Genomic DNA, 57,671 nt, shown 5'->3' with positions numbered 1-57,671 from the left:
GGTAAGTCAAATAATTCCGGTAGAGTATTAGTGAAAACTGTTTTTAGAATGTCTTCTAATGAACACCCAAGCCCTTTTAGTACGTTGGAATATGTGTAAATTTGGCCCATAGATGCCATTTCTAATTGTGTGAACGCCACACCAAAAACGTATTCAGTTTTAGATCTAACACCTAAAGTTCTTTCAAAAATTCCAAGCTGATTTTCTTTGCTGGTTAAAGCTACAATATTCTGTTCATCCACGTACTCAAAAAGTGTCTCGAAGTTTCTGTACAGAATATATGGGTGATTATTTTCTTTAATGTAATCCAAGCTAAATTCGTAATGGACTGTACCCTGCTCAATCCAAGCATGTTTAATTTTAGAAGCATTTTCGGGATAACTGATAGCTACCCCGTATTCAAATGATGAACTAGAACCACTATCGAAAAACTCTTTAATAGACTGTTGGTATTTTCTCTTAGCTGCTAATTTAGTTTTATCTGAGATTCGGAAGTCATTATGTTTTTTAGAATTTTGTATTATTGGCAGGTAGTTAGTATTGCAATGCCCTGAGTCGATGTACGAAGCAATTATGCTTTCTTTATCTTGAATAGTTAAACAACTAGGTAGGAACAACTTCGTTTTATTGAAACTATTTTCGACTTCATATATAGAAAGAAGGATCTCTGCACTCTGCTGGTCACTTTTTAAAAACTCACAGAGAACAAGCTTATATTTATCCACCAAATTTTTATGGCTCAACAAGTGCCTCACTTGATGGGGGAGGTTCTTTAAAACTTCTTCCATTTGAGATGGCGATATATTTTTATATTGTTGATAGTTACTTATTAATAACCAGAAACTATCATAGTAACCGTAATCTATATTTTCAAAATATGACAGGAAGTTACTATCATCAATATTAGTTATGAATTTCCCAATTAAATTTTTAAAAGTATTAACTTTTTCTTTGTAAGTAACAATATCTGTATCTGACCAACTTTTAAGGTATATGCCGTTTTCGAAAAACAGCGATATATTGTACAGTTCAAGTATATCGTTTATATCGTTTATATCGTTTGCTATTTCGCTATTCAATAACCGCTCTGCTTTTGATAAGTAATGACCACTCGACATGTCGTGTATCGAGTGAAATACAACCCTATCTCTATCTGACTTGTTCATAACAAACATTAACCTTGTAATTTCGTATCATTGTCTCTTTTACTAAGATATCGATTTTATACTTTTATTACAAACGCTTATTAGCATGTATCACTTTGATCTGATCCAGCAATAGTGGACACTTTGTATCATTACTAAAACTTGGCCAATTGGCTCATGATAACAAGTAACCTGTCTTAGCGCTGTGGCGCGGAATGGGGCAATATCTTTTTAGCTGAACGAACAGCAGAAGTGTTAATTAAGATTGGCATTGTTGCAACTGTGACCGTTGGCGGCATGGATGCCGTCGTCGAGCCCTCAGGGACACTTCTTGTTAAATGCAAGGGCGGCGTGTCACAGGGGAAACAATGACAATTCATGCTGCAAACTAACTATCGGATCTAATTGCATCCTGATGTGAATCTTGCAGGTTCAGTCCAGGCTAATCCATCTTTTGTCATCTGCATGTCATCTAAACTTCATCATTCGGTCAAAGCCCCCCACTAAGCTCATATTCGTTAACAGCCTAATGGGGTGAATACGAGATGACAGGATTTAATTTCAGGAAACTTGAGAGGTCTACGCGGGAAGAGATAAATGACCCCAGCCTTTCCCCTCCCACCTTTAATCGCTCAACGCCAACATTAGCACCAACATCCTCAAATCAATCCAATTGTGCCGCTATTACCCCATCCGCATTAACTTCAACCCATACAGCAAGCATCACAGTTAACGCCCTCTGGTTGTCAGATATCCATTTAGGCTGTAAGGATTGCAAGGCTGACTACCTGCTCAGCTTGCTTGAAACCGTGCGTTGTCAGCACTTGTATCTGGTCGGTGACATAGTCGATTTATGGGCGTTGAAACGTAAGCTGCACTGGCCCGATAGCCACAATAAGGTGCTGCAAAAATTCATTGAACTGGCACAAAACGGCACCCAAGTGATTTATCTGCCGGGCAACCACGACGAATTGATTAAACCCTACGCCGAGCTAAGCCTGTGGAATATTAAAATTGCCCGCCAACATATTCACCACGGAATTGGCGGCCATAAACTCTTGATGCTCCACGGGGATCAGTTTGATGCCGATGTGTGTGTCGGCCGTTTCTACGCCATATTGGGCGACCATTTATATGACCTATTATTGTTCCTCAATCGCAATCTCCATAGCTTGCGGGAACGCTTAGGTTATCCCTATTGGTCACTGGCAAGTTATATCAAGTCCAAAGTGGGCAAGGCTCAAGCCGCTATTGGACATTACCGTCAAGCGGTACTCAACTATGCCCAGCACTTTGATGTTGACGGTGTGATCTGCGGTCATATCCATCAGCCCGAACTCTCGACTCACCCCAGAGCAGCCCAATATTACTCACCACTCAGTCCCCCAGAAAAGAGGCAGATCATCTACGCCAACGACGGTGACTGGGTCGAAAACTGCAGTTTAATCACAGAAACCTTAAGCGGCGAATTACAACTTTGCCGCTGGAACGAGCAAACGCTCAAGCTCGATATTCTCAACAGTATAGCGCTGGTACAACAACCGCCTGAGATGCACAAAGACAAGCAACAAAAAACGGCAGCGCAGCAAATGCCAAACATAAATACCGGCGAAACTCGCCCAAGGGATGTTGCCTAACACTATGAATCAATTACATAACGCTATGGAATGCAATGAAAAAACGCTAAACAGCAACCTTAGCCATAACAAGCATACTGTGCTGTTTAAGGCGAATAACATGATTTTTACCGTTGATAATGTGGTTGAACAAAATCTACCAGCGATCAATGACAAACCTTGGCTCGCTAAACCTGCCAAGGCCATGCTGCGTTACCTGCTCAATGAAAAACAGTGCAACGATATCGCCAGTCAATATACCTATTTACAGGGCGTAGACTTTGTCGAACAAATGCTGGCGAGTTTTGACTTTAGTTTTACCGTGCCCGCCAACGAGATAGAAAACATTCCCTGTGAAGGCCGAGTGGTCATATTCGCGAACCATCCTATAGGTTCACTCGATGCATTAGCGCTCATCAAACTCATCAGTGAAGTTCGCCCTGATATTAAAGTCGTCGCGAATGAGCTCTTGATGGCGCTGGAACCGCTGCACTCAATCCTACTGCCAGTGCGCAATATGACCGGCGGCACACCGAAACAGCATTTAGAAAAAATCCACCAGCATCTGCGTAATGAAGGCGCAGTGCTGATTTTTCCGTCGGGCGAAGTCTCGCGTCTGCGCCCTAACGGCGTGCGTGATACCCAATGGCACTCAGGCTTTTTAAAGATGGCGATTTCCTGCAATGCGCCCCTACTGCCAATATTTTTAGATGCCAAAAACTCTGCCACTTTCTACGGCGCATCTATGATTTACAAGCCACTTGCGACACTGCTGCTAGTGAAGGAAATGTTCAAGCAGGCTAAACGTAATATGCCGATCCGCATTGGCGAGCTCATTCCCAATGAAGCCGTACGCTCAATGGACTTTCCACTCAAGACAAAGATAAAACTGCTTAAAAATCACTTGTATCGTATTGGCAAAGATAAAGATCCACTGTTTATCACCCAGAGCGCTATCGCCCACCCCGAATCGCGCCGTGAACTGCAAGCGGCACTGCAACAATGTGAACTTCTAGGGGAAACGCAAGATAACAAGTTGATTTATCTCTACCAACACCACGACAGTAATCCCATCATGCGGGAAATTGGCCGCCTGAGGGAAATCGCCTTTCGCGCCGTAGGCGAAGGTTCGGGTAAGCGCCGCGATATCGATAAATACGATTCCTACTACCAACACTTAGTGTTGTGGGATAAAGAGCAGTTTGAAATTATCGGCGCCTATCGTTTTGCCAGTGGTGAGCAAGTCTTAGCAAAATATGGCGACCACGCACTCTACAGCCAATCCCTATTCCAATACGCCGACAGCTTTATGCCCTTTGTGAAGCAAGGGTTAGAACTCGGTCGCAGCTTTGTACAGCCTAAATATTGGGGTAAACGCAGTTTAGATTATCTGTGGTTTGGCATTGGGGCTTATCTCGCCAAGCATCCTGAATATCGTTATCTATTTGGCCCAGTATCCATCAGCAATCAACTGCCTGGAAGTGCTAGGGAAATGCTAGTGCACTTTTATGCGCGGGAATTTGCACCTGCGCAGCAGATGGCAGTTTCCATGTCGCCCTTTGGCTTATCTAAATCCCAAAAAGCTAAGTTAGATGACTTGTATTTCTCCGAGGATTATCAGAGTAACTTTAAGCAACTCAAACAAGTGCTCGCGAGTATGGGGGCGGCCGTACCTACGCTCTACAAACAATATGGTGAACTGTGTAAAGCGGATGGGGTTAAGTTTCTCGCCTTTGGTATCGACGCCGACTTTGGCGATTGTATCGATGGCTTAGTGCTGGTGGACACCCACAAACTGAAAGGTAAAAAGTATCAACGCTACATAGGTGCACACTTGCCCGAATCGGAGCGGATGCCAATCACAGCGGATGATGAGCCAGAGGTCCAAGATCTTTGAGTTAAAACTTTGTAATGGGTGTTGGCTAAACTTGCACCACTCTGTTATAAGTAACTGTAATGCAGCGCATTAACAGAGCGCATCCTAGGATGCGCAAGCTTAACAGGGGATCATCATGCCGATCATTATCGCCGATATTATGAGTACCCGAGTCGTCACGGTTGAAATGGACGATCGATTAACTGTGGCGAAGGAAATCTTCGACCAAGCGAGCTTTCATCACTTGTTGGTCGTCGATGAGTATCAACTTGAAGGCGTGTTATCGGAGCGGGATCTGCTGCGCGCGATTAGCCCGAACTTAGGCAGTAGCGCGGAAACCGCAAGAGACTTAGAAACCCTACAAAAACGTGTACATCAAGTGATGACGCGTAATCCGGTTACCGTCGCACCTCACATCAATTTAGACACGGCCACCCGCATGTTATTAGATAACAATATAGGCTGCTTACCCGTGTTAGAGGACGGTAAATTGGTTGGAATTGTTACTTGGAAAGACTTATTACGTGCCTATTGTGAGTACAGAGCACAAAATCAAAGCGAGTGCTAATCCTAAGACTGCACTCGTTTCTGTTCTCAATAACTAAGTTCAAATCACTCAGTTTGCCTAACTTAAATCGCCCAACCACCCATATAAAACACCACTAAACCTAAGGTGATGGCAAGCACGCCTAACTTCAGTTTACGCCATTCGCCACTGCAAATACGGCCTACCACCAGTGTCACAAAACCCAGCATAATACCGGTAACGATATTACAGCTTAAGATGATAAACACAGCGCAGGTTAAGCCCGACATGGCATCAACTTTATCGTCAAAGTCGAGTTTCGCCACATTACTCAGCATCAACAAACCCACATACATCAAAGCAGGTGCTGTCGCATAGGCTGGCACTAAATAGCTTAATGGCGCTAAAAACATCATCAATAAAAACAGTACGCCAACTATGGTAGCCGTTAAACCTGTCTTACCGCCCGCTGCAGTACCCGCCGCCGACTCGATATACACAGCCGCTGGTGCACCGCCGACTAAACCTGCCACCATACTGCTGACTGAGTCTGAGGTTAAGGCTTTACCACCGCCGACAATATTGTCGTCTTTATCGAGTAAATTTGCTTGCCCAGCCACAGCCCGGATAGTGCCGGTCGCATCGAAAATCGCCGTCATCACTAACGCTAATACGATAGGCAAGACCACAGGATTAAAGGCACCCATAATATCGAGCTGACCAATCAGTGAATGCTCTGAGGTAAAATCAGGCAAGGCGAACAAACCTTGGAATTTAACGCTCGGATCGAACACTAAACCAAATACCGATAGCGCGATAATCACCAACAAAATACCGCCTGGTACACCGCGGCGCTCTAAACCAATTGTCGCCGCTAAACCTATAACGGTAGCGATAACAGGTAAGCTGTTAATGTCGCCTAACTTCACAGGTAAGCCTGCGCTATTGGCCACAATCAACTGCACACTATTAGTCGCAATCAAAAGTAAAAACAAGCCGATACCTATGCCTGTACCGTGGGCTATGCCCTTTGGTAAATTAGCCAGTACCCACTGGCGAATACCTGTCACACTCACAAGCGTGAACGTCACGCCCATTAGGAAAATCGCGCCTAAGGTGACTGGAATCGACATTCCCTGACCTAGGACTAAGCTAAACGCAGTAAAGGCCGTGAGCGAAATCGCGCAGCCAATCGCCATAGGTAAGTTAGCCCATAAACCCATGAGCAAAGAACCAAATGAAGCAATTAAACAGGTTGCAATAAACACGGCACCAGGATCAAATCCCGCTTGGCCTAACATGTTAGGCACCACAATCACTGAGTAGACCATAGCGAGGAAGGTTGTGAATCCCGCAATCACCTCTTGGCGAACTGTGCTACCACGTTGTTGAATAGAAAAATAACGGTCCAGAAACGAACCAGAGGATACGGCTGTTGAACTCAATTGCTCAGACATAATGTTGTTATACCTTGTGATCTCTTAAAATGGGGTCGGTACCAATTACCCTAAAACGCAATTGGCGACGCTGGCTGCGGCAGATTAGAGCCCCAAATCCATCGGACTTGGGTGAGAGATCCACATCATTTTCCTACTGTGGGAAAAATCCATGATCTGCAAGCAGTGATGCCTCGCGATGATTAAAAAGCCATTAACCATGTAGACGCAGCCGTTGTTGGCCGCGGATGATACTGGAATCTCCCAAAGATAGCTAAGACATCGCCTACACTTCGATAAAAAATTAGCGGCAAAAACTGAAATCTGTTGTTTAAAAAAACGCCTAAACCTATGTAATAACTGCTACTTAATATCACATTAATCACGATAAGAGTCTGCCAGTGCCGCGTAAACGTACGCTAACTTCACCCCTCCTTCATCTCCCAATATTAGAATATGGCAAGTCAACCAAGCCTTGATACTGTGTATTGATACTTGGCGTATTAACGTTTCAGGGGTTGTTGTACAAGGAGCCACACTTACGCTTTCTGTAACGAACACCTCGTCATTCACCGCCTGCGTGAATATGCGATCTTGGTAGCTTTATTGAACAAAAAATTACTCTGCTTTTACAGTCACATCAATATGACTTATGCTTAGAGGCACTGATGGGACTACACTTAGCTGACTATGAAAGAAAAAGGATTGGGTATGGACGAAAGGCGTAAGTTTTCGCGGATTCTATTTGCCACGAGCGCACATCTACAACAAGGTGGTGCGCAGTGGGAGACGACCATTCTCGATTTGAGTCTAAATGGCGCTTTGGTTGAAGAACCGCAAAATTTTATTAATTCGGGTGATGCTATTACCCTCAGTTTTGCCTTACCAGAATCTGACATTGAGATCCGTATGGAAACTGAGTTGGTCCATCAAAAAAATGCCCAATTAGGTTTGAAGTGTAACTTTATCGATGTTGATAGTATCAGCCACCTAAAACGTATGGTGGAACTGAACCTAGGTGATGCTTCTTTGCTGAATCGTGAACTTATGTTGTTTATCGAAAAACACAATATCACAGCTTAAAACACCAGCTCACAAATACAAACAGCGCCTAATGGCGCTGTTTTACTTACTGGTGTTAATCTCACTCGCGAGCATTTGATGCTAAATCGCTTCTAGCGCTTCGGATAACTTAGAAACACCCACCACTTCCATACCAGCTGGAGGCTTTTTCGGCACATTGGCCTTGGGCACTATTGCTCGTTTAAAACCATGCTTAGCGGCTTCGATTAATCGCTCTTGCCCATTAGGCACAGGCCGAATTTCGCCGGACAGCCCGACCTCACCAAAGGCAACTAAATCGCTAGGCAAAATATCACCGCGAAAACTCGATACCATTGCAAGCAGCAAGGTTAAGTCGGCACTGGTTTCCGTTACTTTCACGCCGCCCACCACGTTAACAAACACATCCTGATCCGACATCTGCAAACCACCATGGCGGTGCATTACGGCAAGCAACATCGCCAAACGGTTTGCATCCATACCCACAGCCACGCGGCGCGGGTTAGACATGGCCGAGTTATCCACCAGCACTTGCAGCTCCACCAACAAGGGCCGCGTTCCTTCCCAAACCACCATAACAAGCGAGCCAGATGATTCTTCTTCACCACGAGAAAGGAAGATTGCCGAAGGATTAGCGACTTCCTTTAAGCCGCGCTCGGTCATGGCAAATACGCCTAATTCATTGATCGCGCCAAAACGATTTTTATGGGAGCGCAAGGTGCGGTAACGACTATCGCTATCCCCTTCGAACATCACAGAGCAGTCGATACAATGTTCCAATACCTTGGGCCCAGCCAAACTGCCATCTTTGGTCACATGGCCGACCATGATCACGGCAATGCCATTTTCTTTCGCAAAACGGGTTAAGTAAGAAGCGGATTCACGCACCTGCGACACACTGCCAGGGCTCGATGCCACATCACTCATGTGCATCACTTGAATCGAGTCAACAACGATGACTTTAGGCAATTCTTTAAGGGCAACTTCGCAAATTTGCTCGACGCTGGTTTCAGACAACATCCGCAATTTATTGGTTGGTAAACCAAGGCGATGGGCGCGCATCGCTACCTGCTGCAACGATTCTTCACCCGTGACATACAGTGCAGGCATTTGCTCGGCCAGATGACACAGAGTTTGCAATAAAAGCGTACTCTTACCTGCGCCTGGATGTCCGCCTATCAAAATGGCAGAACCTGGTACAATCCCACCACCGAGCACTCGATCTAATTCGCCAAAATGACTCAAGATCCGCGGTAAGGCATTGAGATCGATTTGATCTAATGTCTTCACTTCATTGCTGCTTGCTCCGGCATAACCGACAAACTTAGTGCTGCGCCCAGGCGAAGCTGCACCGAGCCTCACCTCAGTGATCGTATTCCATTCCTGACAAGCGCTACACTGCCCTTGCCAACGGGGAAAGTCTTGTCCACACTCATTACATACGTACGCCGTTTTATTCTTTGCCATAACTCATTAAAATCTGTATAAAATCAATTTAAGTAACTGCGAATACTGCCGACATAAGACTAACAGCCCAATACAAAATAAGCATTAAAAAGAACCCTACATGAGTCTAGATAACCATAGTGCACTCATCGAACAGCTCAAGCCATTGCTCATGGAACCTAACTTCCAAGAGATTTTCCAGCAGCTGACGATAGATGAAACCAATTCGACCCGTTTTCTAGTGAAAATGGAACTCAGTCGTTTGGCTTCACCATGCACGCGAATTATCGATCTCAGGGATAAATCTGAGCTTCCTTGTGTTGAAGTGATGTTAGGTCAACAGCGACATTTTTTAGATGAACCCGCCAAAAACAGTATGCATGAGGCAATGTCACTGTTTCGCAATCAATATACCTTGGGAGTATACGAGTATGTGCTCAATGCTCACCAACAACGTCGGTTAAAGTTGCGCCAAAATGTCACGCAAGTGGAAGCCGCTGAATCAGAGCCTTTTATGGTGCCCGGCGTGGTATTAGGCAGTTATTTCAACCGCACAGAAGAGCGGATGAATTACAGTATTCGCATCGCAGCATCGCAAACCAGCCGTGGTGAAGTACAAGGGATAACTGCAGATTTATCCGTAGGTGGTGCCCGTATTCGCCTTGCAGCTAACCATCCCTTCGATCTCGACCATCCCCTAAAAATAAAGTTACTGGAACTCAGTGAAGAGTTTTACTATCCCGATCTCCAGCTCGGTGTTGACTATGAGGTTGTCGATAGCCAAACCAATGGCGAATACATTTGGTTAAGACTCAAGCGTATTGGGGGCAGCGAAGCCTTAAGTGAAATGCTTGGCAATTTAATCCACGGCTACAAACTGCGTTACAAGGTAGATGTAAATGATGTGATAGTGACTGCATCTGGACTCGGATTTGAGCGTCATTACTTACCCCATCTGCCGCACTTACCTTTATATTTCAATACTCAAACGCAAGGTTTGAGCCACATGCTACTCAGCCGAGATAACCAGCAGATAGTGCATTATTTTCAAGATGAAAATGATGTGAGCCAGTTACCAGCTATGCTGACACCAAGCCGTTTATCTGAGCTACTTAATCATCCTGAAAATCCCGACCATGGGCTATTTTTTAGCTTTACCTATAATGCCCAAGGTTGCTTATATTTTTACTCTGCCACCTTAGCAGAGCTTAAAGCTAAGGGCATGATGCCTTTATTTTTAGGCTTTGCATCGACCAAGCCCAGCTGGCGGATCTTCAAAGTCACCCAAGATAAAATTTATCATGATAAGGGTTATCGACGTGCGACCCTCCCCGGAGATGAAGCAAAATTTAGCCCATTGGTCGAACAACAATTATCACAATTTAGCCATTTGCTTCAGCTCATCGAAATCAGCAACGAAGATACCAGAGGCCATTACAAAGCTTGGCAAGACGATAGTAATGCCAACGCCCTAAAAACCTTTGGTCAACAAAGACTGACCACCAATCAAATTAAGTTAGTTTCCATGCAGTTTAGCGAGCGACGCCAAGAAGCGCGTTTCGCCTTTAAAACCTTAGTCAATGTGACTCAAGACAAGCACAAAGCCACGGGCATTACTTTAGATATTTCAAGCCGAGGCATGCAATTAACCTTGGATAATCCTGCAGATTTTTCATCAAATAAACCACTACTGTTAAGCTTCCCAAAGCTCCAAACCATTGCAGGCAAAACACAGCTAGATAACCTCCCCTACCGCTTAGTGCGTACCCGCAAGAATGGTGTAACCTTGCATTTAACCGCCGTTATGGGCCATACGCCCCATGTTGGGGTAGAATTTTTAAATAAACTTATTGCCCATAACAAAGAAAAATTAGAGCAACTCACCGAAAACAATAGTGAAATCAAAGAACTTGCCGATGGTTTAAAAAATATTTTGATGCATGATTTACATTCTGTGCCCTATTTTGTTGAAAAAACGACAAAATCTGCCCAAGTCGCTTGTTTAGGCGTTGGTACACAACAGGATGAGATCAGCGATATTTTTGCCGCGGGCACCTCAGATACTCTGCAATATAATTTAGCGCCACTGCTAAAAGACGGTTTTTTTAAGCGAGATATTCTCGAACCTATCCGCCAAATGAAACCCCAACAGGACATGGATTTTATTGAAGTGTTTATTCAGTTAATTCGCCAATCTCGCGGAAAAATCTTTTTAAAGTGCACTCTTGCAACTGAAATCGGTGATGTCGAAGCACAGATAACCTTTATCAATCAGAGCAAAGCATTAGGTAGATTCCTCGCCCTACGGATTTATCGCGGCGCGACAGAGAAGCCTGACATGAACTACCTACGCCGTGAATTGGAATACATTAATATTCATGCAAACCATAAAGCTAAACAGTTAGAAGAACAGTTATGGCGTGTGATTGGTGTCGGCGAACTGTTAGATATTACCCAAGAAGTCGAATTAAGATACCCAGTACTTCATAAAAAGCAGTCTTAATTGTTCAATACCGCCAGATCAAAACTTAAATACCAATCCCTTATCTTAGGAAAATGATCACTGGTGGCATCTAAATGCGTCAGCATATCTGCATGGCCATAGTCATGCTTAAAGCCATTCTCCTTAGAAAGAAGCGTCGATTTAACCCGTTTAAAACCACACTCTACGACCATATCCGCCACATCTTCAGGGTGCCCCAACACAGTATCGTTTTGCCCTGAGATAAACCAAGCCGGTGGCCAATGAGCGCGCTTTGCCGCTTTCGCATAATCAAATCTATCATCGTGATCGATCCAATCGCCCCGTACCCAATCGATACTTTGAACTAATGAAGCGCGACTTTCATTATCCATACCAATACGCAGCTTATCGGCGGCGAGGTAACCTTGGCCCATCGCTAAACCTGGCGCTAAACGATTCCAAAAAACATCAACCATTAACCACTTTTTGAAGGACTTAACCCGAATTGTTCGTTTGCTACCGAAAGTAAGCAGTGAACGAACGCTTTGTTGCAAATCAGGATATCGGGCCAAACTACTCGCCATCAACACGCCGCCCCATGAATGGGCGCACCAATGCACCTGCAAAGGTGCCACGGCTTTACGAGCCGTCTGCTCTTGGCAGACTTTTTGATGTAAATCGAGAATCGCCTGCTGCACTAAAGGTAACTGCTCGCGGATCACTTCCCCTTGCCCTAAGGTAAAATCACGATCGATTTTAGGCAAGCTGAGCCCTCTTCCTGCAGTATCCAGCACATACACCACAAATCCCGCCTTCGCTAAATAACAACCAAGACCACGGCCACTCTGGCTATAAAACACCCGACCATTAGACATAGCACCATGGAGCATGAGGATAGGCGTTTTAGAAAAATCAGGCGCAGCCGGTAATAACTGGCGTAGATGCAGTTGACCATCGCGGTACGGTAGGTAGATTGAAGACTGTGAAATAGTCGAAATTGAGCCTTGGGCGAGCTGAGTCAAAATAAGTCACTGGTAGTTTATCAATATCCCTAAACTACCAGCTCATCAATAAAAGACAAGAGTCCTTACTCTAACTCAGTCTCTATCTAGACTTATATTTAAATAAATGAATAACCTAGATTTGTAGCAGGTAAGGTAGAACTCGCAGGTCGAGGTGACGAATATTGGCATCCGCCGCCGCGGCCAGCTTAGGTTTGGCATGGAAAGCGATACCAAAATCCGCTGCCATCACCATAGGAATATCATTCGCGCCATCGCCGATCGCGACTCTTTGGCCTTTTGGAATTTGCCACTGCTCACTGCAACGCTCAACCACATCCGCTTTAAACTGCGCATCCACAACTTTACCCGTCACTTCCCCCGCAAGTTTACCGTCAGTGATCACTAACTCATTAGCAAAGGCCGCATCTAAGTTTAGAAGCTGCCTTAAATGGCCAACAAAAGGCGTAAAGCCGCCAGATGCAACCACTAAACGCCAGCCATGGGATTTAAGCTCTAAAAGCATAAGCTCAAGCCCAGGCATCAAAGGCAAGTTGTCGCACAATGTCGTGATAATACTGGCATCGGCGCCTTTAAGCTGTGCCACACGCTGACGCAGACTCTGCTCAAAATCTAGCTCACCTTGCATAGCACGTTCAGTAATCGCCGCCACGCGCTCACCCGCGCCTGCCATGGCCGCTAATTCATCAATACATTCAATCTGAATCGCAGTGGAATCCATATCCATCACTAATAAACCGGGCTGATTCAAGCGAGGCAAATCAGCATGAATGACATGCAGTTCAGCTAAAGACTGCGGGAATGCAGCTAACTGCGCCTGAGAAGGCAAATTTACCAGTGCCAACTCGATACAATGTAAACCAACTTGGCGTTCGATATGGGCGATACCGATAACGTTAGACTGAGGCAATTGCGCTATCCAGGCCGATATTGTCGCCTCTACCGCGGCATCTTGATAAATAATTCGCACACGTGAAACACCAGCGGGGTTTGCTGACTCTTGATAACGTTCAAACACTTGCCCTTGGCGTTCAAACCTTGGGGAATGGTCAGAGACTAACCACAAAAAAAGCGCATCTTGGTTCAAGCTTTCCATCGGACTTAAATTCTCCAACTATCGGGCTCACTCAGAATCAATTATGATTAGGCAAGCGCTCTACATTTTAAGGGTCAAAGTGTTATATCTTAAAGGGCTAAAGAAAAGCCATAAAATCAGTAGACTGATCCAAATTGCCGCCGCATTCGCCTTAATATTCGGCTTAGTGCAATTGTGGCAAACAAGCCTACTACAAGGTCAGCTGCTTCTAAAGTCCCAAACTCAAAAGATGGCCAGATTACTGGTACAGCAAACCGCTTATGGTGCCGCACCCGCGCTACAACTGCAAAATGACGAGCAGTTGCAATGGCTCGCCAGCGCTTTAGTGGAAGATCCTAAGGTGATGTCCGCCGCCATCTTCAGTGACCAAGGCATGCGGCTATCCTTCGCTCAAAGCATCACTAAGGATGTAGTTGATCCTGACTCTGAAGATATGAATTTGCTGCTAAGCAAATATCCTCCCTATGTAGAGCCCGTGATCCAAGAAGGGAAAAATCTAGGTTATGTCGAAGTTAGGCTTGATACCAAGTTATTTTTCAACGAAATCAAAGAAGCCCATAATTTAAACATGGAGCAACAACAAATCATGCTGTTGGTTGCAGGCTTGATTGGTATGTTGCTTTCACGCTCTTTGTCTTTCAAACGTGCCGACTTCGACCGCCGTCGCTTTCGGGTTAAGTTGCGTCAAGCGCCGAAAAAACCTGAGAAACGATCCTCAACTGAAGAGCCATCAGAAAGTGTTAATGATGGTTTGGCGCAAGAGCCAACCGAAGATAAACCGGTGGCTACCACTGATAACCCACAAGAGAAAGCGACTAAGCCCACTAAGGCACCAAAAGCAGTGACAGAGGCAAATACCGATAAGCTCACTCAGACCAGCGTGCGAACTAAGGCCGAAAAAACGTCAGAAAAATCATTGGAATTACAGGATAATACAACAGTTGAAAACGCGACAAACAATGCGGAACAAGCGGCACCTGTTAAGGTTAAACCTAAAGTGAAAAGTGTCCGCCGAGTAAAACACGCGACTAAAACAACAGCCGCTGCGGCCGAAACCTCTACGCCAAAAACGCTCAATGAGCCAAGCGATCTCGACACAGATTCAACAGGTTAATATCTATTTCGATAGATAAGGTAAATCACTAATCTATTGATAGCTAAGCTCTAGATAAGCCATAAACAAGCAATTTCTAATAACCAAACCATTAATAACAAAGTCGAATAGAACAGCCGCTAAAAATTGACATAAAAAAGGGTTCGCATTGCGAACCCTTTTTCAGAATTAAACAGTCACGATTTAACGTAATTCGGCTGGCACAGCAAAAACAGTGTCTTCTTTACGCCCTTCAACTTCAGTCACAACACTAGGGGCAAGTTTAGCGATTGCTTGAACAACTTGTTGGACTAAGACCTCGGGGGCTGAAGCTCCTGCGGTGACGGCTACACGTGTAACATTATCAAACCAACTAGACTCAACATCATCTGCAGTATCCACTAGATAAGACTGGGTTCCTGTTTTCAATGCTAGCTCGCGTAAACGATTAGAGTTAGAGCTGTTCTTTGAGCCAACAACAATCAACAAATCAACGTCTGCAGATAAATTGCGTACCGCATCTTGACGATTCTGCGTTGCATAACAAATATCGTCTTTTCGCGGACCTTCAATAGAGGGAAACCTTTTTTGTAACGCAACAATAATGTCCAAAGTATCATCTACAGACAAAGTAGTTTGTGTCACGAAGCAAAGATTATTGGGATCGCGCACTTCCAAAGCTTCAACATCTGCAGGCGACTCAATCAGATAAACGCCACCATTAGGATTATCGTATTGACCCATAGTACCCTCGACTTCAGGGTGCCCTTCATGGCCAATCAGGATGCACTCAATACCTTTGCGGCTGGCACGCGTCACCTGAAGATGTACTTTAGTCACTAAAGGACACGTCGCATCAAAGACTCTCAGCCCTCGCGCCTTAGCCTCTTGTCTCACCGCTTGAGATACACCATGGGCACTGAAGATAACAATGTTGTTATCCGGCACTTGATCTAACTCTTCGACAAAAACCGCACCGCGATCCTTCAGATTCTGCACGACATAGCGGTTATGCACGACTTCATGGCGAACATAGATAGGAGGCGAAAATAATTCCAACGCCCGTTCAACAATACTGATAGCACGATCAACACCCGCACAAAAACCGCGCGGGTTAGCGAGCATAATATTTAAACTTGGGCTAGTAGGATCGAGTTTCATCTTAAAATACCTTTACTACGTCCAGTTCAAAAGTGATCTTGTGTCCTGCCAGAGGATGATTAAGATCGACTGTGATGGAATCACCCGCAACATCACGGACAATACCAGGGATCTCACTACCACCAGGGCCAGCAAAACTCACAATCACGCCAGCCTCTAAACTCATGTCAGCCGGAAAACGGCTTCGATCTAGATAATGGATAGCATCAGGATTGGATTCGCCAAAGGCATCAATCGCTTCAAGCGTGAAACTGTGCTTATCACCTTCAGCAAGCGTCACCAGCTGCGCCTCAAATGCAGGACTTAAAGTACCATCACCCACATTTAATCGAGCCGGTTTACCCGAGGCTTTAGTGCTATCGGCAGTTGAGCCATCAGCAAGCACAATGTTCATGTGGCATAATAATGAACGTGTCACAGTCACTTTTTAACCCCTTCAGCGCTATCAGCTTCAGACTTATCGCTTACAAATGCATCCCAAATAATCAGCACTGCACCGACGCAAATAGCAGCGTCGGCAATATTGAATGCTGGATAATGGCTCTTATTCCAGAAGAAATCGATAAAATCAACCACGAAACCATGCATCAATCGATCGACTAAATTACCTAAAGCACCACCAATCACTAAGGTGTAAGCTAGATTCAGTTTCCACAAAGAAGACGATTGCTTACGCAACCACACAGTCAATAACGTACTGAATCCAATCGCAACAATCGTAAACAGCCAGCGCTGCCAACCTCCGGCTTCACTTAAAAAACTAAAAGCTGCACCATAGTTACGTACATAAGTGAAATTAAAGAAGGGCAATAATTTCACTGATTCATACAAATCAAAATTGGCTAAGACCCATTGCTTAGATAGCTGATCGGCTAAAAACACCAATACAGCTACCCAATACCAACGTAAGCCACTGTCTTTCCAAGTTAATGGCATACAGATCCTTTACGCAAACTGACGAACTTCGCCGTCACCTTCAATATTGGTTACGCAGCGAGTACAAAGTGTTGGGTGAGCCTCAATAGTGCCAACCTCTTCTCTGTGGTGCCAACAACGCTCACACTTCTCGGCAGTGCTTGAAGCAACCACTAATTTCAGTGATGCCAACTCAGTCTCAACCGCTTCCAATGTCGCATCCGCTAAAGGCAATACTTTGGCTTCAGAGGTCAACAACACAAATCTCAGCTCATCGCCGATATGGGTTAATTGCTCAGTCAAGGTAGCATCCGCAAACAAGGTCACTTCAGCTTCTAATGAGCCACCGATACGTTTGTCGCGGCGAGCTTGTTCAATCACTTTGTTGACTTCATTACGCACGGTTAGCAACTGCTGCCAATAGTCATCGCTCAAATCAGTCGCTAAGGTGACTGATTTCAAGCCTTGATACCATTCTTGGGTAAAGACATAAGCATCACGCTCGCCAGGCAGTAATTGCCATACTTCGTCGGCAGTGAAGCTTAGAATTGGCGCAATCCAACGAACCATGGCCTCAGAGATCAGATACAGCGCCGATTGACAACTACGGCGCGCATGGCCTTCTTGCTTAGCCGTATATTGGCGATCTTTAATGATGTCCAGATAGAAACTGCCTAACTCAACCGAGCAGAACTGCATCAGTTTTTGAGTCACTATATGGAAGTTATATTGATCATAGGCTTCGATGATTTCCTGTTGCAGCGCAGCGGCACGGCGAACAACCCAACGATCTAACGCCACCATATCTTCAACGGCCACTAAATCCTTAGCGGGCTCGAAACCGTTTAAGTTGGCTAATAAGAAACGCGCAGTGTTGCGAATACGACGATAGGCATCGGCACTGCGATTTAAGATTTCGTCTGAAACCGTCATCTCACCGCTGTAATCAGTTGCCGCAACCCATAAACGCAGAATATCGGCGCCTAATTTGTTGGTTACCGTTTGTGGTGCAATGACGTTACCAATAGATTTTGACATCTTACGGCCTTTACCATCGACGGTAAAACCGTGGGTAAGCACTTGCTTATACGGTGCTTTGCCATTCATTGCAGTTGAAATCATCAAAGATGACATAAACCAACCGCGATGTTGATCGCTACCTTCAAGATACAAGTCAACACCGTGTCCGTGGAATTCAGGACGTGCGGCAACTACTGATGAAAAGGTTGAACCTGAGTCATACCAAACGTCCAAAGTATCAGTGACTTTACGGTATTGTTCCGCTTCATCACCCAGCAATTCTGCGGCATCAAGATCCCACCAAGCTTGAATACCCTGCTGTTCGATACGATTCGCCACGCGTTCCATTAACGACACGCTATCAGGGTGCAACTCTTCGGTTTCTCGGTTCACAAACAGCGTGATAGGCACACCCCAAGTACGTTGGCGTGAGATACACCAGTCAGGGCGGTTTTCAACCATTTTTTCGATACGACTTTGGCCCCAATCAGGGATCCATTGGGTTTGTTCGATTTCTTTCAATGCTTGCGTACGTAGGCCGTGGTTATCCATAGAGATGAACCACTGCGGTGTCGCGCGGAATATAATTGGTGTTTTGTGGCGCCAGCAATGTGGGTAGCTGTGACGGTAAGCCACGTGATTCAGCAAGGCACCTTTTTCTCTCAGCAAAGCTACGACGTTATCGTTAGCTTTAAAAACATGTTGCCCAGCAAAATACTCAGTATCAGGCTTGTATACACCGTTGTCGCCAACAGGGTTTGCCACTTCTAAACCGTACTTTTGACCGACAACAAAGTCGTCTTGACCATGACCTGGTGCAGTATGAACGATACCGGTACCCGCATCAGTAGTGACGTGATCACCTAAAATTGCAGGCACATCAAAATCCAAGAACGGGTGATTAAAGCGGACAAGCTCAAGCGCGGCGCCTTTGGTTGTACCAAGCACTGTATGGCTTTCGATGTTATAGCGAGTCAGGCAAGATTCAACCAAGACTTCAGCTAAAATAAGCGCTTGCGTCACACCGTCTTTTTCGAATTCGACTAAGCTGTAATCCAGTTCAGGACTCAAAGACAAGGCGCGGTTCGCTGGTAGCGTCCATGGCGTGGTCGTCCAAATCACCATAGAAACAGGATGTGAGTAATCGCTTACCCCAAACTTAGCCGCAACAGCTTTGCTATCGGCAGCCACAAACGCCACATCAATAGCAGGTGATGTTTTGTCTTCGTATTCCACTTCAGCTTCAGCTAAGGCAGAACCGCAATCAGTACACCAATGCACAGGTTTGACGCCTTTATGCAAGTGACCACTCTCAATCACTTTCGATAAAGAACGAACGATATTAGCTTCTGTTGAAAAATCCATCGTTAAATACGGATTTTGCCAATCACCCAACACACCTAAACGGATAAAGTCTTCACGTTGACCGTTAACTTGCTCTGCAGCGTATTTACGGCATTCTTCACGGAATTCTGCCGCAGAGATTTTTTGACCTGGCTTACCCACTTTTTGCTCAACTTTCAGCTCAATAGGCAAACCATGACAATCCCAACCTGGTACATAAGGTGCGTCAAAACCTGACATAGTTTTTGACTTAACAATAATGTCCTTGAGGATTTTATTAACTGAGTGACCAATATGAATACTGCCATTCGCATACGGTGGGCCGTCATGCAAAATGAAGGGAGTACGGCCAATTCGGCTATCACGGATCTGTTGATACAAACCGTCTTTTGTCCAGCGTTCTAACATCTCTGGCTCGCGATTTGCCAAATTACCACGCATCGGAAACTCTGTTTCCGGCAAATTCAAAGTAAATTTATAGTCGCTCATTGATCCTATACCGTTAATTAAACTGATAAATTTCAGCCTGCATCATTACCAAATAAAGCTCTGGCTTCATTTGCATCATTTAAAATCTGTTTTTTTAGCGCATCCAATGAGTCAAAAGGTTGCTCATCTCGGAGTTTAGCTACCAACTCGACTTCAACATGTTTGCCGTAAATGTCACCTTCAAAATCAAAAAGATGCACCTCAAGCTGACACACTTGACCGTTCACTGTCGGGCGAAACCCAATATTGGCGACGCCCTCATAAATATCGCTGTTATCCCAATAACATTTAACCGCAAACACACCGCGTACCGGCACAACATTGCGCTTTAAGGCGATATTAGCGGTGGGGAAACCAATTGTGCGGCCAATTTTTTGCCCATGCGCTACACGGCCACTCAAGGTAAAAGGATGTCCTAATAGGCGTCTAGCCTGTTCAATATTGCCCTTCGCCAATTGTTCACGCACAGCAGTCGAGCTCACTCTTTGCGAGCCCAGCATAAAACTTTGAGTGCTGACCACAGTAAAACCATATTGGATACCCGCCTGCACTAGCATTTCAAAATTGCCTTTACGGCCTTGACCAAAACAAAAATCATCACCGACGACGAGGTATTTGACACCCAGTTTGCGGACCAACAATTCTTCAATAAAATGCTCTGCAGGTTGATTAGCAAAAGTGCGATTAAAGTTAACACACACTAACCGCTCAACCCCGAGTTCATCGAGTAAAATGACTTTATCACGTAATAAACTTAAACGAGCCGGCGCGTTGTCGCCGCTAAACAATTCTTGCGGCTGAGGTTCAAACGTCATTAATGTCGATGGCAGCGATAACTGCTTCGCCTTCTGCACTAAGTTCGCAATCACCTGTGCATGACCACGATGGACGCCGTCAAAATTACCTATAGTCAATACACACCCGTGGTGGGATGACAAAATGTTATGTATACCGCGGATTAATTCCATAACGTTAGACAACTGCCAAGCGCAAATCGGCTGATTATATAACAGCTAGCGATGAGAATCAGCAATCAAGCTCCCCGTTTAATTGACCAAGGACGAATTCCGAGCAAAAGCAGACACAATAAGTAACTGACTGCCCCAACTAAAATTAAGCCTATCAAGGCTTTCGCACGATCGAACAAATGCCAATCTAACCAAATTTGTTGTGAAGGCAAAAAGTAATACAAGACTACCACCATCAAGGCTGTAGAGACCACGGCTTTAGCAAAAAACACCATAGTCGGCCTAGAAACACGATAAACGCCAGCTAAATGCAAGCCTCGGTATAGTAATGTGGCGTTAAGCAATGCTGACATCGAAGTCGCAATCGCCAGTCCAACATACCCAAAAGGAATAGCAAACAGCAAGTTAAAGCCCATGTTTGTGATCATGGCAATAATGCCATAACGCACAGGTGTTTTGGTATCTTGACGAGAGTAATAGCCAGGAGCAAGCACCTTAATCAGCATAAAGCTAAGCAAACCACTGCCATAAGCCATCAAACTATAGGAAGCCATTTCAACATCATGCAATGAAAAAGCACCGCGCATAAATAATACCATCAACATAGGCTTTGCGAGCACGATCAATCCCATCATAGCCGGTAGACCTAGCAGTAGAATCGCTTTAATCCCCCAATCCATCGTCTTGCCAAAGCCCGCACCTTCGTCATTCACATGGTTTCGTGACAGCGCAGGTAAAATCACAGTAGCAATCGCGATCCCAAACAATCCTAAGGGAAATTCGAGTAAACGGTCGGCATAATAGAGCCAACTTATTGAACCCGTCATCAAAAAACTGGCGATAAATGTATCAAATAGCAGGTTAATCTGTGAGACAGACACGCCAAACAATGCTGGGATCATCAAAGTTCTGATTTTCACCACGCCCGGGTGATGCCAGCCCCAAGAAGGCTTGACGAGCGCATTTTCACGCAATAAAAAGGGAATTTGAAATAGGAACTGAATCAAACCACCACAAAAAACGCCCCAAGCCAAGGTAATCTCAGGCTGGGTCGATGTAGGCGCATAGAAAATAGCCGCCGCAATAATTGCCACATTGAGAAATACAGGTGTAAAAGCCGATACCGCAAAACGGCCTCGGGTATTTAAAATTGAGCCCGCTAATGCCGTAAATGTGATAAACCACAGATAAGGAAAAGTAATTTTAAGCACAACGGTAGCGAGTTCAAATTTAGCACCATCTGGCTCGTTGTTAAGCCAAGCGATAAACCAACCACCACCGAATAAAGCTGACAACACAGGTGATGCAACCACCCCCAAAAGGGTCACTATTGTCACTAGTAAACCTAATGTGCCCGCAACTTTACTCAATAAATCACGAGTCTCTTCTGCAGTATGTTTCTCTTGGTACTCAGTTAAAACAGGTACAAACGCCTGTGCAAAAGCCCCTTCAGCAAACAAACGACGTAAAAAATTAGGAATTTTATTTGCAAAGAAAAACACATCAGCACTTGTCCCAGCGCCCATCAAATTAGCAACCACCACATCCCTAACGAGACCTAAAACTCGGGATATCAATGTCATAGCACTAACAATCAGGCCAGATTTTAATAATTTTCTACTCAAACGTCCCCCAGACCCATATCGAATTGATTAGGTGATACATCTCAAAAAATCGATTCAGGCTCTGTCACACTGCGGTAATAGCTGCTAGAATTGCGCCACATATTACACGAGTTGGGTCGAAGATAGCCAAGGCAGGTTGGATTAATTTATCTTTATGATGAATATTCAATCATAGTCATTGACAAAGTGACTAAATGCAGGCATATTCCTCGGCCTTTAAAAGTATCAAATCCAGTTTTTAGGAGTTGCACCTTGGCTAATAGCAAGTCTGCAAAGAAGCGCGCGCTTCAATCTGAAAAGCGTCGTCAGCATAACGCCAGCCGTCGCTCAATGTTACGTACATACGTTAAAAAAGTAATCGCTGCAATTAAAGCAGGCGATCACAAAACAGCAACAGAAGCTTTTGCTGTTGCACAACCAATCGTTGACCGTATGGCGACTAAAGGTCTTATTCACAAGAATAAAGCCGCTCGTCAAAAGGCACGTTTGAACGCTAAGATCAAAGCAATCGCTGCTTAATCTATAAAATAGCAAATGAAAAAAACCGGCAATTGCCGGTTTTTTTATATCTGAAAAACACTATTAATGACAATAAATGTTGTTCAATAAGTGAATCATCTCCCGTACTTCATCACTCTTGAGTGAATAAAATACCGTTTGCGCTTCTTTGCGTGTGGTTACTAAATTATCTTTGCGTAACCAAGCAAGGTGTTGTGATAGTGCCGATTGACTTAAGCCTAATTTTTTATTCATTTCGCCAACGCACATTTCTCCTTCATTCAATAAATAACAAAGAATAAATAAACGGCGTTCGTTCGCGAGTGCCTTTAATAGCACTACGGCATGATCGGCTCGCTCCTGCATTAATTCAATATTCATTACGCACTTTCTCTCCTAAAACTAACCCCTGCGCTAATATAGCGTCGCCTTACGGATATAGTCGGGACATAAAGCACACTTTTTGCTAGATTGTTTTTAAAAATGGGACATGCTTAATAAAAATAAAGGAAATCTAATGAAGCCCTATCAAACTACACTTCTCTCGAGTCTTTTAATCGGGAGTTTAAGTGCGTGCCAAACTCAAGTAGAAACTGCCCCTAGTGAAGTCATTCAATTACAACAGGCAGCATTATCTTCGCAATTAAGCTATGACTTAGTCGAATCACTCACGGTTGAAGTGGGTCCAAGACTTGCAGGTAGTCCAAAGGATATCCTCGCCGTTAACTGGGCGATAAATAAACTGACCAGCCTTGGTTTTGACCGTGTTTATAAAGAAGCCGTACAAGTGCCAATTTGGGAGCGCGGTGAAGCCAAAGCCAAAATCACCGTCCCTGTAGAACAGCCGTTGGTCATTACTGCGCTTGGTGGCAGTATTGCAACTCCTGCTGGAGGTATACAAGCTAAAATCGCGCGCTTTGATAGCCTAGAGGCATTACAACATGCCAAGCCTGAAGATGTGCAAGGTAAGATTGTTTTTATTGACCAAAAAACAGAGCGCCATATCACTGGTGAAGGTTATGGTAAAAGCGTTGGTGGCCGCTCGAAAGGGGCAATCGCTGCAGCACAAAAAGGGGCTGTTGCTATCGTGATCCGCTCTATTGGCACAGATCATGACCGCATGGCCCATACTGGCATCATGCGCTACCAAGATGGCGTGCCTAAGATCCCCGCGGCTGCCATGTCAAATCCCGATGCTGATTTGGTTGGTGCATTGCTAAAACGCGATCCTAATGCCCTGCTCGAATTGCATATGTCGCCAAAAAACTTAGGTTTTAATACTTCTTACAATGTCATTGCCGAAGTAACGGGCAGTAGTAAGCCCAATGAAATAGTGCTCATTGGTGCTCATTTAGATTCCTGGGATGAAGGTACTGGCGCGATTGATGATGGCGCTGGTGTCGCCATTGTGACGGCTGCAGCCAAGCATATTCAAGATCTCGTGATAAAACCCGCTCGCACAGTTAGAGTCGTGCTATATGCCGCTGAAGAAGTTGGGCTCGTTGGCGGTAAAGCGTATGCAGAGGCTCATAAAGCGGAATTACCGCTGCACTACATAGCTGCAGAGTCTGATTTTGGGGCCGGTAGAATTTATCAAATCGACACTAAAGTGAATGAGAACATATTCACAAAAGTACAGCAAGCGCTCAGCCCTATGTCATTCAATGGCGTTGCACTGGGCAATAACCAAGCTTCAGGCGGGCCAGACGTGTCTATGCTCCCCGCCTTAGGTGTTCCAGTTGCATCTTTGAGGCAAGATGGCCACGATTATTTCGATTACCATCACACACCGAATGATACCTTAGATAAAATCGACCCTGCCGCATTGGCTCAAAACGTGGCCGCCTACGCACAATTTGCTTATATCATGGCAAATTCAACGGTGACATTAACGCCTTTAGTCACCCAATCTGAAAAATAGGCCATCAATGATATAGAGAACAGCATTAGCTGTTCTCTATCAATTAACATCTTATCGATATTTCGCTATTGCTCTTCACGTAAAAACGTTGGATTTGTTAGGGAACTCTGCTCTTCACTATAATAATAACCAGCAACATTAAATGCTTTTAATTCATCTAAAGTGTTAATTTGATTCGTAATGAGATATCTCGCCATCATGCCTCTAGCACGCTTAGCAAAAAAACTGATCACTTTATATTGACCATTTTTACAATCTTTAAATATGGGTGAAATTAATTGCCCTTGAAGTTTTTTAGGCTTTATTGCTTTAAAATATTCATTAGATGCAAGATTGACAATAATATCACTACTCGTTTCAGCAAGCGTTTCATTTACCGCTTGAGTTAACGTCTCTCCCCAAAACTCATATAGGTTTTTACCTTTAGGATTAGAAAGTGCCGTGCCCATTTCTAAACGATAAGGCATAATTAAATCCAGCGGTCTGAGCAAACCGTAAAGTCCAGATAAAATACGTAGTTGTGACTGAGTTCGAGCAATTTCATCTTCAGACAATGTATCAGCATCAAAGCCAGTATACACATCGCCTCTAAAAGCAAAAATGGCCTGTTTTGCATTATCTAAACTAAAATCTGGCCGCCACTCCCCAAAACGTGCCGCATTTAAACCCGCAATTTTATCGCTCACCTTCATTAAAGTGGCGATGTCTGTAGGGGTCAATTGCCGACACACTTGGATCAACTCCTGACTATAAGTTAAAAAATCAGGTTGTGAATACACCTGCGTCAGTGGCGGCTGTTCAAAATCTAAGGTCTTCGCCGGCGAAACCAATATCAACATCAAAAACTCCCAACAGAAACAAAAATACATGCCTATGATACTGAACGAACATAAAAAAACCACGCTTTAACAGCGTGGTCTTTTCGATTACAACAATCAGTAATGCCTATTGTCGATGCGCTAGGCTAACTAAAGCTTTTTAGCCGGCACGAGACTGCTATCTTGCCAAATATCATCATCAAGCTGATCCATCAACTCAGGAAATTTACTACGATCGAATTCTGGAGTCTTACCCGCTTTGATCTGTTCGCGATAATCATTGATAACGCGAATTGCCAGACCCGATAATAGTAATAGAGCAACAATGTTTACCGTCGCCATCAATCCCATCGAAACGTCAGCCAAGTTCCACACTAAACTTATCTTAGCGACGGCACCAAACATGACCATGCCAAGCACACACAAACGGAATAAGGGCAGTGCTTTGGTACTATTTCCCATTAAGTACATCACATTTGTTTCAGCGTATGAGTAATTGGCTATGATGGATGTAAAGCAGAATAAGAAAATAGCCACCGCAATAAATGCGCCACCCCAGTCGCCAACATGTGCAGACATGGCATTAATGGTTAATCGAATCCCATCATCACTCGAGCCAATATCCCCTGATAGCAGGATTATCGCAGCCGTTGCAGTACAGATAACGATAGTATCTGCAAACACGCCCATCATCTGCACAAAACCTTGGGATGCTGGATGATTAGGGTTAGGCGATGCACTTGCCGCAACATTCGCCGCACTGCCCATGCCCGCTTCGTTCGAGAAAAGTCCGCGAGCAATACCCGCTTGCATTGCCTGCGCGACAGTATAAGCCACGCCGCCAGCGGCAGCCTCTTGCCAACCAAAAGCACTTTTCACAATTAAGCTAATAATCGCAGGTAATTGTTCTAGGTTGAAAATAACGATAATGAAGGCTACAAGAATGTAGGCTAAGGCCATAATGGGGACAAGAAATTCAGATACTCGCGCAACTTTACGTAGACCACCGACAATCACAAATCCACTGGCAATCACTAGCCCAATCCCTACATAGGTTGGATTAAAACCAAATACTCGCTCCATGGCACCGGTAATAGTGTTAGCTTGTACTGCATTGAATACTAAACCAAAAGCAATGATCAAAAAGACAGCAAATAAAATGCCCATCCATTTCTGACCCAATCCTTTTTCCATATAGTAGGAAGGACCACCGCGGAACTGGCCATTATGATCTCGGACTTTATAAACCTGCGCTAAGGTTGATTCAACCATAGCGGTCGCCATACCTAAAATAGCGATAAGCCACATCCAAAATACTGCACCTGGACCCGCTGCACCAATAGCAACAGCAACACCGGCCATATTACCAGCACCGACACGGGCTGCCATACTCGTACAAAAGACTTGAAATGAAGAAAGACCGCTATCGCAACCTTGCCGACTCATGGTCATAACTTTGATGGAATGTTTAAAGTGGGTTAACTGAATAAAGGCAAGTCTAATGGTGAAATAGAGACCAGCTCCTACTAGTCCATATACTAACAACTTACCCCAAAGTAGCGCATTCAAAAAATTAACTATGGTTTCTAACATATTATTTTACTTCTTCCCGTAGCAAATGCTCCTCTAATTGCAATTAAAGGTACAACATCTGTGGTGAATGAATCCTTCCAAGTTAAAGGTAAGAATTTCGGTAGATTTATTTTTTCAAATTATCCTTCCGTGAATTTACAACATCACGGCTACCGAATTCAACGCAGCAAAATAGCACAGTATTCGAAATTGCTCATGTGATCAAGCTCGCGTTTGCACAGTTAAACGCCATTAATATCACGTCTTACAACACTAGCTAAGCTACTGTTAAAGCTGGATTAACAAAAGGTCTAAGTTGCGCTATTATTTTTAACAGCAAAAACAACTTTTAAAATTTGGATGTAGGGCACATTTTTGTAATAAAACTACAAATATAGTAACCCCATAGAAACTTCAATCATCTCTTGTTTGTTTTAGTGAGGCTTAACATGACACAAATACATGAAATCAATGCTCTGAAAAAGTATGTCAGAGCGACAAACTTTCTTGCGACCTCGCAAATTTACCTCAAACAAAACGTCTTACATAAACGTCCACTTGCCCATACTGATATCAAGCCACGTTTACTTGGCCATTGGGGCACCTGCCCAGGTATTAACTTTGTCTATGCCAACATTAACCGCTTGATAGTGAAGCATAACCGCTCTTTTATCTATTTAGTCGGTCCAGGCCATGGTTTTCCCGCTGTACAAGCAAACTTATTTATTGAAGGCTCTTTAAGTCATTTCTATCCAGAAACTATTCCCTACAATGAAACTGGCATCGAAGATATTTGTAAGAAGTTTTCTGCCGCTTATGGCTATCCTTCACATGCAAACCCAGAAGCACCTGGACAAATTCTTGAAGGTGGCGAATTAGGCTACTCACTATCAGTAGGCTGGGGGGCTGTATTAGATAATCCAGACCTGATCGCAACCGTCTTAATTGGTGATGGCGAAGCAGAAACGGGACCATTAGCCGCATCTTGGTATGCAAACCGCTTAGTTTCACCAGCGACCAGCGGTGCAGTATTGCCAATTGTGCACATTAACGGCTATAAGATTTCCGGTCCTACCCGTATGGGCCGTATGAGCCATGAAGAACTGGATCTTGAATTCCGTGGTCTTGGCTATTTCCCCATCATAGTTGATAACGAATTAGAAGAAGATATCTATGTGCAGATGACAAATGCCATGGATACCGCTTATACCATGATCAATGACATTCAACGTCGAGCACGCAGTGGCGAAGATGTAGTTAAACCAAAATGGCCAGTCATTTTAATGCGTACAGCCAAAGGTTGGACTGGTGTCAGTGAATATAAAGGTAAGAAATTAGAAGGTAACTGCGAATCGCATCAAGTAATCGTCAATAAATGTGCTACTGATAAGGGCCATTTAGATGCACTGGATAATTGGCTTGCCAGTTACGACTTCCAAGAACTCTATCAAATGAATGAAAAAGGCGAACTGATTTTTGATGCCGACATTTGTTCATTAATCCCACCCAAGCAACTTGCCTGTGGCCGTCAACATTTAACCTATGGCGGAGAAGTTGTTAGAGCATTAACCAATCCAGATCTTGAAAAACTCAGCTATGGCCCAGAAGTACCACGTGGTCAACGTGGCTATTCAATGCTAAAAATGGGCGAATGGATGCGCGATGCATTCAAGTTAAACCGCGACCAACGTAATCTACGTATTTTTAGCCCTGACGAAACCTATTCAAATCAACTACAAGCTGTATTTGAAGAAACCGATCGTGCATGGCAGTGGCCAATTGAGAGTTGGGATGAAGATATGTCCCGTGAAGGTCGAGTCATTGAACTGCTTTCTGAAAACTTACTTTTTGGCATGCTACATGGTTACACAGTAACAGGCCGCCACGGCATGCTACCCACCTACGAAGCATTCTCACAAGTTATCTCATCGATGGCCGATCAGTACTGTAAATATGTCTACGCCAGCCAAGGTGTGCATTTCCGTAAGCCACTGCCAGCCTGTAATGTCGTATTATCTTCATTACTTGAGCGCCAAGATCATAATGGCTATTCACATCAAAACCCATCTTTTCTTGGGGCTATGCTGGAGAAACATCCAAAAATAATCTCGGCTTACTTACCCGCAGATGCCAACAGCACACTGGTTTATACAGAGCGAGCCTTCGCTGACCGTGACAAACTCAATATTCTGGTTGCAGGTAAAAAAGAGTTACCACAATGGCTAAGCTTGGAAGAAGCGCGTAAACAAACAAAAGACGGCGTAATGGTGTGGGATTTTGCCTCAGATGAGAATCCCGATATTGTGCTGGCAGGATGTGGTGATTATGTCACTCAAGAATGTATGGCTTCTCTAGTATTAATCAGAGAACTCCTTCCAAGAGTGAAAATCCGCTTCGTTAGTGTCACTGAATTAAGCAGTGATGGCTTAGGTAGCCGTAAATTTAAAGAAAAACCTTGGTTAATGGACGAAATATTTACTCAAGATAAAGGCGTGGTATTCAACTACCATGGTTACCCAAATACAATCAAAAAGTTAATTTTTGATTACAAAGGCAGCCGTCGCTTCAGAATTAAAGGCTACGAAGAAGAAGGTTCAACAACAACGCCATTTGATATGGGTGTTCGTAACGGTACATCACGCTATCACCTTGTAATTGATATGGCTTACAAGCTGTTCCAACAGGGCGTTATTGATGAAACTATGCACGTCTCTATCACCACTGATATGCTGCAAAGATTAGTTGACCACCGCAACTATATTAAAGCGAATGGTGTAGACCCAGTAGAAATCGAAAATTGGGTATGGACACGTTAACATTTACATAAAGCCAACAAAATAGTTCATTTTAAAGGCACTCCTCGGAGTGCCTTTTTTACGTTTAAAAATAACTTACAGAATGCCTACCTATAAAAATGAAGAGCCTTAGCTCTGGCTAAATTTAACAAACCAAGTGATAATTAATCGCTGGCTACAATACCAAAGGATCCCCACACTAAGTGCTAGCAATGTTTTGCGCACACATAAGCGCAAAACATATTGGTGGAGAATCATAAATAATGGAATTGGAGAACATGATGAATCATAAATTGAAATTTGTACTGCTTGCATCGCTATTACCTTTCACTGTATCTGCGGCTCAAGAACTAACACCTTGGTATATCGGTGGCGGACTTGGCGTAAATAACTATGAGCCGAACTGCGATTTAAAAACGACTAAAGTGTGTGGTGAAGATGACCCATATGCTTGGGATATATTCGCAGGTTACATGTTCAATGACTACTTTGGTATTGAGTTAGGTTACCGTAATCTTGGTCGTGCAGAATGGACCGACTATAGCAATAAGCTAAATGATCTAGGAGTTAAAGGTACTACTCTTGGGCTAGTTGGTGTTTGGCCGATTGCTAACAACTGGAGTTTATCAGTCGAGGCTGGCGCGATGAACTACTTAATATCCAATAATAAACAATGGGGTAGCGAATACTATAGTGATAGCGGTATTGCTCCTTATTTGGGTACAGGTATTGGTTATAACTTCACTGAAAACTTAAAACTTCAAGCTAAATATCGTCGTTATGAAAATTTAGATGAAGATAAGTGGGGTTCGTTTGAAGGTGAAAGCAACTACTGGGGTCTAGAACTGAGTTACCGTTTCGGAACTCCAGTTGCAGTAACTCCAGTTGCAGCAACTCCAGTTGCAGCAGCACCGGTTGATTCTGACAACGATGGCGTTTACGACGACAAAGACCAATGTCCAGCAACACCAGTAACGCACAAAGTTGACTCTGTTGGCTGTACCATTTACGAAAACGTAAAAACTAAAGAAGACGTAGGTTCAATCCAGTTTGCTAACGATTCTGCTGTAGTTAAAAATGTTTACTACAAAGACATCGAAAGATTAGCTAACTACTTGAACAAAAATCCAGCTTTCACTGTTGAAATCGCAGGTCACGCCTCAAATGTAGGTAAACCAGAATACAACATGGAATTGTCTGACAAACGTGCTGACGCCGTTGCCAAGATTCTTGTAGAGAAATATGGTATCAGCGGAAGCCGCGTAACTTCTAACGGTTACGGTGTTACTCAGCCATTGGTTGCTGGTGATTCAAAAGAAGCTCACGCTGCGAACCGTCGCATCGAAGCTATCGTGACTACCACAACAAAACAACCTGTTCTGAAGTAATAGTTCTTACTGAAGTAAAAAAGTCGCTGCTTGCAGCGACTTTTTGTTTTTATGGGGTATACACTAGGACAAGCGACGCCCTCTACTGCTGCCAAGATGATAGCCCGTAGCTCGAGCCATACCTTAATAGACATAAAATTGTCATTTTTGTAATTTTTTTACATTCAAGGTTGGAAAAGTTGGCAAAATCGCTTCTAATAGTCATCAGTGAATTCCGAGTTAAAACTGCTACCTGAGAAGGATGTTTTTCATGGCCAATACATTAGAGCAACTCAAGTTATATACCACTATCGTCGCTGACACAGGCGACATCGAAGCGATTAAACGCTACCAACCTGAAGATGCGACCACTAATCCATCACTCATCTTGAAAGCGGCTCAAATTCCTGAATATGAATCCCTTATAGAAAACGCTATAAACTGGGCAAAATCACAAAGTACCGATCTCGTGCAGCAACTTGATGATGCCAGCGACAAACTAGCGGTCAATATCGGCGTAGAAATACTGAAACTCGTTCCAGGCCGAATTTCAACTGAAGTTGATGCCCGTTTATCATTCGATAAAGAAAAATCAATCGCTAAAGCCCATAAATTGGTTCGCCTATATAAAGAAGCGGGTGTAGATAAATCACGCATTCTGATCAAACTCGCTTCAACTTGGGAAGGCATTTGTGCCGCTAAAGAACTAGAGCAAGAAGGCATCAACTGCAACTTAACCCTACTATTTAGCTTTGCTCAAGCGCGTGCGTGTGCCGAAGCGGGTGCTTATCTCATTTCTCCTTTTGTAGGCCGCATACTTGATTGGTACAAAAAAGATACGGGTAAAGATTACAATGCCGTAAATGACCCTGGTGTCATTTCAGTGACTGAAATTTATAACTACTACAAACAACACGGTTTTGACACTGTTGTTATGGGTGCAAGTTTCCGTAATATCGGTGAAATTATTGAGCTAGCAGGTTGCGATCGTCTGACCATTGGCCCTTCTCTATTAGAAGAACTGGCTAATTCGCAAGTTGACATCACACCTAAACTGGTTGCAGCAACGACCACTGTCGCTGCAGAACCCCCATTGACTGAAGCGCAATTCCGTTGGGACTTTAACCAAGATCCAATGGCGGTTGATAAGCTTGCCGAAGGCATTCGAAACTTTGCGATAGACCAAGGTAAGCTCGAAGTCATGCTCACGACTAAGCTCGCGAACTAAGCACTCTGGAGACGGTGAAATGACACTCTTGACCCAAAGCTCAACATGGCAAGCTTTATCAGCACACAGTAAAAATATTCCGCATATGCGGGAATTGTTTGCAACTGACGCAGCACGTTTCAATAAAATGTCGCTATCAGCCTGTGGTTTATTACTGGATTACTCTAAAAACAGAGCAACAGCGGAAACGCTGGATCTGTTATTTGCGTTGGCAAGCAATAGCCAACTTGAAGCAAAAATCAAAGCGATGTTTGCAGGTGAAATCATTAACACCACAGAGAAGCGCGCCGTACTGCACACTGCGCTTCGCAGTACTGCAGAACAATTGATTATTGCCGAGGGTCAAGACATAGTTCCTGAAGTTCAACAAACTCTAGATAAGATGCAAGGGTTTGTGAACTCAGTGACGTCAGGTCAATGGAAAGGTTACACAGGTAAAGCGATAACCGATATTGTCAGTATTGGTATTGGCGGCTCTTTCCTAGGCCCCAAAATCGTCTCTCAAGCGTTGCGCCCTTATTGGAACCCCGAATTAAATTGTCACTTTGTGGCAAACGTCGACGGGACTTCTATTAGTGAGAAGCTGAAGTTATTGGATCCTGAAACGACCTTGTTCATCATGTCATCCAAATCTTTCGGGACACAGGAAACCTTAACTAATACCCTCACCGCAAGAGACTGGTTCCTAGCGAAAGGCGGTTTGCAGTCTGATGTGGCAAAACACTTTGTCGCAGTCACTTCAAACGTGGCAAAAGCGACAGATTTTGGCATAGATGCAAACAATATTTTCCCTATGTGGGATTGGGTTGGTGGCCGTTACTCTCTCTGGTCAGCGATTGGCTTGCCGATTGCACTTTTGATCGGTATGGATAACTTCAGGGCTCTACTCACAGGTGCGCATCAGATGGATGAGCACTTCGCCACAGCACCACTGACTGAGAATATGCCGGTTATCATGGGATTACTCTCCCTATGGTACGGAAACTTCTTTAATGCTCAGTCCCATGTCGTATTAACCTACGATCATTACCTACGTGGTTTACCCGCTTATTTCCAGCAGCTAGATATGGAAAGTAACGGTAAATCAGTCACCTTAAATGGTACTGATGTTGACTACAGCACAGGTCCCGTCATTTGGGGGGGCGAAGGCACTAATGGCCAACATGCCTACCACCAGTTATTACATCAAGGTACCGCACTGATCCCTGCCGATTTCATTATGCCGCTGCAAAGCCATAATCCTATCGGTGAGCACCATGACCAATTAGCGTCAAACTGCTTCGGTCAAACCCAGGCCTTAATGCAAGGTCGTACTTTTGATGAAGCTTTAGCCGAACTTGCTAATAGCGCATTATCCGCCACAGAGAAGCAACTGATCGCTCAACATAAAGTCATGCCTGGTAACAAGCCGAGCAACACCTTACTTATGGATAAGCTCACTCCAAGTACCCTAGGCGCTTTAATTGCCTTGTATGAACATAGAACCTTCGTTCAAGGTGCTATTTGGGATATCAATTCCTTCGATCAATGGGGTGTAGAACTCGGTAAGAATCTCGGTAACGATGTGTTAGCACGCATTGGCGCAGAGCAAGATTCCGATGCTTTAGATGCCTCAAGCAACGCATTGATTAACCTTTATCGACAAGGCAAAATCTAATCGAACAAAAAGCCAGCAATTGCTGGCTTTTTAATTCTACCCCGTTCTTTTTATTAAATTTTCCTGCTTAACTCCGCTCTACTTCTGCATATAACATCAATGACATATCACTCAAAGTTCATTTCAACTTAACACAAATGAAACATAATTCTTGCACCCTGTTTTAAAAATATGTTATTTAATCGCTGACAAAACATACAACAACAGGAGGTTGCCATGGATCGTTTAGATTATGGTTGTGCGCTAGATGAAGTCGTTGAAAGACCCGATCGTTCGCGAGGCTCCAATAAAAAGCGTAAATGGCGTGAGATCGAAGCGTTAAAAGATAAGCATCGTTTGCTCAAAGAACTCCAAGAAATCGATAATAACTTTAACTACGACATTGATGCTATCCAGTTGTAATTACATGTTTATATGAGCTAGTTATCATTTCAAACATGAATAGAAAAGCGCCCTTCGGCGCTTTTTTTTATTTACAACTATTGGAGCAAACAAAATATAAGCGGGGTATGACCTTACGAGCCGGAGCTTTAAAAAACACATCAAAAAAACCAGTAAGTTACGATAAAAACCAACGTCATCGACTCCGATAATACTTTACAAATCCCAACCAACTTTGGCTCACAAGACATCGTAGTCGGAATCAAAAATCTACTCCTCAACCGTATAAAAACACCAGCTTAAGCCCACCAACATGGACCCAATAAACTAAAGAGTATTAGTCAGATGCTGTGAGATAAACCCGTAAATCTTCAAATTCTTTCTGCTCTCGATCAAGAAACAAAGGATCATCGATCAGCGATTTCTGACACTCTAACTCAATAACTTGCCAATCTTGCTCAGTTAAACTTTTAGCTAACAAAGGAAATATTTCCCGTTCCTCCATCTGCATATGTCGCTCTTGCAATGCGACATACTCTGCAAAATCAACAATCAGTTTCTCGCGGGCAACCACAATATCACTGAGGATCAAGTTTAAAGTCGCCATCAAGGTGGCCGAGGATTGGATCACCGACTCATGTTCGGCACTCAATTTATCGATAGTATCGTTCGTTTTATGGGCTAGGTAGTAGGCATAAATAATGTCTTCAATGGGATGATGGCAACGTTCAGCATATCCTTGCATATATTCAACAATATCGCGCACGACGCTGAAGTTGATTGACTCACCTTCGGATAGTTTCATTTGCTTGTTTTTTAAAACATTTAGCAATACAGCTATATGTTTATGATCATGCATGAGTCTTTTAAGCATAATGCCTCCTGAATATGGGTCTGACTATTGATACTAGCCAAGTCGTGAACTAACACCAATATAACAGGTTAAAACCTGTTCACTTTATGACGTTGATCAAGTAAATCACATACCAAACAGTAAACAGACCACAAACATTAGCACGTCTCGGCATATTTCAGGGAAATTTAGCTGTTTATCTCACCACTTTGCGATTTCTAATCACTTTTTTATTACTAAATACCACAATCACATAGTCATTTGGCAAGCTGATGTAATTGCTGTTGTAGCTTTTTAAACTCAAGTCTTAATACTTGCTGCGATTCGATTTGCTGCGCTTCATCGACATCCTTAACTGCAAGATACGGGTAATCCTTGAGCAGTTTTTGTTCAAGCACGAATGCTTGCTCAGTCTCCTTCGCTTCGATGAGGACTTGTAACCGATGTAAATACTCAGTCAATGACACTTGATTGATTTCAGCAGACTCAGATAATTTTGGTGCATTCATAGACCTTGCAGCGATAGCGGGGCTAATTGTATCCTGCTGCTCAGTTGCTCCCAATGCGGCTTTAGCTTGCTGCATTTCCGTCTGTCTTTTATGTTCAGCCACGGCTTCTGTTTGCATTTTTAAAGATTGCATCGCTTCAGTATCAGCCATTCTTGCCATCGTTTGTGGCGCGGGGGCACTCATCACCATAGGACTTGGAACAAGTGTATCTTCGACTTGAGGTCGATTCAGCACCAGCAGACCAACAACAAGCACTAACGATGCCGCGCTCGATAACGCCCAAGGATGGCGTCGCCAGACAGAACTTGGCGCTTCAACGGCGGTTATTTTGCTTTGATGCATTTCAGCTAAGTGAGTTTGCGCCAGCTGTAAGATATCTTGATCGAGTTGCTGCGGTGGAACCTCTAAGGCCTGTTGGCGATACCAAGCCAGCACTTCCTGTTGTAATGCGCGCTCATCAGCACTTGAAGAATTACTCATGACCCGCCTCCTGCCATTTCGCGCTGACACAATCTTTTAGGCTTTGGTAAGCATAACGAATACGGCTTTTAGTCGCTTCTAAGGTCACGCCCGCAATGTCGCTAATGATGGCAGCCGTAAAACCCATTTCAATATTCAGGATAAATGCCTCTTTCTGAACTTGGGGTAACAGTGCGATACAGGTCTTTAGCAATAAGCTCTTTTGCGCTTCTTGCCACTGCACATCGGGCTTATCTTGCTCACCCGCCACAAAAGTATCGAGTCCTGCATCATCTTCATCAGTAGCGACTAAATCCACGGGCTTAACCGCCCGTACATGATCAATCAATAAGTTATGAGCGATACGATATAGCCAAGTAGTAAACTTAGCACTGGTTTCATAGTTAGCCGCAGCGCGGATCACCCGCCCCCAGGTTTCTTGATACAAATCTTCAGCTAACTGCTTATCACCTAACTGGCGTACAAAGTAGCGATAGAGTGCACCTTTGTGCTTCAGGTATAACTGTTCAAATGCTTTTGAATCGCCCTTGGCATAGCACAACATCAATTGCTCATCTGAGTGCTCATGGTTTGATAATTGCGCTATTGCTAATGCCACGGGAAATTCCTCGTCATTGGGGTTAGCCACACGAATTTACTTTTACTATTGTAATCTCTCATTGCGCGTATTGCTCTTGTCTCTCACAGGCTCGCCATGAAGCTTATCTTGGGGAGGAAAAGGTTTATCCGTACCATCGAATACCTTCTTAATCGGCACATGATTAGATTGCTCTATGGCCGCGGCGGTTTCCATTAATTGCACAAACTCATGGCGATATCCAAAGGGATCGTCCCCTAATGCCGAACGTGCTAACTGGCTTAACTTAGTATAATCAAATTGATGTAGATAATGGCTGCCATTCAGTAATTGCCCTAATCCTGCAACCGCTGCTGCAAATCTAAAATCATCACTCGCTTGTTCTAACAGATTAACATTTTGGTCTAACCTGATGGGATAACTCAGTAACTGACTCTGTGTTTGTTCTGGCAACTTGTATCTCAGTTTAAGGAAAGCGATTTCTTCACGGCTGTATTTTTCTTGCCCCGTTTGAGCATCAACGCCATATCTGAGTTTATCATTCGCCATCTGCCCTGCTTCAACATATCTTAATTCATATAAGGCAGTCACTGTATGACCCGCGCCAATTTCGCCCGCATCCACCTTATCGTTGTTGAAATCCTCCCGTGCTAAAGCACGATTCTCATAACCGATTAGACGATACTCAGACACTAAGGCCGGATTAAACTCCACTTGCACTTTGACGTCTTTAGCAATAGTGAACAAGCTTGAACTTAACTCGTCCACCAACACTTTTCGAGCTTCATTCAGGGTATCGATATAGGCATAGTTGCCATTGCCCTTATCCGCTAATTGCTCCATGAGTTGATCGTTGTAATTCCCCAAACCAAACCCTAAGGTTGTCAGGCCAATACCATGATCTTTTTCCTTCTCAATCAAGGCAATCAAATCATCAAAATCTGTCATACCAACGTTGAAATCACCATCAGTCGCGAGGATGACTCGATTAATACCATGGGGGATGAAATGCTTTTTCGCCAATTGATAAGCTTGTGTTATTCCTTGCCCACCATTGGTTGAACCACCTGCGCTCAATTGCTCTAACGCATAGGTTAAAGTTTGAGTGTCATTACCCGACGCGCCATCGAGCACTACACCAGCAGCCCCAGCATAAACCACAATAGAAACTTTATCCTGCGCGCTTAATTGCGCCGTCAACAGTTTTAATGCCGTTTGCAGTAAAGGCAATTTATCTGCAGATGCCATAGAACCTGACACATCGAGCAAAAAGACTAAGTTACTCGCGCCTAATTGAGATTTAGGTAAGTCATACCCTTTAAGACCAATCCGTAACAGCATCATGTCATCGTTATAAGGGGATGGCGCAAGCTCTGTCGTAACGCTAAACGGCGCGGCATTTTTAGCAGGTAAGGGATAATCGTAGGCAAAATAATTAAGCATTTCCTCAACTCTGACAGTGCCTTTCTCGGGCAAGCGCCCTTCCCTCAGCATCCGCCTTAAGGTGGCATAACTGCCAGTATCGACATCGATGGAAAAAGTCGATACTGGGATTTCTCCTGCCACCATGATGCCATTTTGCACCAGCGGCTCGAATTTATTTTGTGCTAACGGAATCGCGGCATAGTCTGACGGCGTTGGGGCTATGTTCATTCCCATCACTGCACCATGGGTAGACATTTGCATCGGCGCCGCGACTCTGGCCATCTCAATCTGAGTAGCATCACGCATTTCAGCACGGCGCAGTGACACTTCTTTATGACTCTGCTCCGCTTGTCGTTGTTGAGCCTCAGAGCCTTTACCGCCACAGGCCGTTAAACTCAGCATGACTAAGAATAAAGCTGCGCTATTGCTCGCCGATATGCTGGCGTTTCCCCAAGGTAATAAGGAATGTGCAATGGTTTTCTGGGAGTATATTGTTTTCATGTTGAATGCCTTTGATGTTGACCTAAGGCTGTAAACGGCGCAAATGACTAAAAGGGTTAAAGTATCAAAATATTTTACAAACCACTCTTAAATGAGAATCAAACAGCCTCCAAGCACACTATTTATACAAAACAAAGTATTTTCAATCGTTTTTGTAATCAAGCTCACACTGCGTCTTGTATCAGGTCACTAAAATAGAAGCTTGTTACTCGCCTCGCTATGGGACCCACTCGTGTCACACTCAGCTCATTTGTTTTCCCTAAGAATCGCCCACGCACTCACAGAAGCTTGCGTGAAGGATAAGTATTCGTTTAAACGTTTTGGGCAAGATCTTCTTGCAGGTCTCACTGTCGGCATTATTGCCATTCCGTTAGCAATGGCATTAGCCATTGCCAGTGGAGTAGCACCTCAATACGGTTTATACACTGCGATTGTCGGCGGTTTTATTATCGCCATATCTGGCGGCTCACGTTATAGCGTGTCAGGCCCGACAGCGGCATTCGTAGTATTGCTCTATCCGATAGCCCAACAGTTTGGTTTAGCTGGATTATTAATCGCGACTGTAATGTCCGGAATGATACTCGTCGGCATGGCAATGCTGCGACTTGGCCGATTAATTTTGTATATCCCTGAATCCGTCACCTTAGGCTTTACCGCGGGGATAGGTGTCGTCATCGCGACCTTGCAGCTCAAAGATTTTTTCGGACTCGATATAGCCCAGATGCCAGAGCAATATCTGGCTAAGTTGATGACATTAGCTCAAGCCCTACCCTCGGTGCATTTACCTAGCCTACTGGTAGCATCCGCGACCTTAGCGACTATGCTACTTTGGCCAAAACTCAAAACACCCGTGCCAGCGCACCTTCCAGCTATTATACTCGGCACTATGTTCGCCTTGGTTCTCAATGCCATGGGTGCAGATATAGAAACCATAGGAACCCGTTTTCACTATCAACTGATTGATGGCACCACAGGCATGGGAATTCCTGCCGTATTACCCAGTTTCGAATGGCCTTGGCTGCAAGCTGGCGCGAATGGCCAAGCCTTTCAGTTTAATCTCGCGACCTTTCAAGCCTTATTACCTGCCGCCTTTGCCATTGCCATGTTAGGCGCAATTGAATCGCTACTTTGTGCAGTGGTGCTCGATGGCATGACAGGTAAACGTCACAGTGCCAACAGTGAATTACTAGGCCAAGGTATAGGTAATATCATCACACCGTTTTTTGGTGGTATTCCGGCCACTGCAGCAATTGCCCGTAGCGCGGCAAACGTCAAAGCGGGCGCTCAGAGCCCGATAGCGGCGATGATCCACGCCATAGTAGTCTTAATTGGTTTAGTCGCCTTAGCGGGCGTATTAGCTTATTTGCCCATGTCAGCCATGGCAGCCCTGCTACTTGTTGTGGCTTGGAACATGAGTGAAGCCCACAAGGCACTACATTTAATTAAAACTGCGCCCACCAGTGATATCATGGTTTTTGTCAGTTGCTTTTCATTAACGGTTATTTTCGACATGGTGATCGCTATCAGTGTGGGAATTATCCTTGCTGCCTTGCTGTTTATGAAAGAAATTGCCGAGATGACAAAGCTTTACGATATCAGCACCAACAAGCGTTATGTGGATCAAGAGCTACCTGCCGATTGGGCTGTCCTCAAAATTAACGGGCCGCTATTCTTCGCTGCTGCTGACCGCATTTTCTCCGAAATCGCGAGTCTCACCGAAGATAAACAAGTGATAGTGCTTTATCTCGATGGAGTATCTATTCTGGATGCGGGAGGATTAGCCGCACTGACGAAACTGATTGAAAAATGCAAAGCGAATAAAACTAAGCTCATTATCGCCGATCTGCAGTTCCAGCCCATCCGAACGCTGGCAAGAGCCAAGATCCAGCCAATTGAAGGTGTATTGAAGTTTTACTCGACCCTACGTGAGGCAATGACAGAAGCGCCAGTTATCACTCAGCAAACTGAAATCACTGCGGATAAGCAGACACAGTAAACCAGTAGCACGATCTCAGGGCTTAATGTTGCTGACTTATCTCAAAGGCCAACCTCAGTGTTGGTCTTTTTTATTGCTCAATTACCTCACCTATTCATCGCCGCGAAAGACGTTTTTTCACACGCAAAAACGGGCAGAAATCGCTAGGATCATGGTATTATTCAGCGCCATGATGCTAGCTACCGATGACGGCTAGACAAGCATCAACTGTACCTAGACCTGAAACAAGGTCAAAATATAATTAAAATTAGTGAGTTAAGGAGTTATCATGCAAGCCCTTGTTGCTGTTGTTATGGGTTCTAAAAGTGATTGGCCCACGATGGAAGCCGCCGCTGAGATAATGGATAAACTGCAAGTGCCTTATCATGTTGAAGTGGTTTCCGCCCATAGAACGCCAGATAAACTCATGGAGTTTGCAGCCTCTGCCGCCGAACGTGGTTTTAAAATCATCATTGGTGGCGCCGGTGGTGCAGCGCACTTACCCGGTATGATTGCCTCTAAAACTCGCTTACCCGTATTAGGTGTACCAGTCCAAAGTAAAGCCCTGTCAGGTATGGATAGCTTATTGTCTATCGTTCAAATGCCAAAAGGCATCGCCGTCGGCACCTTAGCCATAGGTACAGCGGGCGCATTCAATGCGGGATTATTGGCCTGCCAAATCCTTGCGAATAACGATACAGAATTAGCGGCTCGTGTTGACGCTTTCAGAGAAGAACAGACCCGTGCGGTACTGGACAATCCAGACCCGAGGGAAGTCTAATGACCCAGACAAACACTAAACCTAAGGTTTGGGTATTAGGTAATGGTCAGCTGGGCGCCATGTTGACCCACGCTGGTGAGCCATTAGCGATTGAAGTTAACGCCGTCGATATCATGACGCCTACGGATGACATTCTACCACTCGCGCCCCACGACATTATTACCGCCGAGCGCGAACAGTGGCCAGAGTCCGCCCTGAGTTTACAACTCAGCTCACACCCCCATTTTGTTAATGGTCCGGTATTTAGCCGTTTAGCCGACCGTTTTAGCCAAAAAAGTCTACTCGACCAGCTCAGTGTTCCCACAGCGCCTTGGACCTTAGTTGACGATAACACCCAAGTCGATACCCTGTATCAGCACTATGGTCCTAGAGTCTTGATGAAACGCCGTACTGGGGGTTATGACGGTAAAGGTCAACATTGGCTAAAAGAAGCCGAAGCGGGTGATATTCCAAACGATTGGCGTAACCTTGCGATTGCTGAGCAAGCGATTAATTTTGATGAAGAAGTATCATTGGTTGGCGTGCGTACTCGCAAAGGCGAATGTGTGTTTTATCCGCTGACGCTGAACTTGCATCAGGACGGCATTTTAATGGCGTCGATTTCGCCACTGGCACGCTTAAGCCCCTTACAAGCCCAAGCCGAAGCTATGCTCAGCGCCATTATGCACGAGCTTGAATACGTTGGCGTGATGGCGATGGAATGCTTCCGTGTTGGTGATGAGTTATTGGTGAATGAGCTGGCGCCGCGAGTGCACAACTCTGGCCATTGGACTCAAGCCGGAACCCATATGGATCAATTCCAGCTGCATCTTAGAGCACTTTGCGGAATTGCGATCCCACAGCCACAAGTGAATTTTCAGTGTGTTATGGTCAACCTTATCGGTATCGATAATGACCCTCGCTGGTTAAGTTTGCCCAATGCTGAGTTGTACTGGTACAACAAAGAAGTTCGCCCGGGTCGTAAAGTCGGACATTTAAACCTATCAGTGCCAAATCAAACTGTGCTCAACCAGAGCATAGCCGCACTGCAAACTTGGATGCCAATCCAATACCAAGCACCATTAGCTTGGATATTGGCCGAATACGCAGAAAATTCGCGTTAATTCAGTATTTAGTACCAAAATCACTGATATGAAATTGTTCACAGTTTCATATCAGTTTATATTTCAATTTTCGTTATATACTTAACTGAACTCAGTGTGAATACGTTAGTGATGTATAGCATTCAATGATTACTAGCAATGACACAGATAAAGGAATAGTCGAGTGAAATTAAGGGATAATTTCAAACGTAAGACCATAGATCGCTTAGATTATCGCTATCATCTGCTACTGCTTATAGTGCCGATATGTCTATTCATCCTGCTGTTTATCTTTAATGCACCCACAGAAAATTGGACTATCCTGCCCTTACTGTTTGTTTGCATCATTTATATTTTTGCCTACAGCCTAATTTACTATTTGCATCAGGGTCGTTTAACTCGACTATGGCAGCATTTAGAGCAAGTCGTCACCATCAACGATGCCATCTATGAACTCGCCCATCTCTCGAGCCATTATAAAAATGAGCATGCCTTTCTGGACGCCTTACTCAATAAAGCCGTGTACGTGATTAATGGTGCCGAAATGGGCAGCATCATTAAAATCAACGAGGTGAATAATAAACTGTATTTTGAATCTGTCGTGGGGCTCGATTTAGTAAAGCTCAGACAACTGGATTTTACCTTAGAGCAAACTTTTGAATATCGACTCACTGAAGGGAGATGCGATCAAGTGGTGGTCATCAATGATATGAAGAATATCAATGCGGCTAGCACCTTAACGGAAGATGATCAAAAAGTGTTACTCTCAGTGTCGAAGCAGCCGATACGCTCAACCCTGTCTAGCCCTATTCGTATTGATGGCAAACTGTATGCCATGCTCAATCTCGATAGCAGTAGCCTTGGCGCCTTTAGCGATTACGACCGCAATCTTGTCTCTATCCTAACTCACGAAGCTAGCAATGCCATTGCGCTCTATCAGAAGTCACTGCAGATCACTAAACTCGCCAATTTTGATCCATTAACAGGACTTTATAATCGAAAGAATTTTGAAGATGAACTGCACCACTGGCAGCACAAACCTCACTTAGGCAGTTTTTTAATTATTATCGATATGGACAATCTCAAGTCCATTAATGATGCCTATGGGCACCAGATGGGTGATGTTGCCATCAAGCGAACAGCCACCGCCATGCTCACCTATTGGCAAAATAAAGGCATTATTTCCCGTTTTGGTGGCGATGAGTTTGTCGCTTTATGCCATGGGCCGTTAGCTCAAATTGAACAGGACTTAGATGATATGCGCAAAACCTTGAATCAAGGTTCAGAGCTTAGCCTAGGTTTTAGTTTTGGTATTGCCCCCTTCGAAGCCGATTGGTATCAATCCTTTAAGACTGCAGATCATGCTATGTATGAGCAAAAGCGTGCGAAGAAAAAAGCCATTCAGGCATTAGAAACCTTCGCAGTGAAAGCGCAATAAATCAATTGAAGTCAGTTGCTGCAGCCGATGTCAAAAGGCTAATATCAACAATCAGTAAGCGTCGGAGTTGAATATCTGAGTTTAAGATTTGAGTTTACTATCTCGATTAGCTATCTCGATTAAATATCTAAATTGAACACCGACAGTCAGCCATTATCACTTAAGTGGCTGACAATGATATAAAAACGTAATCTTAACCCAAAAATAAACGCCACAGCCAAGATGAATCTAAATCTTCTTGGCAGGTTTTATATTGAGCCGCGTAGCGTTTCGACCTCGCATCCACCTTGTTCGCCACTTTCACTAACCACGCCTTAGATTTATAACTGCCACGGCGATAACCGCCCCAGCCCTCGTGATAATTAAGATACTGCGCCCGCGCATCCCATTTAGATACGCCATTTATCTTATGGGTTTTACTAATAAACCAGCCCATAAAATCCAAGGCATCATCGAAATCACTGCGGCTCGACCAACTGTTTCCCGTCTCACGCACATAATCATCCCACGTCATGGTCTTAGCCTGCGCATAACCATAAGCATCACTGGCACGGCCAATAGGGATAAAACCTAAAAAGTATTCCATCGGTGGCGCGGCATTGTGCTTGAATGAGCTCTCTTGATACATCATAGCTAACGGCACATGCACTGGCACACCCCATTTATCACGGACATCTTTAGCGGCATCGTACCAATCTCGGTGTTCTTGAAATATCTCACACAAATTTTCGGGAGACTTAGGCGGAGATGTCGCGCAACCTGACAAGATGCCGAGACTTGCGCAGAGTAAGATAACGGAGGATTTATTCATTAATATCATGTTCTTTGGAGAGTTAGCTCGCGCCATGATGTCATAGACTCAGGCTGAGGCAAGCATAAAAAGCCTTTTTGCGCTTAGAAGATCTCAACGCTAGGGGCTAAATCAATATGACTTAAATCGTATGTTGCTGGCTTACCACTTGAACTTAACACTTTGGCTATTTCGTTTCGGGACTCAGCTCAAACTGACACTCATGATCTTCTTGCTGCCACACGCCGGGTTCCCAATACGCAGTGTCTTTACCCATATAGCGCTTATCGGTGTGAAATAACGCACCGATATGATAACGCTGATGACTTTCGACATTGAGCTTGAATACTTTGGGTGTCCGCGCGGCAAGCGTGACTGACAAACTTGGATCATCAATCAGCTCCGCAACGGTAAATTCATATTCGCCAGGCGCTAACTGATAATTAGGCTTAGAAACGACTGCCTGCCCGTTTAAATGGGTCACCACAACTCGATACCAGTGAGTACTGGCATCGGGCTGCAAATAACCCGACACAGTACCACAGCCCAGTGGGTCTTCAGGTGACGCGGCGCAGCCAGATAACAAGGCACTGAACACAATCAAAGCTGCGCGGGCACGTAGGCCAGTGAAAGAGAATAACCCCTCTTTCACGGCTTCACTCCAAAGTAATCTTCCAGATAATCATCGAATGAAACTGCACTCTGCGCCGCCTCTAGTTCAGCTTGCTTGTTAAGCGAACTGGATGCTTCAGCTTGATACTGCGCTATGGTCTCGCTCGACAAGGGATAATCGATAAAGTATTGGTAGTATTGCTGCGCTAACGTCATTACCCACTGACCATGATCTTGGCCCTTGTTGATCACGTTTTGAAGTACTTGTCCCGACAGGGTTAAATTCGGATCTTCAGCCGCTTTACGCCAATGGGCCAAAGCCACTTGATAATCCGTCCCCTCACCATCGAGCAATACAGCCAAAGGTTGCAAGGCATCAAACAACTCTTCTAACCAAGATTTAAGCGAACGTGAACCGTCTGCAGTTAATAACTCAAGCCCTGGTTTACGGCCTTCAAGCACCACAGCTTTAAGATTTGCGCTTAATCTCGCCTCTTCGCTCGCCTCAGACTTAGGCGACTGCGTTAATAAACAATAGAGTAAGAATAAATCGAGGAAACGCACTTGTGTCGCCTCAATGCCAACTGGGCTAAATGGATTAACATCCAGCGCTCTCACTTCAATGTATTCCACCCCAGCACGGGCCAAAGCTTCAGACGGTTTCTCGCCACTACGTGTGACCCGTTTCGCACGGATTGGCGAGTAGAACTCGTTTTCAATCTGCAATACATTGGCATTAAGTTGACGATACTCACCATCGACTTTAACGCCGATATTCGCAAAGTTTGCTGAAGGCATTTTAGTGGCAGCATTCACGCCAGCCAGATACTCAGGCAAAGAGTTATAGCTGATATTTAGATCTTCTTGCTCTTTGTTGGTGTAGCCTAAATCACTCATACGCAACGAAGTAGCATAGGGCAGATACAGAGTTCCATGGCCCGTTTTTTCAAACTTGAGGTCGGTTTTTTGATCTTTAATGAAGGAGCTACATAACGCTGGCGAGGCACCAAATAAATAAGGTAGTACCCACACTAAACGGCGATAGTTACGGATCAAGCCGAAATAGGATTCGGAAATAAAATCATCGTAAGTTAACTCTTTATCACTTAACTCATACAGGCTTTGCCATAATTCTTGCGATACCGAAAAGTTAAAGTGCACCCCAGAGATGATCTGCATCAGGGCACCATAACGATAGGTTAACCCCTTACGATACAAGGTTTTCATCATGCCAGTATTCGATGAGCCATAGCGGGCAACGGGGATCTGTTGCTCATCTTTCACATAGCAAGGCATGCTCACGGGCCACAAACGCTGACCATTTAAGTGGCGCACGCTGAAGGCATGAGTCTCAGTTAACCCAGTGAGAAGTTGCTCAACATTGTGATTTACTGGCGTAATAAACTCGAGCAAGGCTTCACTGTAATCCGTCGTAATACGTGAATGCATTAACGCCGAGCCTAAGGCTTCGGGATGCGAGTCTGTAGCGAGATAACCAAACTCATCAATCCGCAACGCCTCACGTTCTATGCCACGTAACATACCCAAGAGTGCGGTGCGCCCATTGGCGTCCGAGAGATGTTGTACTAATTCATTGAATGACTTCAATTTGCGCTTCTCTAATTGGTGATTCGCTATCGCGACAAGGTTAACAGTCAGACCTTTATTTTGAGGCTTATCTTGCAAAATATGCCTCAAAATAAATCTAAACCTGTCTGTGGGGCAAGCCAAATTCACACCTTGTATGATTAAAAGCAGACGGTGACAGCTAATGCTGTCACCGTCTTTCGATGTAAATCCGGTAAATATAGGGCAAATAGTCGTTAACTAATGCCCCCGTCTATCTACCTATATAAGGGCGAAATACTAATTTACAATACTAAAGTTTCAATTGGATAGCCCAATACAGCTAAATCCGCTTCAATTGTCGCTTTATCTCCCACCACCAGAATCACCATTTTATTGATATCTAGCTCGGAAGCCGCGAGGGCATTGAGTTCATCTTTTGTTACAGTATTAATGATCTTGTCCTGTTGAGTCGTAAAATCTTGACTCAATTGGTAACGTTGGATCATCCGCATAAAGCCCGCTTTTTGATACGGTGTTTCATAATCAAGGGCTTGCCCTTGAGAGACTGAATTACGCATAAAGGCAAGTTCAGCATCTGTCATACCCTGCTGCTGATAAGCACTGATTTCTTTTACAAACTCAATGAGTGCTTTCGCCGTCACGTCACTGCGAACGTTACTTGATGCGACAAAATCGCCCACTTCAGCACCGCCTGTAAAACGAGTGCGAGCACCATAGGTATAACCTTTATCCTCACGTAAATTTAGGTTGATACGGCTATTGAATGCGCCGCCTAACGGATAATTCATCAGATAGGATTTAAAATAATCGCCTGTGGCATCGTAAGGTAATGCGCGCTTGGCAATATTGATTACCGATTGCGCCGCACCAGGTTTATCAATCACATAAATTGTGCCGCCTTTTAATGCAGGGAGTGGCTTAAGTGGCGGTACCACAGCTGCTTCTCCTTTCCACTGGTTTAATCCCGCTAATTTAGGCAGCAATGCAGATTCAGATAAATTAGCAACAGTGACAATTTTAGCGTTGCCGCCTTGATACTGCTGGGCATAAAACGCTTTTACATCGGCTAACGTAAGCGCCGCGACAGAATCGAGCGTGCCAAGATCATTCACACCTAACGCATTGTCTTTACCGTATAACAAGGACGACAACGCCGTATCAGCCAGATAGCTAGGATCGGACTGCATATGCTGGATCTGTTGTAATTGCTGCTGTTTCACTCGCGCAAAGTCAGCTTCGCTGAATGCTGGCTGAAACAGCTTTTCTTCCATAATCGCCAGCGTCTCATCTAAATGTGCTGTCAGAGCCGATACTTTGATCGAACTTTGATATTCAGACGCACTAAAGTCGACACTACTACCTAGCATTTCTAAGGCTTGTGATAGTGCTTCACTGCTGCGCTTCTGGCTCGATTCATTAAGCATTTCCGCAGTCAGCGTTGCTAAGCCTGCTTTTTCGACGGGTATGAGTCTGTGGCCACCATTGAGATAAACAATTAACTCAACTGTTGGTGTTTCAGTACTTTGAGTGCCCATGACTTCGATGCCATTGGCTAAGGTTTTTGTCCAAATTTTAGGTACTTTTAGCATAGGTGCAACGCCAGATGCAGGCATCTTAGTCCGATCAAAACTTGAAACAAGTTCAGGCTTGGGCAAATCCCCCTCTACCGCAGAGTGTGCAATCGGCAACGTTGCAGGCGTGAAGTTATCCGCATGGGCAATAAGTGACGTCATTCCCTGCGGCACCACACTCATAACCACCATAGGTTTATCTTTAATGTATTGCTTAAACACGCGCATCACATCGTCTTTGGTCACATTGGCATAACGATTCAGATCTGAGGCAATCATGTTCGGATTGCCCGACAGCGTTTGGTTCATCGCTAAAGTCGACACTTTGCCAGAAACACTCTGCAGGCTATAAATAGTATCAGCCTCAAACTGCACTTTGACTTTTTGCAGATCGTCATCGGTAACGCCACGTTGCTCAAACTCCTTAATCGAGTCGAGAATACGTTGCTCCAGATCCGCCAGTTTGCCGCCCTTTTCAGGATTGGCTAAAGCATAAATCGACATCTGACACGCAAGCTCTTGACAAGGATGACTCACATTAGCCTGCACCGCATAACCGTCCTTCACCAAGTTTTTATATAATAAGGATGTTTTACCACCACCTAAAATATTGGCTAACAGATCGAGCGCGGCCTCATCTGAATGTCTAGCGTATACAGTTGGAAAACCAATACGGATCAAAGGCAAGTGCACTTGATCTTCCATGGAGAGGTAACGCGTCTTGTCTAAGTTAACCAGCGCCTTTTGCTCTAACGAGACTTCTGGACCGCGGGGGATTTCACCAAAATATTTATTGACCCAAGCTAAGGTTTGCATTTCATCGAAATCGCCACCTATGGTCAAGGTCGCATTGTTAGGACCATACCAACGTTGGAAAAAGTGTTTAACATCGTCAACCGTGGCGCGATTAAGATCGTCCGGCCAACCAATTACAGGCCAAGAATAAGGATGACCGACAGGATACATAGCTTGGCTAAAACGCTCACTCATGCGGCCATAGGGTTGATTATCGATACGTTGTGCGCGCTCGTTTTTGACGGTTTCGCGCTGCACTTCGAATTTTTCACTAGTGAGTGCGGGCAACAAAAAGCCCATACGGTCCGACTCGAGCCACAACATTTTTTCTAATTGATTGTTGGGTACTGTCTCAAAGTAATTGGTTCTGTCGGTATTGGTCGTGCCATTTAGGGTACCACCGGCTTCGGTAACCACTTCAAAATGCTGTTCATCGGCAACATGCTGCGAGCCTTGGAACATCATGTGTTCAAATAAATGCGCAAATCCCGAACGCCCAGCTAATTCGCGAGCAGAGCCCACATGATAAGTGACGTCAACATGCACTAAGGGATCGGAATCATCTTGATGTAAAATAACCGTTAACCCATTGGCTAATTGGTACTTTTTGTAGGGGATCCCTACTTGCGAATCGGCCAATTGCACATTTTCGATAAGTTTAACGCCTGCGGGCAAGTTCGCCGTAGTCGTTTCAGATGCACAACCCGCAAGTGCGGCAGAAATTGCGACCGCTAATATCCATTTCTTCAAAACATTCCCCTCATACATCAATGGGCCAAAAATACAGCTTCATAATCATAGTGCTGCGTTTAGTCATAGTGCGCTTAAATGATTAAGCATTGGGATTTATGACTCGCAAAATTGACACTAAGTTCCTATCTATACAGTAAATTCAGTCTAAACGGAAAAACACTCCCCGCCCTTGACCATTAAATGCATCCTAGCGCCATCATGCCATCCATTGCAGCACGGCAGCGGCAACAATTAAGTAACGAATTGTTTTACCGATTAAAATCATCACCAAAGAAGGTATTAGCGGTAGCCTCAACCAACCCGCCAATAAACAGAGAATATCGCCGACAACCGGTGCCCATGAGAGTAACAACGCCCACACGCCGTAGCGTTCAATCAAGGTGAGCCCCTTTGCGTGTTTACCTGTCGCTAACGCTTCTGGTGATTTTGCGAGGCGACCTAAGCGGCCTAAATAGAAACTAGTCATCGCGCCCAACGTGTTACCAATACTGGCCACCACGACCAGCGCAACCCAAGCCTCTGGAGTTTTGTTTAATAGCGCCACGAGTAAGACTTCAGATCCCCCCGGTAACAAAGTCGCCGCTAAAAAAGCGCCGGAGAACATAATGCCTAACTCAGTCATAATGGCTTACTCAATGATAAATCTCTCTTTTTGTATTCAATGTGATGAGGTTTGCCATGGGTTAATTGAATGTTTAACTTAATCTTTTTACAACAAACTCACTTATCACAATAAGTTATAAGAAAAACGGTTTGTTATAACCCTAGCTCTGTCGATACAATAGTTAACTATGGCAGGCAATAACCATGCGCATGACTGAGCGCGCGTTAACATCACGCTCAACTCGTTAAATACGAATCCTATCATCGCAGGCCTATTGGCTCACTCTTAATTTATTTTTCTGGAATATGCATGATCCTTCAAACCATTAGCCGCATTCCGTTTTGGCAAAAAGTCTTAGCAGGCTTTATTTTAGGTGCGCTCGTTGGCGTTATTTTAGGTGAAAACGCCACAGTGCTAAAACCATTAGGTGATCTGTTCATTGGGGCCATTAAGATGTTGGTCGCGCCTTTGGTATTTTGTGCCATTGTCGTGAGTATCACATCGCTCAACTCGCAAACCAGTCTGAAACGCCTGAGCTTGAAAACTTTGGGTATGTTCATGCTGACAGGCACAATCGCCTCTCTGATCGGCTTAGCTGTGGGCTCAATGATCGACATGGGTGGCACCATGCAACTCACAACGACTGAAGTACGCGAGCGTAATATTCCCGGTTTCGCACAAGTGTTGCTCGACATGATCCCTGTCAATCCTTTTGCTTCACTCGCTGAAGGCAATGTACTGCAAATTATCGTGTTTGCAGCTTTGGTAGGTATAGCTATCAATAAAGTCGGCGAGAAAGCAGAGCCATTAAAACGCACCATTGAAGCAGGTGCTGAAGTCATGTTCCAACTGACTCGCATGGTCTTAAAACTAACCCCTATCGGTGTGTTTGGTTTAATGGCTTGGGTTGTCGGTGAATACGGTTTATCGACTCTACTACCTTTAGGTAAGTTTATCGGGGCTATCTACATTGCCGCCTTTATCCACATCATCTTCGTTTATGGCGGGTTAGTGAAGTTTGTTGGTGGTTTAAGCCCACTGCAATTTTTCCGTAAAGCTATGCCAGCACAGTTAGTCGCCTTTAGTACTTCCTCAAGTTTTGGTACTTTACCTGCGAGTACTCGCGCAGTCGAAACCATGGGCGTATCAAAGCGTTATAGTGCCTTTGTGATGCCATTAGGTGCGACCATGAATATGGACGGCTGTGGGGGTATTTACCCTGCGATAGCCGCTATCTTCATCGCTCAAATTTACAATATTCCGCTCGACACACTGGACTATGTGATGATCGCCGTGACTGCGACAGTGGCTTCTGTTGGTACCGCTGGCGTACCAGGAAGTGCGATGGTGATGTTAACCGTCACCTTAGGTGTGATTGGTCTGCCACTAGAAGGCATTGCCTTTATCGCCGCGATTGACCGTATTATCGATATGATCCGCACAGCAACTAACGTGACGGGCGATATGATGACTGCTGTTGTGATTGGTAAATCCGAAAATGAACTCGATGAAGTACAGTTCTATTCGAACGACAATCAAGACGTTACACCAGTAAGTTCGTAGCAATAACAATACTGTATAAAAAGTATTAAGCTAAATCATCAGTACCATTGACCACAGTAAGAGACCGCTTCGGCGGTCTTTTTTATTATCCTGCAAACGGCCTTTAATCCGTCGGCTTTAAAGCCCCAATCAACCCTAACAGTCCTCATCTCCTGCAAAATAAGTTACTCAAATAAGATCAAGCTGTTAGACTCTAAAACCACTCTAACTCACACTTTAGCAGAACAGACAATGACGAGACTCTTCCTTATCCCGCTGATCCTATGTTTGTTTTGGGCGTTATTTTTAAAAGCCAACAAACTCACACTAAAACAAGGCCGACGAGGTTTTATCTACATTATCGGTATAGGTGGCGGGCTGATTTTAATCCTTATGGCATTACTCTGGTTAACGGCTTAGGTTAATACCAAGGATTCATTTTCTAAATTAGTGACTTAACAAAAAGCCAACTCAATACTGAGTTGGCCTTAGTGATAAAACAGCGTTAACGACTAGAATAAATTCGAAGATAAACCCGCTAAATTTACCCACTCAGTCAAGCCCAATCAGTTAACCCACTCTGTCATCAACCCAGCACGGCAAGTAAAATCCCCGCAGCCACAGCAGAACCTAGCACTCCCGCCACATTGGGACCCATGGCGTGCATTAACAAGAAGTTGTGTTGGTTGGCCTCTAATCCAACCTTGTTCACGACTCGTGCTGCCATAGGTACAGCCGACACCCCTGCGGCACCAATCAACGGATTAATCTTACCACCCGACAACTTACACATCAGTTTTGCCATCAATACACCTGCAGCAGTACCAATGCCAAATGCTAAAGCTCCCAATACCAAAATTCCTAAGGTTTCAAGCCGCAGGAATTGATCGGCAGATAACTTAGAACCGACAGCTAACCCTAAGAAAATCGTAACGATATTGATAAGCTCGTTCTGCGCCGTTTTCGATAATCTATCCACCACGCCCGATTCGCGCATCAAGTTACCAAGACAAAACATACCCACTAACGGCGTGGCTGCAGGTAGGAAGAGAATCGTTAATCCCAGTACCATCAAAGGGAAAATGATCTTTTCCTTCTTACTGACTTCGCGCAACTGCTCCATTTTAATTTCGCGCTCGGCTTGAGTTGTCAGTAACCGCATGATCGGCGGTTGAATAATAGGGACTAACGCCATGTAGGAATAGGCCGCTACCGCAATCGCACCCAATAACTCAGGCGCCAGTTTTGAGGCAAGGAAAATCGCCGTTGGTCCATCGGCACCGCCAATAATCGCAATGGCCGCCGCATCCTTCATGGTAAACTCAAATCCCGGCACTAAGTTCAGCGCTATTGCGCCAATCAGTGTCGCAAAAATCCCAAACTGCGCAGCCGCCCCTAACAACAGAGTTTTAGGATTGGCAATTAAGGCACTAAAGTCGGTCAGCGCGCCGACGCCCATAAAGATCAACAGTGGGAACACCCCAGTCTCAATCCCCACATGATAGGCGTAATACAGCATGCCACCTTCTTCGGTAAATCCCGCATGGGGAATGTTCGCCAGCACTGCACCAAAACCAATGGGCAACAATAGCAAAGGCTCAAATCCACGCACGATGGCGAGATACAAGAGCAAAGCGCCCACGGCCATCATTAACACTTGCCCGCCAGTAAAGTGAGCGATACCTGTCTCGGCCCAAAAAGCTATTAAACCTTCCATTATGACTCCTACGCCAAGGCCAGTAATTGAGAACCCACAGACACTGAGTCACCTTCTTTCACCCAAATCTTAGCGATAATGCCATCGCCCTGTGCACGAATTTCAGTTTCCATCTTCATCGCCTCAAGGATGATCACGACATCGCCTTCACACACTCTATCGCCTGGAGAAACATGCACTTTGAAGATGTTGCCCGACAAAGGCGCGCTCATTTCAAGCCTGATTTCACCATGGCTTGTTGCAGGTGTTGTACTCTCAGTCACAACTTGCACAGCATGAACACTTTGGCCCTGTGGCTGAATTTGCGAGATCTCACCGCCTGTGGCGACTTCAACTACGTACTCTTGCCCTTCGACAGTTACCGTGTAGGTTTCAGGACCACGATCCGCAGCATTAGAAGCAGCAAGTACCGAAGTCAATTCAGGTTTAGGCTCAAAGGCGCTCGGATCATCACGATTCTTTAAGAACTGCAATCCTATTTGTGGGAAGAGTGCATATGTCAGCACATCATCGTCATGCTCTGAAGATAGGCGAATGCCTTGTTCCTGTGCTTTATCAGCTAACTCAAGCCGTAATTTAGCCAGCTCTGGCGTTAATAAATCAGCAGGGCGACATGTAATGGCTTCGGCTCCTTGTAAGACTCTCGCTTGCAATGCGGCATTGACTGGCGCAGGTGTCGTGCCATATTCGCCCTTAAGCACGCCTTCAGTCTCTTTAGTCAGTGACTTATAACGCTCACCCATCAACACATTAATGACCGCCTGCGAGCCGACAATCTGCGATGTAGGTGTCACTAAGGGCAAAAAACCTAAGTCAGCACGCACGCGGGGAATTTCTTCCAAGACCAAGTCCATCTTATCGGCCGCGCCTTGTTCCTTTAGTTGGCTCTCCATATTGGTCAGCATGCCACCAGGCACTTGTGCACGTAAGATCCGCGAATCGATGCCTTTCAGCGCGCCTTCAAACTTAGCGTACTTCTTGCGCACCTCACGGAAATAAGCGGCAATCTCCTCAAGCAACACCATATCGTAACCCGTTGCACGCTCAGTATCTTCCACCATAGCGATAACGGTTTCAGTTGCAGTATGTCCATAGGTTTGACTCATCGACGAAATTGCCGTATCGAGCACATCGATACCCGCTTCAATGGCTTTCTGATAAGTGGCGGTACTTAATCCTGTCGTCGCATGGCAATGCATAGATAACACGAGTTGCGTTTGGGATTTGAGTCGACTGATAAGCTCAAACGCTTCCATCGGCTTAAGCAACCCCGCCATATCTTTGATACACAAAGAATCACATCCCATATCTTCGAGACGTTTTGCCATATCAACCCAAGTCTCTATGGTATGCACTGGACTTGTGGTGTATGAGATCGTCCCCTGCGCATGGCCACCAACTTGGCGCACCGCTTTCACCGCAGTTTCGAGATTACGAACATCATTCATTGCGTCAAAAATACGAAATACATCGACGCCATTGGTATGGGCACGCTCAACAAAACGCATGACTAAATCATCGGCATAATGGCGATAACCTAATAAGTTTTGGCCACGCAGCAGCATTTGCTGCGGCGTATCAGGCATTGCCTTTTTCAACTCACGAATTCTGTCCCAGGGATCTTCACCAAGATAACGAATACAGGCATCAAAAGTCGCCCCGCCCCAAGATTCCAGTGACCAGAAGCCGATCTTATCGAGTAGTGGCGCTATCGGTAACATGTCATCAATGCGTAAGCGCGTCGCTAAAATGGATTGATGTGCGTCCCGCAATACGACATCAGTTAAAAATAATGGCTTAGCCACTGCTGTCGTAGAATTAGATACAAAAGTCATACTGCTCCCCATTACTTAATCTGTGAACGATACTGCTTTACCGCTAGTGAAATCGCAGCGACCAAGCTTGGATCTAAAGGTTTAGCATCAGATTCCGCTACCCTCTGCTGACTCTTAGCATGATTTTTAGCAAAACGTGCAGATGCAGCATCGACTGCACACCAACGCGCAACCAAATGAATCCCAAGGATTAGTACACTTAAAAATAAATAAACTAAGCCCATCCCCAAAAACATAATGCCAACGGCATCCAATAAAGATTGTGTTACATCCTCCATAGCTCCCCTACCCCTTCCTCTCTAGATCCCTATCAACAGCGCGATTGCCCCAAAATCATCGCTATCGCATTACAAGTTCAAAATTCATCAAATGAACTGCTCACAAACGATGGTTCTTCCGTAAACAGACACATAGCGACCACCAACCAGAAAAATCGAATAAAAAATCACATTTCAAAGCTAACTAATCACACAACAAGAAAACCAGCTGAACTCAACCTGCTACGAACATAACCAATTGATAACAAAAAAACCATATCAGTGTAAATTGGTCTTACCAATATTAAGTAAATCCACAGACAGCAAGTTATTAATCCTCATAAATCGAGCGATTAATTCAATATTCCATAGTAAAACAAGCATAATATTGGATTTAAGCTGAAGTGATATCTTAGGCTAAAAAATGATTCCTAAATTGAAAACAACGAGCATAGGAATAAACCAAGTGAAAAAATATGCAAATTTAACAATCCAAGCTACTGCCATCTGACTAAGTGGCAAAATAAAAAGAATATTGTTCTGAAGACATTGTTTGAAGAAGAGGAATGGGTTCAATTCAGCAAATTAAATCAACTTAAATGCCCCCTAGATACCAACACAGAGCAGTGCCTAGCAATACGGTTGGTGTGTGGAACGGCTATCTTAAAAGATAAGCAACAGTACTACCTGAGCTAGAGCTCAGGCGTTTATTTATGCGCAGAATTAAGCAATAGGACGAGAACGAAATAGGAAATCCTAGGACCGACAAAGAACTCAGTAATTGAAATGGCTAGTGAGTTGGTGAGTTGGTGAGTTGGTGAGTTGGTGAGTTGGTGAGTTGGTGAGTTGGTGAGTTGGTGAGTTGGTGAGTAAAAATAGCGGAGAAACATGCAAACTGAAAGAAAAACGGACTAATTTCTAAAAATTGCGAATGCAAAAAAGCCAGCTTATTCAGCTGGCTTCGTTACATCTCAATGAGATAATTAGGCGCTTGGCGATGACCTACTCTCACATGGGGAGACCCCACACTACCATCGGCGCGTTTGCGTTTCACTTCTGAGTTCGGGATGGGATCAGGTGGTTCCACAAGGCTATTGTCACCAAGCAAATTCTGTTTATTACCGTGTCCATCTCTGGACCACGTTAATAATAATTCGGAAAGCTGATTTGCTTTGTTTGAGTTCACACTTCATTAAGTGTCGATATTCTGTCTAAGGCTTCTTTGTAAAACCCATCTGGGTTGTATGGTTAAGCCTCTCGAGTCATTAGTACATGTTAGCTCAACGCCTCACAACGCTTACACACCATGCCTATCAACGTCCTAGTCTCGAACGGCTCTTTAGAGGAATTAAATTCCTAGGGATGACTCATCTTAGGGCTCGCTTCCCGCTTAGATGCTTTCAGCGGTTATCGATTCCGAACGTAGCTACCGGGCAATGCCAT

General features: G+C 44.6%; 45 protein-coding genes and 2 rRNA genes (1 of these 47 running past the window's edge). 19 read left to right on the top strand and 28 right to left on the bottom strand.

Features of this window, described 5'->3' with window-relative positions; all coding sequences use genetic code 11:
* On the bottom strand, positions 1-1,166 hold the 5' portion of the coding sequence (locus L5M49_RS20270; protein WP_263266729.1) for a hypothetical protein. The gene continues 805 nt to the left of window position 1, outside the view; only the first 1,166 of its 1,971 coding nucleotides appear in the window; its start codon is at positions 1,164-1,166; the stop codon falls past the left edge of the window.
* Positions 1,167-1,690: 524 nt separating this feature from the next.
* On the opposite strand from L5M49_RS20270, the gene L5M49_RS20265 reads away from it, so the two are divergent.
* The 3 genes from L5M49_RS20265 (at position 1,691) to L5M49_RS20255 (ending at position 5,205) form a co-directional block, all read left to right on the top strand.
* A complete protein-coding gene (locus tag L5M49_RS20265) occupies positions 1,691-2,782 on the top strand; it encodes a UDP-2,3-diacylglucosamine diphosphatase (protein ID WP_263266727.1) in 1,092 nt (363 codons plus the stop codon).
* The gene (locus tag L5M49_RS20260; protein WP_263266726.1) at positions 2,772-4,658 is read left to right on the top strand and encodes a lysophospholipid acyltransferase family protein; all 1,887 of its coding nucleotides are present in this window, start codon (positions 2,772-2,774) and stop codon (positions 4,656-4,658) included. The genes L5M49_RS20265 and L5M49_RS20260 overlap by 11 nt, the downstream gene beginning before the upstream one ends.
* A gap of 115 nt (positions 4,659-4,773) precedes the next feature.
* Positions 4,774-5,205: a CBS domain-containing protein gene (locus L5M49_RS20255; protein ID WP_113939315.1), complete on the top strand. Its 432-nt coding sequence runs from the start codon at positions 4,774-4,776 to the stop codon at positions 5,203-5,205.
* Positions 5,206-5,267: 62 nt separating this feature from the next.
* Here L5M49_RS20255 and L5M49_RS20250 read toward each other — a convergent pair whose 3' ends face one another.
* The gene (locus tag L5M49_RS20250) at positions 5,268-6,620 is read right to left on the bottom strand and encodes an NCS2 family permease (protein ID WP_263266725.1); all 1,353 of its coding nucleotides are present in this window, start codon (positions 6,618-6,620) and stop codon (positions 5,268-5,270) included.
* 690 nt (positions 6,621-7,310) lie between these two features.
* Here L5M49_RS20250 and L5M49_RS20245 point away from each other — a divergent pair.
* A complete protein-coding gene (locus L5M49_RS20245) occupies positions 7,311-7,682 on the top strand; it encodes a PilZ domain-containing protein (protein WP_105251715.1) in 372 nt (123 codons plus the stop codon).
* 81 nt (positions 7,683-7,763) lie between these two features.
* Here L5M49_RS20245 and radA read toward each other — a convergent pair whose 3' ends face one another.
* Positions 7,764-9,128, bottom strand: a complete 1,365-nt coding sequence (gene radA / locus L5M49_RS20240; protein WP_006082696.1) for a DNA repair protein RadA — start codon at positions 9,126-9,128, stop codon at positions 7,764-7,766.
* 100 nt (positions 9,129-9,228) lie between these two features.
* On the opposite strand from radA, the gene L5M49_RS20235 reads away from it, so the two are divergent.
* On the top strand, positions 9,229-11,610 hold the full coding sequence (locus L5M49_RS20235; protein WP_263266724.1) for a PilZ domain-containing protein: 2,382 nt from the start codon (positions 9,229-9,231) through the stop codon (positions 11,608-11,610).
* On the opposite strand, the gene L5M49_RS20230 is transcribed toward L5M49_RS20235, so the two are convergent.
* A complete protein-coding gene (locus L5M49_RS20230; RefSeq protein WP_263266723.1) occupies positions 11,607-12,593 on the bottom strand; it encodes an alpha/beta fold hydrolase in 987 nt (328 codons plus the stop codon). The two genes, L5M49_RS20235 and L5M49_RS20230, sit on opposite strands and share 4 nt — an antisense overlap.
* Before the next feature lie 115 nt (positions 12,594-12,708).
* Entirely contained in the window at positions 12,709-13,689 is a 981-nt protein-coding gene (serB, locus tag L5M49_RS20225) for a phosphoserine phosphatase SerB (RefSeq protein ID WP_263266722.1), read from the bottom strand.
* A 79-nt stretch (positions 13,690-13,768) separates the two neighbouring features.
* On the opposite strand from serB, the gene L5M49_RS20220 reads away from it, so the two are divergent.
* On the top strand, positions 13,769-14,803 hold the full coding sequence (locus L5M49_RS20220; protein ID WP_263266721.1) for a YtjB family periplasmic protein: 1,035 nt from the start codon (positions 13,769-13,771) through the stop codon (positions 14,801-14,803).
* A 183-nt stretch (positions 14,804-14,986) separates the two neighbouring features.
* Here L5M49_RS20220 and ispH read toward each other — a convergent pair whose 3' ends face one another.
* From ispH to murJ, 6 genes are all read right to left on the bottom strand, one after another.
* Complete coding sequence (gene ispH, locus L5M49_RS20215) at positions 14,987-15,943, bottom strand: 4-hydroxy-3-methylbut-2-enyl diphosphate reductase (RefSeq protein ID WP_028760920.1); 957 nt, start codon at positions 15,941-15,943, stop codon at positions 14,987-14,989.
* Position 15,944: 1 nt separating this feature from the next.
* Entirely contained in the window at positions 15,945-16,367 is a 423-nt protein-coding gene (fkpB, locus tag L5M49_RS20210; RefSeq protein WP_028760921.1) for an FKBP-type peptidyl-prolyl cis-trans isomerase, read from the bottom strand.
* Positions 16,364-16,879 carry a signal peptidase II gene (gene lspA, locus L5M49_RS20205; RefSeq protein WP_028760922.1) on the bottom strand — a complete coding sequence of 172 codons (516 nt, stop codon included), beginning with the start codon at positions 16,877-16,879 and terminating at the stop codon, positions 16,364-16,366. Before lspA ends, fkpB begins: the two co-directional genes overlap by 4 nt.
* A gap of 9 nt (positions 16,880-16,888) precedes the next feature.
* Complete coding sequence (gene ileS, locus L5M49_RS20200) at positions 16,889-19,711, bottom strand: isoleucine--tRNA ligase (protein ID WP_173246252.1); 2,823 nt, start codon at positions 19,709-19,711, stop codon at positions 16,889-16,891.
* A 32-nt stretch (positions 19,712-19,743) separates the two neighbouring features.
* Positions 19,744-20,679, bottom strand: coding sequence for a bifunctional riboflavin kinase/FAD synthetase (gene ribF / locus L5M49_RS20195; RefSeq protein WP_263266731.1), 936 nt, complete (start codon positions 20,677-20,679; stop codon positions 19,744-19,746).
* Between the two features lie 65 nt (positions 20,680-20,744).
* Complete coding sequence (gene murJ / locus L5M49_RS20190) at positions 20,745-22,304, bottom strand: murein biosynthesis integral membrane protein MurJ (protein WP_105249941.1); 1,560 nt, start codon at positions 22,302-22,304, stop codon at positions 20,745-20,747.
* Positions 22,305-22,556: 252 nt separating this feature from the next.
* Here murJ and rpsT point away from each other — a divergent pair, with 252 nt between their 5' ends.
* Entirely contained in the window at positions 22,557-22,823 is a 267-nt protein-coding gene (gene rpsT / locus L5M49_RS20185; protein WP_011790375.1) for a 30S ribosomal protein S20, read from the top strand.
* 63 nt (positions 22,824-22,886) lie between these two features.
* Here rpsT and L5M49_RS20180 read toward each other — a convergent pair whose 3' ends face one another.
* Positions 22,887-23,183, bottom strand: a complete 297-nt coding sequence (locus tag L5M49_RS20180; RefSeq protein WP_006084975.1) for an ArsR/SmtB family transcription factor — start codon at positions 23,181-23,183, stop codon at positions 22,887-22,889.
* A gap of 136 nt (positions 23,184-23,319) precedes the next feature.
* Between L5M49_RS20180 and L5M49_RS20175 the strand changes: the two genes are divergently transcribed.
* Positions 23,320-24,723 carry a M28 family metallopeptidase gene (locus L5M49_RS20175; RefSeq protein ID WP_263266720.1) on the top strand — a complete coding sequence of 468 codons (1,404 nt, stop codon included), beginning with the start codon at positions 23,320-23,322 and terminating at the stop codon, positions 24,721-24,723.
* A gap of 65 nt (positions 24,724-24,788) precedes the next feature.
* On the opposite strand, the gene yaaA is transcribed toward L5M49_RS20175, so the two are convergent.
* Both yaaA and L5M49_RS20165 read right to left on the bottom strand, forming a co-directional pair.
* Entirely contained in the window at positions 24,789-25,562 is a 774-nt protein-coding gene (gene yaaA / locus L5M49_RS20170; RefSeq protein WP_263266719.1) for a peroxide stress protein YaaA, read from the bottom strand.
* Positions 25,563-25,691: 129 nt separating this feature from the next.
* Complete coding sequence (locus L5M49_RS20165) at positions 25,692-27,134, bottom strand: alanine/glycine:cation symporter family protein (RefSeq protein WP_263266718.1); 1,443 nt, start codon at positions 27,132-27,134, stop codon at positions 25,692-25,694.
* A gap of 428 nt (positions 27,135-27,562) precedes the next feature.
* Here L5M49_RS20165 and L5M49_RS20160 point away from each other — a divergent pair, with 428 nt between their 5' ends.
* The 5 genes from L5M49_RS20160 (at position 27,563) to L5M49_RS20140 (ending at position 34,562) form a co-directional block, all read left to right on the top strand.
* On the top strand, positions 27,563-29,929 hold the full coding sequence (locus L5M49_RS20160; protein ID WP_105249944.1) for a phosphoketolase family protein: 2,367 nt from the start codon (positions 27,563-27,565) through the stop codon (positions 29,927-29,929).
* A 242-nt stretch (positions 29,930-30,171) separates the two neighbouring features.
* Positions 30,172-31,296 (top strand): OmpA family protein, encoded by a 1,125-nt coding sequence (locus L5M49_RS20155; protein WP_263266717.1) that lies wholly within the window; start codon positions 30,172-30,174, stop codon positions 31,294-31,296.
* Positions 31,297-31,546: 250 nt separating this feature from the next.
* Positions 31,547-32,503 (top strand): transaldolase, encoded by a 957-nt coding sequence (tal, locus tag L5M49_RS20150; RefSeq protein ID WP_263180752.1) that lies wholly within the window; start codon positions 31,547-31,549, stop codon positions 32,501-32,503.
* A gap of 19 nt (positions 32,504-32,522) precedes the next feature.
* Positions 32,523-34,160: a glucose-6-phosphate isomerase gene (pgi, locus tag L5M49_RS20145; protein WP_263180751.1), complete on the top strand. Its 1,638-nt coding sequence runs from the start codon at positions 32,523-32,525 to the stop codon at positions 34,158-34,160.
* A 216-nt stretch (positions 34,161-34,376) separates the two neighbouring features.
* Entirely contained in the window at positions 34,377-34,562 is a 186-nt protein-coding gene (locus L5M49_RS20140; RefSeq protein ID WP_006080618.1) for a DUF3545 family protein, read from the top strand.
* A 316-nt stretch (positions 34,563-34,878) separates the two neighbouring features.
* On the opposite strand, the gene L5M49_RS20135 is transcribed toward L5M49_RS20140, so the two are convergent.
* From L5M49_RS20135 to L5M49_RS20120, 4 genes are all read right to left on the bottom strand, one after another.
* Positions 34,879-35,415: a hemerythrin domain-containing protein gene (locus L5M49_RS20135; protein WP_105249947.1), complete on the bottom strand. Its 537-nt coding sequence runs from the start codon at positions 35,413-35,415 to the stop codon at positions 34,879-34,881.
* A gap of 236 nt (positions 35,416-35,651) precedes the next feature.
* A complete protein-coding gene (locus L5M49_RS20130; protein ID WP_263236573.1) occupies positions 35,652-36,383 on the bottom strand; it encodes a hypothetical protein in 732 nt (243 codons plus the stop codon).
* Positions 36,376-36,981, bottom strand: coding sequence for a sigma-70 family RNA polymerase sigma factor (locus L5M49_RS20125; protein ID WP_219252931.1), 606 nt, complete (start codon positions 36,979-36,981; stop codon positions 36,376-36,378). The genes L5M49_RS20130 and L5M49_RS20125 overlap by 8 nt, the downstream gene beginning before the upstream one ends.
* Before the next feature lie 45 nt (positions 36,982-37,026).
* Positions 37,027-38,886 carry a vWA domain-containing protein gene (locus L5M49_RS20120; protein WP_263266716.1) on the bottom strand — a complete coding sequence of 620 codons (1,860 nt, stop codon included), beginning with the start codon at positions 38,884-38,886 and terminating at the stop codon, positions 37,027-37,029.
* 232 nt (positions 38,887-39,118) lie between these two features.
* Between L5M49_RS20120 and dauA the strand changes: the two genes are divergently transcribed.
* The 4 genes from dauA to L5M49_RS20100 all read left to right on the top strand — a co-directional run bounded on the left by dauA (position 39,119) and on the right by L5M49_RS20100 (position 44,162).
* Positions 39,119-40,882 carry a C4-dicarboxylic acid transporter DauA gene (gene dauA / locus L5M49_RS20115; protein WP_263266715.1) on the top strand — a complete coding sequence of 588 codons (1,764 nt, stop codon included), beginning with the start codon at positions 39,119-39,121 and terminating at the stop codon, positions 40,880-40,882.
* Positions 40,883-41,150: 268 nt separating this feature from the next.
* Positions 41,151-41,642: a 5-(carboxyamino)imidazole ribonucleotide mutase gene (gene purE / locus L5M49_RS20110; RefSeq protein WP_168823554.1), complete on the top strand. Its 492-nt coding sequence runs from the start codon at positions 41,151-41,153 to the stop codon at positions 41,640-41,642.
* The gene (gene purK / locus L5M49_RS20105) at positions 41,642-42,745 is read left to right on the top strand and encodes a 5-(carboxyamino)imidazole ribonucleotide synthase (RefSeq protein WP_168823556.1); all 1,104 of its coding nucleotides are present in this window, start codon (positions 41,642-41,644) and stop codon (positions 42,743-42,745) included. The genes purE and purK overlap by 1 nt, the downstream gene beginning before the upstream one ends.
* 163 nt (positions 42,746-42,908) lie before the next feature.
* Complete coding sequence (locus L5M49_RS20100; RefSeq protein WP_263266714.1) at positions 42,909-44,162, top strand: sensor domain-containing diguanylate cyclase; 1,254 nt, start codon at positions 42,909-42,911, stop codon at positions 44,160-44,162.
* Between the two features lie 193 nt (positions 44,163-44,355).
* Here L5M49_RS20100 and L5M49_RS20095 read toward each other — a convergent pair whose 3' ends face one another.
* The 5 genes from L5M49_RS20095 to L5M49_RS20075 all read right to left on the bottom strand — a co-directional run bounded on the left by L5M49_RS20095 (position 44,356) and on the right by L5M49_RS20075 (position 50,895).
* The gene (locus L5M49_RS20095; protein ID WP_168823558.1) at positions 44,356-44,973 is read right to left on the bottom strand and encodes a hypothetical protein; all 618 of its coding nucleotides are present in this window, start codon (positions 44,971-44,973) and stop codon (positions 44,356-44,358) included.
* A 166-nt stretch (positions 44,974-45,139) separates the two neighbouring features.
* Positions 45,140-45,604, bottom strand: a complete 465-nt coding sequence (locus tag L5M49_RS20090; RefSeq protein WP_168823560.1) for a hypothetical protein — start codon at positions 45,602-45,604, stop codon at positions 45,140-45,142.
* The gene (gene gshA, locus L5M49_RS20085) at positions 45,601-47,250 is read right to left on the bottom strand and encodes a glutamate--cysteine ligase (protein ID WP_168823561.1); all 1,650 of its coding nucleotides are present in this window, start codon (positions 47,248-47,250) and stop codon (positions 45,601-45,603) included. Before gshA ends, L5M49_RS20090 begins: the two co-directional genes overlap by 4 nt.
* A 185-nt stretch (positions 47,251-47,435) precedes the next feature.
* Positions 47,436-50,288, bottom strand: a complete 2,853-nt coding sequence (locus L5M49_RS20080) for a M16 family metallopeptidase (RefSeq protein ID WP_168823563.1) — start codon at positions 50,286-50,288, stop codon at positions 47,436-47,438.
* A 181-nt stretch (positions 50,289-50,469) separates the two neighbouring features.
* On the bottom strand, positions 50,470-50,895 hold the full coding sequence (locus L5M49_RS20075; protein WP_168823565.1) for a YqaA family protein: 426 nt from the start codon (positions 50,893-50,895) through the stop codon (positions 50,470-50,472).
* Between the two features lie 291 nt (positions 50,896-51,186).
* Here L5M49_RS20075 and L5M49_RS20070 point away from each other — a divergent pair, with 291 nt between their 5' ends.
* Positions 51,187-52,440: a dicarboxylate/amino acid:cation symporter gene (locus tag L5M49_RS20070; protein WP_168823567.1), complete on the top strand. Its 1,254-nt coding sequence runs from the start codon at positions 51,187-51,189 to the stop codon at positions 52,438-52,440.
* 231 nt (positions 52,441-52,671) lie between these two features.
* Positions 52,672-52,839, top strand: a complete 168-nt coding sequence (locus L5M49_RS20065; protein ID WP_168823570.1) for a hypothetical protein — start codon at positions 52,672-52,674, stop codon at positions 52,837-52,839.
* 166 nt (positions 52,840-53,005) lie between these two features.
* Here the strand turns inward: L5M49_RS20065 and L5M49_RS20060 are convergent, their stop codons facing one another.
* The 5 genes from L5M49_RS20060 to L5M49_RS20040 all read right to left on the bottom strand — a co-directional run.
* Complete coding sequence (locus L5M49_RS20060) at positions 53,006-54,136, bottom strand: sodium ion-translocating decarboxylase subunit beta (protein WP_168823572.1); 1,131 nt, start codon at positions 54,134-54,136, stop codon at positions 53,006-53,008.
* 8 nt (positions 54,137-54,144) lie between these two features.
* Positions 54,145-55,971, bottom strand: coding sequence for a sodium-extruding oxaloacetate decarboxylase subunit alpha (gene oadA / locus L5M49_RS20055; RefSeq protein ID WP_168823574.1), 1,827 nt, complete (start codon positions 55,969-55,971; stop codon positions 54,145-54,147).
* Between the two features lie 11 nt (positions 55,972-55,982).
* Positions 55,983-56,249: an OadG family transporter subunit gene (locus tag L5M49_RS20050; protein ID WP_168823576.1), complete on the bottom strand. Its 267-nt coding sequence runs from the start codon at positions 56,247-56,249 to the stop codon at positions 55,983-55,985.
* A gap of 968 nt (positions 56,250-57,217) precedes the next feature.
* Positions 57,218-57,333: ribosomal RNA gene (gene rrf, locus L5M49_RS20045) — 5S ribosomal RNA — on the bottom strand.
* Positions 57,334-57,472: 139 nt separating this feature from the next.
* A 23S ribosomal RNA gene (locus tag L5M49_RS20040) occupies positions 57,473-57,671 on the bottom strand; the annotation flags it as partial.

Source organism: Shewanella sp. SM74, assembly GCF_025653725.1.
Taxonomy (GTDB): domain Bacteria; phylum Pseudomonadota; class Gammaproteobacteria; order Enterobacterales; family Shewanellaceae; genus Shewanella; species Shewanella oncorhynchi.
The sequence above is the reverse complement of the archived record's forward strand: the minus strand, read 5'-3'. Positions and strand labels throughout refer to the sequence as shown.

Bases quoted from the DNA above. Each gene is read 5' to 3' on its own strand.
- lspA (WP_028760922.1), bottom strand. From the start codon at position 16,879: ATGCCATTAACTTGGAAAGACAGTGGCTTACGTTGGTATTGGGTAGCT.
- L5M49_RS20070 (WP_168823567.1), top strand. From the start codon at position 51,187: ATGATCCTTCAAACCATTAGCCGCATTCCGTTTTGGCAAAAAGTCTTA.
- L5M49_RS20130 (WP_263236573.1), bottom strand. From the start codon at position 36,383: ATGAGTAATTCTTCAAGTGCTGATGAGCGCGCATTACAACAGGAAGTG.
- L5M49_RS20050 (WP_168823576.1), bottom strand. From the start codon at position 56,249: ATGGAGGATGTAACACAATCTTTATTGGATGCCGTTGGCATTATGTTT.
- L5M49_RS20160 (WP_105249944.1), top strand. From the start codon at position 27,563: ATGACACAAATACATGAAATCAATGCTCTGAAAAAGTATGTCAGAGCG.
- L5M49_RS20165 (WP_263266718.1), bottom strand. From the start codon at position 27,134: ATGTTAGAAACCATAGTTAATTTTTTGAATGCGCTACTTTGGGGTAAG.
- L5M49_RS20075 (WP_168823565.1), bottom strand. From the start codon at position 50,895: ATGACTGAGTTAGGCATTATGTTCTCCGGCGCTTTTTTAGCGGCGACT.
- radA (WP_006082696.1), bottom strand. From the start codon at position 9,128: ATGGCAAAGAATAAAACGGCGTACGTATGTAATGAGTGTGGACAAGAC.
- tal (WP_263180752.1), top strand. From the start codon at position 31,547: ATGGCCAATACATTAGAGCAACTCAAGTTATATACCACTATCGTCGCT.
- L5M49_RS20260 (WP_263266726.1), top strand. From the start codon at position 2,772: ATGTTGCCTAACACTATGAATCAATTACATAACGCTATGGAATGCAAT.
- L5M49_RS20060 (WP_168823572.1), bottom strand. From the start codon at position 54,136: ATGGAAGGTTTAATAGCTTTTTGGGCCGAGACAGGTATCGCTCACTTT.
- ispH (WP_028760920.1), bottom strand. From the start codon at position 15,943: ATGAAACTCGATCCTACTAGCCCAAGTTTAAATATTATGCTCGCTAAC.
- serB (WP_263266722.1), bottom strand. From the start codon at position 13,689: ATGGAAAGCTTGAACCAAGATGCGCTTTTTTTGTGGTTAGTCTCTGAC.
- L5M49_RS20265 (WP_263266727.1), top strand. From the start codon at position 1,691: ATGACAGGATTTAATTTCAGGAAACTTGAGAGGTCTACGCGGGAAGAG.
- L5M49_RS20245 (WP_105251715.1), top strand. From the start codon at position 7,311: ATGGACGAAAGGCGTAAGTTTTCGCGGATTCTATTTGCCACGAGCGCA.
- L5M49_RS20135 (WP_105249947.1), bottom strand. From the start codon at position 35,415: ATGCTTAAAAGACTCATGCATGATCATAAACATATAGCTGTATTGCTA.
- L5M49_RS20080 (WP_168823563.1), bottom strand. From the start codon at position 50,288: ATGTATGAGGGGAATGTTTTGAAGAAATGGATATTAGCGGTCGCAATT.
- oadA (WP_168823574.1), bottom strand. From the start codon at position 55,971: ATGACTTTTGTATCTAATTCTACGACAGCAGTGGCTAAGCCATTATTT.
- L5M49_RS20180 (WP_006084975.1), bottom strand. From the start codon at position 23,183: ATGAATATTGAATTAATGCAGGAGCGAGCCGATCATGCCGTAGTGCTA.
- purK (WP_168823556.1), top strand. From the start codon at position 41,642: ATGACCCAGACAAACACTAAACCTAAGGTTTGGGTATTAGGTAATGGT.
- L5M49_RS20235 (WP_263266724.1), top strand. From the start codon at position 9,229: ATGAGTCTAGATAACCATAGTGCACTCATCGAACAGCTCAAGCCATTG.
- L5M49_RS20120 (WP_263266716.1), bottom strand. From the start codon at position 38,886: ATGAAAACAATATACTCCCAGAAAACCATTGCACATTCCTTATTACCT.
- L5M49_RS20140 (WP_006080618.1), top strand. From the start codon at position 34,377: ATGGATCGTTTAGATTATGGTTGTGCGCTAGATGAAGTCGTTGAAAGA.
- L5M49_RS20250 (WP_263266725.1), bottom strand. From the start codon at position 6,620: ATGTCTGAGCAATTGAGTTCAACAGCCGTATCCTCTGGTTCGTTTCTG.
- ileS (WP_173246252.1), bottom strand. From the start codon at position 19,711: ATGAGCGACTATAAATTTACTTTGAATTTGCCGGAAACAGAGTTTCCG.
- L5M49_RS20065 (WP_168823570.1), top strand. From the start codon at position 52,672: ATGACGAGACTCTTCCTTATCCCGCTGATCCTATGTTTGTTTTGGGCG.
- L5M49_RS20155 (WP_263266717.1), top strand. From the start codon at position 30,172: ATGGAATTGGAGAACATGATGAATCATAAATTGAAATTTGTACTGCTT.
- L5M49_RS20175 (WP_263266720.1), top strand. From the start codon at position 23,320: ATGAAGCCCTATCAAACTACACTTCTCTCGAGTCTTTTAATCGGGAGT.
- L5M49_RS20255 (WP_113939315.1), top strand. From the start codon at position 4,774: ATGCCGATCATTATCGCCGATATTATGAGTACCCGAGTCGTCACGGTT.
- pgi (WP_263180751.1), top strand. From the start codon at position 32,523: ATGACACTCTTGACCCAAAGCTCAACATGGCAAGCTTTATCAGCACAC.
- purE (WP_168823554.1), top strand. From the start codon at position 41,151: ATGCAAGCCCTTGTTGCTGTTGTTATGGGTTCTAAAAGTGATTGGCCC.
- L5M49_RS20095 (WP_168823558.1), bottom strand. From the start codon at position 44,973: ATGAATAAATCCTCCGTTATCTTACTCTGCGCAAGTCTCGGCATCTTG.
- ribF (WP_263266731.1), bottom strand. From the start codon at position 20,679: ATGGAATTAATCCGCGGTATACATAACATTTTGTCATCCCACCACGGG.
- yaaA (WP_263266719.1), bottom strand. From the start codon at position 25,562: ATGTTGATATTGGTTTCGCCGGCGAAGACCTTAGATTTTGAACAGCCG.